Annotated in this window: 31 protein-coding genes (1 of these 31 running past the window's edge); 22 read left to right on the forward strand and 9 right to left on the reverse strand. The window is 72.8% G+C overall.

Annotation, left to right across the window (positions count from 1 at the left end; all coding sequences use genetic code 11):
• Window positions 1–214 precede the first annotated feature (214 nt).
• On the forward strand, window positions 215–1,096 hold the full coding sequence (locus IE145_RS24315; RefSeq protein ID WP_229825788.1) for an alpha/beta hydrolase: 882 nt from the start codon (window positions 215–217) through the stop codon (window positions 1,094–1,096).
• 178 nt (window positions 1,097–1,274) lie between these two features.
• Window positions 1,275–1,448: a hypothetical protein gene (locus IE145_RS24320; protein ID WP_189527577.1), complete on the forward strand. Its 174-nt coding sequence runs from the start codon at window positions 1,275–1,277 to the stop codon at window positions 1,446–1,448.
• An 85-nt stretch (window positions 1,449–1,533) separates the two neighbouring features.
• On the opposite strand, the gene IE145_RS24325 is transcribed toward IE145_RS24320, so the two are convergent.
• Window positions 1,534–2,595, reverse strand: coding sequence for a mannose-binding protein (locus IE145_RS24325; protein ID WP_189527578.1), 1,062 nt, complete (start codon window positions 2,593–2,595; stop codon window positions 1,534–1,536).
• Window positions 2,596–2,845: 250 nt separating this feature from the next.
• On the opposite strand from IE145_RS24325, the gene IE145_RS24330 reads away from it, so the two are divergent.
• The 4 genes from IE145_RS24330 to IE145_RS24345 all read left to right on the forward strand — a co-directional run bounded on the left by IE145_RS24330 (window position 2,846) and on the right by IE145_RS24345 (window position 9,363).
• A complete protein-coding gene (locus tag IE145_RS24330) occupies window positions 2,846–3,469 on the forward strand; it encodes a type VII secretion system-associated protein (protein WP_189527579.1) in 624 nt (207 codons plus the stop codon).
• Window positions 3,466–4,659 carry a ricin-type beta-trefoil lectin domain protein gene (locus IE145_RS24335; RefSeq protein ID WP_189527580.1) on the forward strand — a complete coding sequence of 398 codons (1,194 nt, stop codon included), beginning with the start codon at window positions 3,466–3,468 and terminating at the stop codon, window positions 4,657–4,659. Before IE145_RS24330 ends, IE145_RS24335 begins: the two co-directional genes overlap by 4 nt.
• A 106-nt stretch (window positions 4,660–4,765) precedes the next feature.
• The gene (locus IE145_RS24340; RefSeq protein ID WP_189527581.1) at window positions 4,766–8,077 is read left to right on the forward strand and encodes a right-handed parallel beta-helix repeat-containing protein; all 3,312 of its coding nucleotides are present in this window, start codon (window positions 4,766–4,768) and stop codon (window positions 8,075–8,077) included.
• Window positions 8,074–9,363, forward strand: coding sequence for a S8 family serine peptidase (locus IE145_RS24345; protein ID WP_189527582.1), 1,290 nt, complete (start codon window positions 8,074–8,076; stop codon window positions 9,361–9,363). The genes IE145_RS24340 and IE145_RS24345 overlap by 4 nt, the downstream gene beginning before the upstream one ends.
• Window positions 9,364–9,415: 52 nt before the next feature.
• On the opposite strand, the gene eccCa is transcribed toward IE145_RS24345, so the two are convergent.
• Window positions 9,416–13,435 (reverse strand): type VII secretion protein EccCa, encoded by a 4,020-nt coding sequence (eccCa, locus tag IE145_RS24350; protein WP_195826269.1) that lies wholly within the window; start codon window positions 13,433–13,435, stop codon window positions 9,416–9,418.
• A gap of 401 nt (window positions 13,436–13,836) precedes the next feature.
• Between eccCa and eccD the strand changes: the two genes are divergently transcribed.
• The 10 genes from eccD to IE145_RS24400 all read left to right on the forward strand — a co-directional run bounded on the left by eccD (window position 13,837) and on the right by IE145_RS24400 (window position 42,935).
• Complete coding sequence (gene eccD / locus IE145_RS24355) at window positions 13,837–15,240, forward strand: type VII secretion integral membrane protein EccD (protein WP_189527583.1); 1,404 nt, start codon at window positions 13,837–13,839, stop codon at window positions 15,238–15,240.
• A gap of 45 nt (window positions 15,241–15,285) precedes the next feature.
• On the forward strand, window positions 15,286–16,830 hold the full coding sequence (eccB, locus tag IE145_RS24360) for a type VII secretion protein EccB (protein ID WP_189527584.1): 1,545 nt from the start codon (window positions 15,286–15,288) through the stop codon (window positions 16,828–16,830).
• A gap of 443 nt (window positions 16,831–17,273) precedes the next feature.
• Complete coding sequence (locus IE145_RS24365; protein ID WP_189527585.1) at window positions 17,274–17,609, forward strand: hypothetical protein; 336 nt, start codon at window positions 17,274–17,276, stop codon at window positions 17,607–17,609.
• Window positions 17,610–17,702: 93 nt separating this feature from the next.
• The gene (locus tag IE145_RS24370) at window positions 17,703–18,011 is read left to right on the forward strand and encodes a WXG100 family type VII secretion target (RefSeq protein ID WP_006122784.1); all 309 of its coding nucleotides are present in this window, start codon (window positions 17,703–17,705) and stop codon (window positions 18,009–18,011) included.
• A 105-nt stretch (window positions 18,012–18,116) separates the two neighbouring features.
• Window positions 18,117–18,590: a type VII secretion system-associated protein gene (locus tag IE145_RS24375; protein ID WP_189527586.1), complete on the forward strand. Its 474-nt coding sequence runs from the start codon at window positions 18,117–18,119 to the stop codon at window positions 18,588–18,590.
• A 48-nt stretch (window positions 18,591–18,638) separates the two neighbouring features.
• The gene (locus tag IE145_RS24380; protein ID WP_189527587.1) at window positions 18,639–22,346 is read left to right on the forward strand and encodes an AAWKG family protein; all 3,708 of its coding nucleotides are present in this window, start codon (window positions 18,639–18,641) and stop codon (window positions 22,344–22,346) included.
• Between the two features lie 112 nt (window positions 22,347–22,458).
• A complete protein-coding gene (locus IE145_RS24385) occupies window positions 22,459–22,914 on the forward strand; it encodes a YbaB/EbfC family nucleoid-associated protein (RefSeq protein WP_189527588.1) in 456 nt (151 codons plus the stop codon).
• A 5-nt stretch (window positions 22,915–22,919) separates the two neighbouring features.
• Window positions 22,920–23,288, forward strand: a complete 369-nt coding sequence (locus IE145_RS24390) for a hypothetical protein (RefSeq protein ID WP_069738629.1) — start codon at window positions 22,920–22,922, stop codon at window positions 23,286–23,288.
• Window positions 23,289–23,402: 114 nt separating this feature from the next.
• Window positions 23,403–42,446: a hypothetical protein gene (locus tag IE145_RS24395; RefSeq protein ID WP_373296633.1), complete on the forward strand. Its 19,044-nt coding sequence runs from the start codon at window positions 23,403–23,405 to the stop codon at window positions 42,444–42,446.
• Between the two features lie 75 nt (window positions 42,447–42,521).
• Window positions 42,522–42,935, forward strand: coding sequence for an FKBP-type peptidyl-prolyl cis-trans isomerase (locus tag IE145_RS24400; protein WP_189527589.1), 414 nt, complete (start codon window positions 42,522–42,524; stop codon window positions 42,933–42,935).
• Here the strand turns inward: IE145_RS24400 and IE145_RS24405 are convergent.
• From IE145_RS24405 to IE145_RS24420, 4 genes are all read right to left on the reverse strand, one after another.
• Window positions 42,920–43,534 (reverse strand): TetR/AcrR family transcriptional regulator, encoded by a 615-nt coding sequence (locus IE145_RS24405; protein ID WP_189527590.1) that lies wholly within the window; start codon window positions 43,532–43,534, stop codon window positions 42,920–42,922. The genes IE145_RS24400 and IE145_RS24405 overlap by 16 nt on opposite strands.
• A gap of 188 nt (window positions 43,535–43,722) precedes the next feature.
• Window positions 43,723–45,321, reverse strand: a complete 1,599-nt coding sequence (locus IE145_RS24410; protein WP_189527591.1) for a succinic semialdehyde dehydrogenase — start codon at window positions 45,319–45,321, stop codon at window positions 43,723–43,725.
• A 14-nt stretch (window positions 45,322–45,335) separates the two neighbouring features.
• A complete protein-coding gene (locus IE145_RS24415) occupies window positions 45,336–46,262 on the reverse strand; it encodes an acetoacetate decarboxylase family protein (protein WP_189527592.1) in 927 nt (308 codons plus the stop codon).
• Between the two features lie 132 nt (window positions 46,263–46,394).
• Entirely contained in the window at window positions 46,395–47,639 is a 1,245-nt protein-coding gene (locus IE145_RS24420) for an NADH:flavin oxidoreductase/NADH oxidase family protein (RefSeq protein ID WP_189527593.1), read from the reverse strand.
• 193 nt (window positions 47,640–47,832) lie between these two features.
• On the opposite strand from IE145_RS24420, the gene IE145_RS24425 reads away from it, so the two are divergent.
• The 5 genes from IE145_RS24425 (at window position 47,833) to IE145_RS24445 (ending at window position 53,185) form a co-directional block, all read left to right on the forward strand.
• Window positions 47,833–48,867: an ABC-2 transporter permease gene (locus IE145_RS24425; protein ID WP_189527594.1), complete on the forward strand. Its 1,035-nt coding sequence runs from the start codon at window positions 47,833–47,835 to the stop codon at window positions 48,865–48,867.
• On the forward strand, window positions 48,864–49,577 hold the full coding sequence (locus tag IE145_RS24430; protein WP_189527595.1) for a type 1 glutamine amidotransferase domain-containing protein: 714 nt from the start codon (window positions 48,864–48,866) through the stop codon (window positions 49,575–49,577). The genes IE145_RS24425 and IE145_RS24430 overlap by 4 nt, the downstream gene beginning before the upstream one ends.
• A gap of 360 nt (window positions 49,578–49,937) precedes the next feature.
• Complete coding sequence (locus IE145_RS24435; protein WP_189527596.1) at window positions 49,938–50,906, forward strand: NAD(P)H-quinone oxidoreductase; 969 nt, start codon at window positions 49,938–49,940, stop codon at window positions 50,904–50,906.
• Window positions 50,907–51,114: 208 nt separating this feature from the next.
• Complete coding sequence (locus IE145_RS24440) at window positions 51,115–52,089, forward strand: alpha/beta hydrolase (RefSeq protein WP_189527597.1); 975 nt, start codon at window positions 51,115–51,117, stop codon at window positions 52,087–52,089.
• A 262-nt stretch (window positions 52,090–52,351) separates the two neighbouring features.
• Entirely contained in the window at window positions 52,352–53,185 is an 834-nt protein-coding gene (locus tag IE145_RS24445) for a PIG-L family deacetylase (protein WP_189527598.1), read from the forward strand.
• Window positions 53,186–53,230: 45 nt separating this feature from the next.
• On the opposite strand, the gene IE145_RS24450 is transcribed toward IE145_RS24445, so the two are convergent.
• Together IE145_RS24450 and katG are read right to left on the reverse strand one after the other, a co-directional pair.
• Window positions 53,231–54,124 carry an oxygenase MpaB family protein gene (locus tag IE145_RS24450; RefSeq protein WP_373296629.1) on the reverse strand — a complete coding sequence of 298 codons (894 nt, stop codon included), beginning with the start codon at window positions 54,122–54,124 and terminating at the stop codon, window positions 53,231–53,233.
• Between the two features lie 190 nt (window positions 54,125–54,314).
• Window positions 54,315–56,570: a catalase/peroxidase HPI gene (gene katG, locus IE145_RS24455; protein WP_189527600.1), complete on the reverse strand. Its 2,256-nt coding sequence runs from the start codon at window positions 56,568–56,570 to the stop codon at window positions 54,315–54,317.
• A gap of 390 nt (window positions 56,571–56,960) precedes the next feature.
• Between katG and IE145_RS24460 the strand changes: the two genes are divergently transcribed.
• Window positions 56,961–57,371 (forward strand): Fur family transcriptional regulator, encoded by a 411-nt coding sequence (locus tag IE145_RS24460; RefSeq protein WP_189527601.1) that lies wholly within the window; start codon window positions 56,961–56,963, stop codon window positions 57,369–57,371.
• Between the two features lie 36 nt (window positions 57,372–57,407).
• Here the strand turns inward: IE145_RS24460 and IE145_RS24465 are convergent, their stop codons facing one another.
• Window positions 57,408–57,671: the 3' end of a ferredoxin family protein gene (locus IE145_RS24465; protein WP_189527602.1), read on the reverse strand. It continues 633 nt past the right edge of the window; only the last 264 of its 897 coding nucleotides appear in the window; its start codon lies beyond the right edge, outside the window; the stop codon is at window positions 57,408–57,410.

Consider the following 57,671-nt stretch of genomic DNA (forward strand, 5'->3'; position numbering starts at 1 on the left):
GCTACCAAGGTTCACCTCCCGTCACAGCAGCGGCTTGACATCACGATTGGGAAGTCCTTTCGCGGACGGGGCGCGCCGTCGCCGGAGCGTGCGGCGTTCGCACTCATCGATCGCTGATCCGCGGCCCGCAATCTGGGTGATGTCCCCGAACAGCCCGGACCGACGAGGCCGGAGGTCCGGGCCGTCCACTCTCCCACGAACCACAGGAGCCACCGTGACAACCCCGAGCATCCCTGGATTCACCGACCACCGCGTGACCGTCGACGACGGCGTTTGCCTGAAGGCCGCCGTCGGCGGCAGCGGCACCCCCCTCGTGCTGCTGCACGGCTTCCCGCAGACCCACCTGATGTGGCGGCACGTCGCCGCCGACCTCGCCGCCGACCACACCGTGATCTGCCCCGACCTGCGCGGTTACGGGGCCAGTGACAAGCCCGCCGAAACCGGCCCCGGTGTCTACTCCAAGCGGACCATGGCCCGAGACGTCGTGCGCCTCGCCGCCGCACTCGGCCACGACCGCTTCACCCTGGCCGGCCACGACCGCGGCGCCCTGGTCGCCTTCCGTGCCGCGATGGACCACCCGGACGCCGTCGCCCGGGCCCTCTTCCTCGACGTCCTGCCCACCCTCGACATGTGGGACGCCCTGCACGGCCTCGACGCCTGCGTCGGCTTTCACCTCTACCTGATGGCCCAGGCCCCCGGCCTGCCCGAGAAGATGATCCGGGGTGCCGCGGACAGCTTCTTCGGCTACTTCCTCGACGCCTGGACCAAGGATCCGGACGCCCTCCCCGCCGAGATCCGCGCCCACTACCTCGCCGCCTCCGCGGACGCCGTCCCCTCGATCGTCGCCGACTACCGGGCCTCGGCCGGGGTGGACGTGGACCACGACAGGGCCGACAAGGAGAACGGCAACAAGCTGGCCATGCCCGTCACCGTCCTCCAGCAGGACTGGGGCGCCGCCCTCGGCTACCACGCCCAGGGTCTCTGGAGCGCCTGGGCCGACGACCTCCGCCACCGGACCGTCTCCTGCGGGCACTTCATGGCCGAAGAGGACCCCCAACTGATCGCATCCGAGATCCGGGCCCTCACCGGCCGCTGAAGAAGCTCCGCACGGCCCGGCTTCGTCGCCCCGGGCCGAACGGGAGAAGAGGGGCGGCACGGCGTGAGGGCGGCTGAGCCACGGAGCGGACGGCCACGGCTTCCCGCCGAACCCGTGGTGGACGGGGAGCAACCTGACTCCGTCCAGGTGATGGGGGGCTGTACCGAGCCGTTCCCCAGTGGCCCACGCGGCCAACCGCGGCGCCGCGAACACCGCGCTGGGCAACACCCCGGAGGCCGCCTTCTGCGGCAAGAGGCAGGCCTCCGCCCCCAACGCGCGCTCGGCGGAGCCCTCCGGCACCGCTGTCCACCTACCGCTGCGCGCCGAGCGTGACCTGCCCGAACGTCACTGAGGCAGGCACGACGACCACCGGGTCATCGACCGGGGCCGAACCCCGGTGCCGCGTGGTCGCCGGCCGGCGTGCGCCCACGCAGCGCTCACGTCGACCAGACCACCTTGCCGTGGTGCACGATGACCACCTTGGCGTCGGGCCTCAGGACCATCTGGGCGCCGCCGAAGTCGTGCGTCTTGGACGCCCAGATGGCTCGGTCGTCGCCGTTGTGGATGACCAGGTTGCCGTCGGGCTGGAAGATCGCCCGGTGGTTCTCGCCGAAGGTCATGGCGGCCCAGATCGGCTTGTTCTGCTCGTTGTAGACGACGAGGTTGCCGTCCTGCTGCATCGTCATGCGGATGCGGTTGGTGGCCCAGGACTGGCCGACCCCGATGGAACTGGTCGCGGAGACCGTCTGGGTGCCCCAGTTCGGCTTCGGGGCCGCCTTCGGCTTCGGTTCCGGCGAGGCCTTCGGCTTCTCGGCGGCGGCGGTCCTACGGGGAGCCGGCGACGGCGCCACGGGTGCGGGAGCAGCCTTCGGAGCGGTGGTCCTCTTCTTCTCCGTCGGGGACGGCTTCTGTGCCGTCGGGGACGGCGTCGGCTTCACCGCCACGTAGTCGTCCAGGGCCGCCGGGGCCGACTCGGGGTTGAGCACCGTGTCGGCGCTCCCGGCCACCGGTGTCGTACCGCTGTTACGAGGCTCCTCGTCGTTCGCGCTGCCCATCAGCAGCACGGGTATCGCGACCAGGGCGGCGCCGACGAACGCCGCCCCCGCCAGGACCGGTGCGCGGGGGCGGCCGCGGTCGGCAGCGGTGAGGGTCTTGGTGTCCGGCTTCGCGGCGACGGTCGCCGCCAGGGCGATGGCCTCCGTGCGTGCCTCGGGGGCCTCCGCGGTCCGGGCCGTGGAGGTGGAGGAGGGGCCGGACGGGGCGGTGGCGGCCGTCGGGGGTTCCTCGGGCGTGGTGGTGGCTGTGGCCGGGGCCTGGGGAGTGCCGGGAGCGGTCGTCGCGGCGGTCGCGCTCCGGGGCTCCCGCGCCTCGGCCGCGGTGGCGGGCGGCCGGGACACGGGGCCGGTCTCCTCCGCGGCGGGCGGCGGGGACGTGGTGCCGGACTTCTCCGTGGCTGCCGCCGCGGACTCGGTGCCGGGGGCGGGGGGCTCGGGGGGCATGCGCTGACTCCTCCTCGGGGGCGAGCCCAACGTAGCCCGTCGAGGCGGCAGGTGCGGTCTCTCGCCGCGACAGGTCTTTTCGCTTTGTCATCCCACGCCTCTCCTGTCCCGGAAAGTTCCCCACTCGGGCAGCAAACGGGCAGGCAGACGGCCTATACGGGCCCGCTGCCGGACCCCGTGAACGGGGCGCGTATGAGATCCTGTTGAGGCCGTTCGGCACTCAAAGATTCGTACGGAGCCAAGAGTTCAGGTGGATGCCTCCCTCGTGCCGGAAGCCGTCAAGGACGCCGCACGCCGTGCACCCGGCCACTGGGTCGGAATCGTCGATCCGGAGTGGACGCAGGCGCGGACGCCGCCGGAGTGGGCCGTGCTGGGGGAGTGGCAGTCGGACGACAGCGGGAGCGTCGGCGAGTACCGCGCCAACCCCGCCTACCGTCCCTCGGCCCGGGTCCTCGGCTGGCCCGAGCCCACCGACCCGGTGGACGCCGCCGCCCAGCGCGCCGCCACGGGGTACGGCACGGTGGACGAGGCGCTGGCCGCACTCGCGGAAGCGGACGTCACCGTCGTACGCGGGCCGGACGGCGGGCCGCTCATGGCCGCCGGGCGGAGCGGGAAGCCGGTGGTGCTCCTGTTCACCTCGGCCACCCACGCGTTCATGTCCGCGGCACTTCACCATGACACCGTGCCCGCCCGGGAGCTGGCCGGATCGCTGGCTGACAGCGGCGCTCTGTTGATGGTCAACTCCGGTGCCGCTGCTCCCCTGCTCGTTCCCGCCGACAGCCTTCCCGGTGCCGTCGGTTCCGGTCCGGCGGTCCCGGCCGTCGGACCCGGCACGACCGAACTCCGGCCCCACACCACAGGGAGGACCCCGTGACGCGCTCGTCGTCCCCGCAGACCCCCGCTTCCGCCTCCGCCCCCGCTCCCGTACAGGCGAAGACCGAAGCCGCGGAAGCCGAGGCCGCGGAAGCCGAGAGGATATCGGAGGCGGAGAAGGCCCCGGAGGGCGAGAAGGCCGGGCAGGGCCCGCGCCCCGAGGCACAGGCGCCCGCCCCCGACGCCCCGGCCGCAACGCCCGAGGCCGCCCCCTCCTCCTCCGGTGCCTCCGACTCCGGGACCGACCCCGGCTCCTCCGCCCCCGAGACCGACCCCGACGCCTCCGCCGCCCAGAGCCGGCTTCCCGCCCTCGTGCGGACCATGACCGCCACCGCCATCGGGAAGCCGCAGCAGGAGGCGGGGCCCGTGGGACGGCCGGGCAAGGCCGCGCTGGCGGGGGCGGCGGTCGTGGGCGCGCTGCTCGTGTCGGTGCCCTTCCTCGTGCTCGCCGGGAACCACGACGACGGGCCCGAGCGGACGAAGGCCGCCGGGGCCGGGACCGTCCTCGACGGGAGCGGACCGGAGGCGCCGGGCGAGTTCGCCGTCACCGCGCCCGAGGACGGCAAGAAGAGGGAGGGGGAGAAGGACGAGGCGAAGCCGGAGAAGGCCGGCAACCCCGTTCCTGCCATCCCCCCGGCGGACGGCGGCAGGACGGAGGCGAAGAAGGACGAAGGGCCCAAGGACCCGCCGAAGAAGGCCGATTCGTCCAAGGGGAAGTCCGAGGACGAGTCCGCGGGGCAGCCCAGCACCGAGAGCGGTGGCGAGAGCAGGCCCGCCAAGGCCCAGCCCGCCGTCACGTTCAGCGGGCTCGTATCCTTCCGCAGCCACCTCTCCGGCCGCTGCGTCGACGTTCCCGGCCACAACTTCAACGACGGCCAGCCCCTGTTCATGTGGGACTGCAACGGCGCCGACGCACAGAAGTGGCGCTTCGGCTCGGACGGCACGATCCGGGCCAGGGACAAGTGCCTGGACGTGGCCAACGCGAACTTCGCCAACGGCTCCCGTATCCAGCTCGCCTGGTGCAACGGCTCCGCCGCCCAGAAGTTCACCCTGAACGGCGCCCACGACCTGGTGAACACTGTCGTCGGCAAGTGCGTCGACATCCCGAACCACAGCAAGGGGCGCGGCCCGGAGACCTATCTGGTCCTGTGGGAGTGCACCGGGCTCGACAACCAGAAGTGGAGCACCTGACCGGGCGCGCGGAGCGAGACATGATGGCATCGCCGGACCGCCGAACCGCGTCCCCGGCGAAGAGGGGCGTCCGGACAGGACGCCGCCGTAGCAAGGAGGTTGGTGCGTGTCGCGCCAGGTACTGACGGTCGGCCCCGCGGACCGCTATTCCACGATCGGTGAGGCGCTCGCCGCCGCCCGTACCGGTGCGCTCATCAGCGTCCGGCCCGGGACGTACGCGGAGAACCTGGTGATCCACACCCGGGTGACCCTCACCGCCGCCGAGGGCCGGGGCACGGTGGAGATCCGGCCGCGTTCGGGCAGTGTCGTCGCGTTGCGTGCCGACGCCGTCATGCTCTCCGAACTCACCCTGCGCGGCGGGGACCCCGAGTTGCCCGCCGTCGATGTGCGGCGCGGACAGGCCGCGTTCGACGGGTGCGAGATCGTCGGCGCCGCCTGGACCGCGATGCTGGCCGGCGGCACCGGCTCCCTCGCGCTGCGGGACTGCCGGGTGAGCAACCCGCAGGGCGCGGGCATCGTGGTCACCTCCACCACCCCCACCACGGTGGAGTCCTGCACGCTCGAACACCTCGGCACCAGCGGCATCGTCCTCGCCGAACAGGGTGAGGCGCGCGTCCGCGACTGCACGGTGCGGGGCGCGCGGGGCAACGGGCTGCTGGCCAACGGCGAGACGCGGGGCACCGTCGAGGACTGTGACATCTCCTCCACCGACAAGCCCTCCATCGCCCTCGAAGGGGAGTGCGCCGTCTCCGTGGTCCGGACCGTGGTGCACGACACCAGCACCGGCGTGCATCTGAGCAGCGCGGGCCGCACCACCCTGGAGGACGTCCGTGTCACCGGCGCCTCCGGCAACGGGATCGTCCTCGCCGTGGGCACTGATCCCGTCCTGCGCCGCTGCCGTGTCTCGCGCGCACGGGGACACGGTCTGTTCGTCACCGACCGGGCGCGCGGCACCTTCGAGGACTGCTGGGTGGACGGGGCGCAGGGCGCCGCACTGCGGGTGGCCGGGGCCTCCTCCCCGGCGCTGACCGGACTGACCGTGCGTGACTGCGAGGGGGCCGGGCTGTTCCTGGAGGAGGACGCGGCGCCCGAGCTGGACCGCCTTGAGGTCATCGGCTGCTCGCCCGCCGTCTCCCTCCAGGGTGGCGCCAACCCGCTGCTGCGCCGGGCCCGGCTGGTCGAGCCCGCCGGTGACGGCATCGCGGCCGCCAAGGACGCCCGGGGACGCGTCGAGGACTGCGAGATCGTCCGTCCGAAGGGTGCCGGCGTACGGGTGGGCTCCGGCTCCACCCTCTACCTGGCCGGCGGCGGGGTCTTCGACACCGCCACCTGCGGACTGGCCGTGGAGGACGGTGGCAACGTCACCGTCCGCGACTTCCGCGTCGAGATATCGGGCGAGGAGGGCGTGGTCGTCGCGTCCGGCGGTGAACTCACCGCCAACCGCACCACCGTCCACGCCCCCAAGGGCCACGGCTTCCTCCTCGGCGAGGGCGCCCTCGCCTCGCTCAGCGGATGCGAGGCCAACGGCGGTGCCCAGGACGGCTTCCGGGTGGAGTCCACCGCGCCCGTCTCGCTCGTCAACTGCACCGCCCGGGAGAACGAGGGCGGCGGCCTGGTGCAGACCGCGCCCGGCGAACGGCTCGCCGTGGACGGACTCAACAGCGTCGGCAACGGCAAGCGCGACGCCTGGGGCAGCGGCAGCGCCGAGAACACCGACCCGGCCGGCTCCGGCGCCGCCGACGCGCCACCGCCGGACCGCGCGGACGGCCCGCTCGGCGCCCTCAACGCGCTGATCGGCCTGGAGAACGTCAAGCAGCAGGTACGCACCCTGGTCAACCTCACCCAGCTCGCCCAGCGCCGCGAACAACTCGGCATGCCCGCACCGCCGATGAGCAGACACCTGATCTTCGCGGGCCCGCCCGGCACCGGCAAGACCACCGTCGCCCGCCTCTACGGGGCGATCCTCGCCGAACTGGGCTCGCTGCGCAGCGGTCACCTGGTCGAGGTCTCCCGCGCCGACCTGGTCGCCCAAGTCGTCGGCGGCACCGCCATCAAGACCTCCGAGACCTTCCAACGGGCCCTGGGGGGCGTCCTCTTCATCGACGAGGCGTACACCCTCACCGCCGACAGCGGCAACGGCGGAGCCGACTTCGGCCGCGAAGCCGTCGACACCCTGCTGAAGCTCATGGAGGACCACCGCGACGACGTCGTCGTGGTCGCCGCCGGATACTCCCGCGAGATGGAGTCCTTCCTCAGCTCCAACCCGGGCCTCGCGTCCCGCTTCTCGCGGACCGTCGAGTTCGAGAACTACTCCGTGGACGACCTGGTCGCGATCATGGAGAGCATGTGCACCCAGCACCAGTACGAGCTGGGGGAGGGCACGGCCCAGGCACTGGCCGCCCACTTCGGGGCCATGGACCGGGACGCCGGATTCGGCAACGGCCGCGCCGCACGCGGGGTGTTCGAGGAGATGGTGGACCGCCAGGCGATCCGGCTCTCCGCCCGTACACAGGTCAGCGAGCAGGATCTGCGGCTGCTGTTGCCCGAGGACGTCTCCGCCACCGCCGCCGCGTCGGCCGCCGAGACCGCCGTACCCGCCGACGACCCGCTGACCCGCCTCGGCGACATGATCGGACTGGCCGAGGTGAAGCGCGAGGTCGCCGATCTGGTCAACCTCATCACCACGGCCCGCCACCGCGCCGCCGCCGGGCTGCCCGTCCCCAGCCTCAGCAACCACCTGGTCTTCACCGGCCCGCCCGGCACCGGCAAGACCACCGTCGCCCGGCTCTACGGCGAGGTGCTCACCCAGCTCGGTGTGCTGGAGCGCGGCCAGCTCATCGAGGCTGCCCGCGCCGACCTCGTCGGCCGCTACATCGGCCACACCGCCCAGTTGACCCGCGAGGTCTTCGAAAAGGCCCGTGGCGGTGTGCTGTTCATCGACGAGGCCTACACCCTCACCCCGCGCGGCGGCGGCGCCGACTTCGGGCAGGAGGCGGTGGACACCCTGCTGAAGCTGATGGAGGACCACCGCGACGAGGTCGTCGTCATCGTCGCCGGATACACCGACGAGATGGAACGCTTCCTCGCCTCCAACCCCGGCCTCTCGTCCCGCTTCCCGCGCCGGATCGCCTTCGCCGACTACTCCTCCGAGGAACTGGTCACCATCGTGCGCGCCCAGGCCGCCGCCATGGGGTACGAGTGCGGCCCCGGCACCGGACCGCTGCTCAAGGAGCACTTCGACGCGGTACCCCGCGACCGGTCCTTCGGCAACGCCCGCCTGGCCCGCCAGGTCGTCGAGTCGATGGTCACCCGCCAGGCGGGCAGGATCAGTTCGCTTGCCGCGCCCACCCTGGACGACCTGCGCATCCTCCTCCCGGCGGACGTCTCCGCCGTGGGCCCGAAGGCGGTGCCGCAGTGAGGCCGCCCGAGCGACGGACGACCGGGAGGCCCCGGACGGCCAGGACGACCCGCCTGCTGTACGGGGCCGCTCTCGCCGCCGTCCTGGTGGTGCCCGTGGCCGTACCCGCCCACGCCGGACCCCTCTCCCGTACCCCCGTGGCATCCCCCGCCGCCGACGGGTCCAAGGGCCAGGAGCTGCCCGGGATGCCCGTCGCGCTCGACGCGCGGGCCGAGGCCGTCGTCTGCACCCCCGCCTCCAAGGAGGGGGCGAAGAAGCAGGACTGGTCGCGCCAGCGCCTCGACCTGGACCGGCTGCACCGGCACACCACCGGAGCCGGCGTGACCGTCGCGCTGATCTCCACCGGCGTCGCCCCCGGGGCCGAAGGGCTCGACGGCCGCGTCACCGCCACGGGCGAGGCCGCCGACGACTGCGTGGGCCAAGGGACGTTCCTGGCCGGGCTGATCGCGGGCTCCGGCGGCCCGACCCCGCGCCTTGCCGGGGTCGCGCCGGCCGCGAAGATCCTCGCTCTGCGCGGCACCGACCGGCGCGGGCAGCCGGACTCCGCGCTCGTCACGGCGGCCGTCCGGGCCGCGACCACCGCCGAGGCCGACGTCATCGCGGTCGCCGTCGCCCTCCCGCGCAAGGACGCCGCGCTCACCCGGGCCGTCGCCGAGGCCCGCAAGGCCGGGGCGGTGGTGGTCGCGGCGGCCACCCCGGAGCCGCCGTCGCGCGGGTCGGCCGACGAGATCCCCTCCCGTACCTACTGGCCCGCCGGCGAGCCCGGCGTCCTCGCGGTCGCCGACATGCTGCCCGCCGGCGCCCGGCCGGACAGCGCGCTGCGCACCGAGGACATCGATCTGGCCGCCCCGGGCGCCGGGGTGGTCTCCGGTGGGCCGCGCGGGAAGGGGCACTACCTCGGCGGCGGCGTCGCGGTGGCCACCGCGTACGCGGCCGGGGCAGCCGCGGCCGTCCGCGCCGCCCACCCCCAGGAGCCGGCCGACGCGGTGACCCGTCGGCTGACCGCCACCGCGTACCCGGCCGACATCCCCCAACTGGACGCCTACGCCGCCGTCACCACGGTCCTCGGCGACACCGCCCCGGCTCCCGCGGGTGCGGAGCGGGCCACCGGCACCGTGGCCGTACGCGACACCTCCGACGCCGACCGCGCCACCGGCCGGGCGGTCCTCTTCGTCCTGCTCGGGTCGGCCGGCGTCCTCTCCCTCCTCTGGGCCGGCTTCGCCCTCACCCGGGCCCGCGCCCGGGGCTGGCGTCCGGCGGGGGCGGGCACCCCCGACCAGGGCTGAACGCGGATGGGTCCCCTCCGGCCGGAGGGGACCCATCCACGTTCGCCCGGCCCTATTCGACCAGGGCCGTCTGCACCAGCCTCGGCTTGCGGCGCTGGATGTGCAGCGCCCGGCCCGGCGGCAGGTTCAGCGGCTTCGCGTTGCCGAAGAGACGGCCCTCCGTGGGCGGACAGGACAGCAGGACCGCCGGGTTGTTGGCCTCGTCCAGCCGGCGGATCAGCCCGTCGCTCAGACCGCGCCCCGCGCCCATCGCGCTGCGGGCGACGACCAGGTGCAGGCCCATCTCGTAGCCCAGGGTCAGATGCTCGAAGAGCGGCTCGAAGGGGCTCTGGAAGGAGTTGCCGGACACCATGTCGTAGTCGTCGACCAGGACGAACAGGCGCGGGCCCGTCCACCAGTCGCACCGGCGCATCCGGGCGGGCGAGATGTCGGCCCCGGGCACCCGGGTCTTCATCGCCCGGGCCGCCCCCTCGATGGTCTCGTTGAGGTTGTCGAGGGAGATGACATGCCCGATGCGGTACTCCTCGGGGATGGCGTCGACCAGGGTGCGGCGGTAGTCCACCGCGATGATCTTCGCCTCCTCGGGGGCGTACCGGGCGGTGATGCCCTGCGTGATCAGGCGCAGCAGATTGGTCTTGCCGCTCTCGGTGTCGCCGACCGCGATCAGGTGCGGGGTCCGGCTGAAGTCGTGCCAGACCGGTTCCAGCGCGTCCTGGTCGAGACCGAGCGCGAGGCGCATGCCGCCGCCCTCCGTGGCCTCGGGGGAGGGGAGTTCGGAGACCGGCAGCCGGTGCGGGAGCATCCGCACCTGCGGGGCGGCAGGACCGGACCAGTGCCGGGAGATCTCCCCGACGAGGTGGGTCACGCCCTCGCCGAGGTCCTCCAGGGACCCCACGCCGTCCAGCCGGGGCAGCCCCGCGAGGAAGTGCATCTTGCTGTCGGCGGTGATGCCCCGGCCGCCCGTGCGCGGCACCGAACGGGCCTTGCGGGTGTCGATCTCGGAGTCCATCGGATCACCCATCCGCAGCTCCAGACGAGTGGCGGCCTGGTCGCGGACCTGTGCCGACAGCTCCACCCAGCGGGTGGTGGTGATGAGCAGATGGATGCCGTAGTTGAGGCCCCGGGCTGCGAGTTCGTTGAACTTCGGGATCAGGTCGTCGTAGTCCTGGCGGACCGTCGACCAGCCGTCGACCACCATGAACACATCGCCGAACGGCTCGTCGGGGAACTCCCCGGCGGCCCGGCGGCGCCGGTAGGACTGCATGGAGTCCAGCGTGTGGTCCACGAAGAACTGCTCGCGACGGGCCAGCAGCGCCATGACTTCGGCCACCGTCCGGTGCACCCGCTCCGGGTTGAGTCGCGCCGCGACCCCGCCGACGTGCGGCAGCGCGGCGAGCTGGGAGAGGCCGCCGCCGCCGAAGTCCAGGCAGTAGAACTGCACTTCGGCCGGGGTGTGGGTGAGTGCCAGGGCGGCGATGAGGGTCCGGGCGAGCGTGGACTTGCCGCTCTGCGAACCGCCCGCGACGGCGACATGGCCTCCCGCCCCGGACAGGTCCACGATCAGCGGGTCGCGGCGCTGCTCGAACGGCTTGTCCACCAGGCCGACCGGAACCCGCAGCTTCCCGGTGCCCGGCCAGCCCGCCGCCGTCAGCCCCCGCTGCTCGTCCGGCGTGATCCCGGGCAGCAGCGCGTCCAGCGGTGACGGTTCGTCCAGCGGCGGCAGCCACACCTGGTGGGCGTCGGGCCCGGAGCCGCGCAGCCGGTCCAGCGCCACATCGAGCAGCGCCTCCTCGTCCTCGGCCTCCTCCGTCTCCGGCTCCGGGTCGGGCGGGGTCTCCAGGGTGCGCGGCACCACCCACCCGCTGGTCCACGGCACCACCTGGCTCGCCACCCGGGCCTGCACCACCGCACCGGTCCGCCGTCGGTACGTCCCCGAGGAGTACGCGGCGCGGAACCGGGTCAGGGCCTCCACCCCGGACTTCAGATAGCCGCTGCCGGGCGCGGCGGGCAGTTTGTAGGCGTCCGGTACGCCGAGCACGCCGCGGCTCTCCATCGCGGAGAAGGTCCGCAGCCCGATGCGGTACGAGAGATGGCTCTCCAGCTGGTGCATACGCCCCTCGTCCAGGCGCTGCGAGGCGAGCAGCAGATGCACGCCGAGCGAGCGGCCGAGGCGGCCGATCATCACGAACAGCTCCATGAACTCCCGGTGGGTGGAGAGCAGTTCGCTGAACTCGTCGACCACCACGAAGAGGCTGGGCAGCGGCGACAGGTCGGCTCCGGCGGCGCGGGCCCGCTCGTACTCCAGCGCCGAGGTGTAGTTGCCCGCGGCGCGCAGCAGCTCCTGGCGGCGGATGAGTTCACCGTGCAGGGCGTCCTGCATGCGTTCCACCAGGGCGACTTCGTCGGCCAGGTTGGTGATCACGGCGGAGGTGTGCGGGAGTTCCTCCAGGCCGAGGAAGGTGGCGCCGCCCTTGAAGTCGACCAGGACGAAGTTCAGCGTCTCGGAGGAGTTGGTCAGGGCGAGCCCGAGGACGAGGGTGCGCAGCAGTTCGCTCTTTCCGGAGCCGGTGGCGCCGATGAGCATGCCGTGCGGGCCCATGCCGCCCTGCGCCGACTCCTTGATGTCCAGCTCCACCGGGCGGCCGTCCACGCCGACCGCGATCGGCACCCGCAGCCGGCCGGAGCCGGAGTGCCGGGCGAACAGGGTCTGCGGGTCGTGCCGGTGCAGATCGGGAATGCCGAGCAGGGTCGTCAGCTCGACGTCGGTGTCCAGCGGCTGCGCGATATCGGTGCCGAGGCTCATCCGGCGCGGGGTGAGCAGCCGGGCCAGCGACTCCGCGCCGAGCGGACCGAGCCGGTCGGGCCGGCCGAGCGGCACCGTACGCTCCTTGCGACTGCGGTCGGTGCGCACCAGGTTCACCTGGTCGGGCCCCACGGTGAGGCGCAGCGTGTTGCGGCCGGGCCGCCAGCGCAGGGCCCCGGACACATCCAGGACCAGGGCGTTGCGGTAGCCGTGGCCCTCCCAGCGGTGGCCCTCCGGGACGCTGACGCCGTCCAGTACGACGACCGTGTACGGTTCGTCGCGGCCGGGCCGGGCGTCCGGGTCGAACCCGGGGCGCTCGGCGAACTCGGCGCCGAGCAGATCGTCCAGCTCGGTGAGGTCGGCGGTGATCCGGCGCGCCTGCCCCGCCCCGTCCTCCTCGTGCGGATCCAGCACGTGCGGCAGCCACTTGACCCACTCCCAGTCGGCCCGCCGCTCGTCGCTGACACAGAACGCGATCCACAGCTCCTCGGGAGCGTGGAACACCGCGAGCTGCCCGAGCATCGCCCGCACCAGGGCCCGTACGGCGTCCCGCTCCGGGCCCAGGGCGCCGGGCGGCGCCCCGTCCGGCGATTCCTCCGGATCCTCCTCCGGGCGCAGCAGGATCCGGGCCGAGGAGCGCAGGTAGAGGCCCAGCGGCTGGTCCGGGATGGTGGAGTAGGCCCGGATGAAACGGCGCAGCGCGTGCGCGCAGAGTGGTTCGAGATCCTCGACCGGGCGGGTGGAGACCGGGTCGAGGGTGAGCGCGAGCTGCTGTTCGCCCACCGCGAGCCGGACCTCGCCGAAGTCCTCGTCGGCCGGACGGCGTTCCCACAGCCGGGAGGTGCGGGCCAGCGAGCGCAGCGAGGCGGGCTCCGGGTGACGCCAGGCCAGCGCCCGCTGCTGCTCCGCGACAGTGGTCCGCACCCGCTTGCGGGTCTGGGCCAAGTAGCGGAGGTAGTCGCGCCGTTCGCCCTTCAGCCGCTGCTTGCGCTCGCTGGAGCGGCGCATCAGCTGCCCGAGCAGCATGGCGCCGGCGGAGAGCGCCATGACGCCCATCGCCAGATACATGAAGACGCCGTTCCCGCCGCCGGGGCGCAGGAACATCAGCATCATCGACACCGACATCAGCGCCATCGGCAGGTACGTCCACACCGCCGAGGTGTCGGGCACCGTCTCGGCGAGGACGGGCGGCTCCTGGAGGGTCAACCGCCCCTCGGGCATCTCCGGCCCGCGCCTGCGGGCCGGGCGGCGAAACAGCACGACACTCAAGGAACAGAACCTCCGGTTCGCCGACTTTCCGGCCCGTCGAATACCGGTACGTCGGGCAGGGGAAAACCACACCAGGCTGATTCATTCGGGGCGGCGCATGCTCCGATGAACGCCGGGTGAATGTCTCGCGCGGATAGCGCGGGGCGGCCAACTTCCGTGAAGGCCGACCCGCATACCGGATTCGAGGCCCGGCCCGCGCGGCACGGCCGGTGGCCGCAGGCAGTAGTCTGCATTCACGGAACGCGCCCTGTCCACGCGGGGGGCCCTCACCGGTCTGCGGGCACAATTTCCTTGCCGGGCCCCCTGCTTCACGGCCGCGCGGACTTTCCGTACTGTTCGCACATTCCCTCTCCCGGGGAAGTCCTCTGTCAAAGCCTGCACGGAAGACGAGAGTTCTACTGATGACCGACAGTGCGGTGGCCGAAACGTGCCGCCTGACCGTACGTGCGCCGAGCGTCACCATCGATCTGGCCGTGCCCGCCGACGTACCGGTCGCCGATCTGCTGCCCACCCTCCTGCGGTACGTCGGTGAGGAGGCCGAGGAGGCCGGGCTCGATCACGCCGGCTGGGTGCTCCAGCGGCTCGGCGACGCCCCGCTCGACGAGGAGACCACCCTGGCCCGGGCCGGACTCGCCGACGGTGAGGTGCTCCACCTGCGCCCGCACACCGAGGCGCTGCCCGAGGCCCGGCTCGACGACCTGGTCGACGGGATGGCCGAGACGGTGGCCCGCCGCCTGCACACGTGGCACGCCGGGGCCGCCCGCGGCCTGCTGGTGGGCACCGCCGTGGCGACCGTGGCGACCGCTCTGGTGATGGTGTTCCGGCCCGGCGTGGCCGACTCCGCCACCCGGGCCGCCTGCGCGGCCGTCGCCGGGGTGCTGCTCCTCGCGGGCGCCGGCTCCGCCAGCCGCGCGGTCGGCGACCGCCTCTCCGCGACCGCGCTCGGCCTGCTGGTCGCCCCGTGCTTCGCCCTGGTCGGCTGGGTGCTGCCCGGCGGCGATCCGGCCGGACCCGACGCGGCGCAGGTCGTGGGCGCCCGGCTGCTGGCGGCCGGTGCGGCGGCGGCGGGCGGCGCCGTCCTCGCGCTCGCCGCGACCGCCGTCGGCGCCCCCGCCCTGCTGGCCACCGCCGTGGTCGCCGCGGCCACCGCGCTCTCCGGGGCCCTGATGGGCTACACGAGCCTGGACGCGGCGGCCTCGGTCGCGCTGGTGGCGACGGTCGTCGTACTCGCCGCCGGGGCCGTGGCGCCCTTCGCCTTCAAGTTGGCCGGAATGCGCATGCCCGCCCTGCCGTCCTCCGCCGGGCAGCTCCAGGAAGGCATCGACCCGTACGCGGGCGACGAGGTCGCCGAGCGCACCGAACTCGCCGGGCGCTGGGTCACCGCGCTCTTCGCCGCCACCGGCACCATCACCACCGCCGCTCTGGCCGTTCTCGCCCACACCCCGGACCTCCCCGAGACGCTCACCGCACTCGCACTGGCCCTGCTGCTGCTCCTGCACTCCCGGGGTCTGGTCCACATCGGCCAGCGGCTCTCCCTGGCCGTGCCCGGGATCTGCGGACTGCTGCTCCTCGCCCGCGCCTGGGCGGTGGACAGCGACGCCGACGGCCGCGTGGTCGTCTTCGCGGTGCTGCTCGCCACCGCTGCCGCCCTGGTGACCGCGTCCTGGATCGTGCCGGGCCGCCGGGTGCTGCCGTACTGGGGCCGGGCGGCGGAGCTGGCCCACACCGGCTTCGCGGTCGCGCTGCTGCCGTTCGCCCTCTGGGTGGCCGGCCTCTTCGGCCGGCTGCGCGGCCTGTTCGGCTGAGCACCGCGTACGCCGGTTGAACCAGAGACGAGTTGAGGAGAGGCTGTGCAGTCCAAGCGCGACCAGGTCCAGGCCCACGGATTCATGATGGGCAGGCTCAGCTCGGGCCTGCTGATGGCCGACCCGGATGCCCCCGAGAGCCCGCTGGGCCGCACCACCCGGGGCGTCGTCTTCGGCCTGCTGGTGACCGTCCTGATCGGCGCGGGCGCCACCGTCTACGGGCTGCTGCGCCCCGGCGGCAACGACACCTGGCGCAAGGGCGAGCACCTGGTGGTCAACCGCGACACCGGCGCCCGCTACCTGTGGACCGGCACCGACGGCGTCCTGCACCCGGTGCGCAACTACGCCTCGGCCCGGCTGATCGGCGGGTCCGACCTCAAGTCCGTGGACGTCTCCACGGCCTCACTGCGCGACGTTCCCGTGGGGACCCCGGCGGGCATCCCCGGCGCCCCGGACACCCTGCCCGACCCGGGCCGGCTCGACGCCGGGGCCTGGCACATGTGCGTCACCGGGCCGGACGGCGCGCTGCCCAGCACCTCCGGCGGGGCCGCGGACGCCGGGGTGGACCGGCCGGGAGCCACCACCCTCGTCGCCGGGGCACCGCTGGACTCCCAGGACGTGGGCGCCGGTCGCGGGGTGCTCGTCCGCGGCCCGGACCGCACCGAGTACCTGGTGTGGCGGGGCAGCCGGCTCGCGCTGGACCGCGAGTCCGACGCCCGCAACGCCCTCGGCTACGGCTCCGAACGGGCCATGCCGGTCTCGGCGGCCTTCCTCGACGCCCTCGCCCCCGGCCCCGCCCTGAAGCCGCCGGAGGTCGCGGGACGTGGGGAGAAGGGCCCGGTCATCGGCGGTCGACCGAGCACGGTCGGCCAGCTCTTCGAGGTGAGCGTGCCCGGCGGCGGCAGCACGTACCACCTGCTGCGCAAGGACGGCCTCGTGCCGCTCTCCGGACTGGAGGCCGCCCTCGTGCTGGGCGACCCGGCCACCCAGAAGGACGCCTACCAGGGGCGCTCGCCCGAGGCCCGCGCGGTCGGCGCCGACGCGCTCCGTACGCACCGGGCGAAGGACACGGCCGGTGCCGGCTCCGCGGGCGCGGAGCTGCCCCGCACACCGCCCGCCCCGCATTCCGCGCCGCGCGGCACCGCCCTCTGCGCCCAGGTGGACGGGGGTGACGGAGGCGCCCGGATCCGGTCGGTGCTGGTCCCGCTGACCGCACTCGCCCCGGCCGCGGTGTCGCAGGGGACCGCCCAGCCGCTGGCCGCCGCCTGCGTCCGGACCGACGCCACCGTCGTACGCCCCGGGCGCGGCGCCCTGGTCCGGGCCCTGCACGCGAGCGGCGCCGCACACGCCGGGACCACCTATCTGGTCGCCGACAACGGTGTGAAGTACCGGTTCCCGGCCAAGGACTCCCTGACGGCGCTCGGTTACGGGGAGGGGGACATCGGCTCGGTCCCGGCGCCGCTGCTCGCCGCACTGCCGACCGGTGCGGACCTCGATCCGGCCGCCGCCTCCGGTGTCGCGGAGCCCCGCGTGACCGCCCCGAAGTGCGGGGCGGTCGCCGCGGCCGGGACAGACGACTCCCGGCCATGATCCAGACGAAATCCCCCATACGGTGCCGAAGAAAGGAAAATGGGTGGGGAAGCGGAACTTCACCCATGACTCGGCGGCGAGCACGTCCTCCTGGGTGTGGGCCACGCGCGATAGCAAACCTCAGAAAAAGCTCAGAAATTCGCCGCCCGCATCTCCGCGGAATCTGGCGCGAGAGGCCCACCACCCCGAAAACGGGCGCCCCCGATGACCGTTCGGATTCTTCCGCTGCCCGTTTCCCGTCCGCATCGACCGGTACGGACGGACGGCACGTGGTCCGCGTTCATTTCGTGGAAACCTGCGGACAACTCAGGTGGCACGCAAGAAATCTGACGCGCAGAACTATGCTCAAATCTTCCCTGCATGCGTTGCGGCGGACGGCGATTTCTCTTTAGCCTCGGCGGGCAACGGTGCGACGAGAAGTCACTCAACGAAGGGAGCGCGACATGGCGGACAGTGGCCAGAGGCGGGCGGACTATGCCAAGGGCCTGGGAGGTGTCTCCTCGCTGGAGTCGGCCCGGGCCGCGGTCGAGAAGATTCAGAACAACGTCGCCGACATCGCCGCGCGTTCGGGCGTCGGAGGCGACGAGGGCCAGGCCCTGCTGAAGCTGTTCCGCAGCTGGAACGGCGAAGCACAGAAGGTCGTCGTGCAGATCAGCAAGATGATCGACGCGCTCCAGGAGAACGTCACGTCGGCAGACCGGCTGGCGAAGGAGAACCAGGACCTCACCGAGGTGCTCAACAGCAAGACCAGCCAGGGCGTCTTCGAGGCGCTGCGCTGACCCGTCCCCGGCGGCGCCGGCCACCGGCGCGGAGTCCGGAGAACCTGTGAGCACCCCCGGGCCCCGGGGCCCGGCCACCCGAGAGGAGATGTCATGGCCGACGGCATCATCGATGTGCAGTACTCCACGGTCCGCAACGCGATCGAGGAACTGAAGCAGCAGACCCAGCAGATCATCACCACCCTCAACAACCTGGAGGACGAGCTCAAGCCGCTCGTGACCTCGTGGGAGGGTGACGACCAGGCGATGTACCGAGGCGTCCAGGCCGAGTGGGACCAGGCGACCAAGAACATGGCCCTGCTCCTCGGCGACAGCGGTGAACTGGTCCAGAGCATCCACGATAACCACTCCCGCGACGAGCGCCGCAGCGCCGACAACTGGGGCAACGTGCGGGCCCGTTAGCCGTCGTGCGGCCGGGGCCGCCCATCCCGCCGTACGCGGCGGAGGCGGCCCCGGCCTCCCGCACCTCCGTTTCCGTGACCCCGTCCGACCGCAGGAGGACGTCCCATGGCCGGTGAGCAGGCCGACGTCAAGCATTTCGACCTCAAGCAGATGGAGAACTTCCGCGACAACGAGGTGCACCCGGTCTACACCAAGGCCAAGAAGCACAAGGAGGACGGCGAGGGTGAGGGCGACGGCCGCATCCGCCCGCTGAGCGAGCTCATCGGCGGCTACACCACGGCCGACAACCTCGACCAGGAATCGCAGCTCCTGCGCCTCGGACTGATCAACCGGGAGAAGCTGATCTCCGGTCCGACGCTGGTCGAGAGCGTGAAGACCGTCGCGACCTCCCTCGACAAGCTGCTCGGTGACCAGATGGAGCTCTTCAAGGAGCTCAAGGAGGCCCTCACCGACACCATCGAAGAGGCCAACAAGACCAAGAACAAGAACCTGGACGCGATCGACGCACAGACGCTGCTCCAGACCTTCGAAGAGGTCGACACGCTCACCAGCGGATCCTCGGGCACGGAAGAGAAGTAGCCGCCCCCGCGCACGGGGTGAACGGCTGGAGACGAGAGAGGGCGCGCGGTGGCGGACCGGTACGACGCATCATCCGTGGAGAACGTCGACAAGTACGAGGAACGGGACGCGGCGTCCACCGACAACTGGGCGGACCTCGTCACGCACATCACCGGCTATCCCGTGCCCAAGCGCGGCGAGATCTTCGACTCGCTCCGCTCCGACCACGGCGGCAAGCTCTTCCGGATGGACATCAGGGAGCGCAGCCTCGGCCTCCTCGTCAAGGACTCCGGCTTCCTGCGGGACAAGGGCCAGGACTACGACATCTGGTTCTTCGACGGCGGAAAGAAGCGCTCCATCATGCAGGCCCGGATCGTCTTCGAGGGCCGTGTGAAGTCCGGTGACGAGATCATCTTCGCCGGCACCGACTCCTCCGACGTCAACGAGGTCTCCGTCCGCGAGGGCAACGAGTTCACGGACTACAACAAGGACAAGTTCAGCACCGTCCCGCTGGCCCGGTACATGAACGGACCACGGGCGGCGCTGCTCGCCCTGTTGAAGGGGAACAGCGGCGACGGTCGTTTCAGCGGTCTCGCCGCCAAGGAGTCCGACGTCGTCGACCTGGAATCCTTCACCAGGGCCGGATACTCCTTCGACTACGCGGCGAAGTTCTTCAAGGACCACGCGCCGCTGCTGAAAGACTGGGAGGACCGCTTCGGCCGGGACGACGCGAGCTGGAAGGGCGAGGCCGCGGAGGTCTTCCGCAGCCTCATCAAGAAGATCCGCGAGAACTACGACAGTTACGTGGAGACCTTCAACGAGACGGCGGGCAGCGGGGACGCCTCCGGCACCGGCAACACCGTCTACTCCCGCGCGCTCTCCCTGGGCCGCTCCCACCTTGAGCAGGCGGCCCGGGATCTGCTGGGCCACTGGCTGACCTGGGCCCAGTCCGACTACTACGACCCTCACCGGGTTCTGCGCTATGTCCTCGACGACCTCGCCCAGTGGGTGGACCGGGAGAACGTGGCCAGGACCGAGATCAAGTCGTACACCACCCGCTACTCCACGACGGTCAGCCACAGTCCGAAGGAGGGCTTCTCCCAGGTACACCCCGACTACGGAGACCTCACCGACATCGCCAACTGGGCGAAGGTCGGCGACAAGGCGGTGGACATCTGGAGCCGGGCGGTGGACGACATGCTCGTGGAGCCCGCGCGAGAGGTGCAGTCGAGGCTCAACAACCAGTTCCTGACGCTCTCCAAGGACTTCTCCGAGAACGTGCCCGAGCCCAGGTCGACCGGGACGGCGAGCGAGGAGTACGAGAAGAAGAAGCTGGAGGAGGAGAAGGAGAAGATCAACGAGGAGAACGAGGAGAACCGCCGCTACCAGGACGAGCTGCGTGAGGAGCAGCGCAAGCAGCGGGAGGAGGACAAGAAGCTCCAGGACGAACTGCGCAAGGAGCAGGAGGAGCAGCGCGCAGAGGAAAAGAGGTACCAGGACGAGCTGCGTGAGGAGCAGCGCCTCCAACGCGAGGAGGACAAGAAGCTCCAGGACGAACTGCGCAAGGAGCAGAACGAACAGCGCGCAGAGGACAAGAGGTACCAGGAGGAACTGCGCGAGGAGCAGCGGCGGGAGCAGGAGGAGGCCAAGCGGGAGGCCGAGGAACAGGCCAAGCAGATGGAGGAGAGCCTCGGCGACATCAACGGGCCGGGCGGTGGCGGGGGCGAGAGACTCGGCAGCCTCGACGAGCTGCTCAACCTCAAGCAGGACGTCCCGGTGACGGAGAGCCTGGGCGACCTCGGCGGTATCAACAACCCCGGCGACGCCGGCAGTCCCGGCGGCTCGAACACTCCCAGCCTGGACGACGTGAACAGCGCGGTCTCCGAGAATCTCGGCAGCCTCGGCGACGTGAACAACGCGGCCTCCGAGCGCCTCGGCAGCCTGGGCGACGCGAACAACGCGGTCTCCGAGAACCTCGGCAGCCTCGGCGACGTGAACAACCCCGCGGGCGGCCCGGTCCCGGTGGGCCAGAACCTCGGCAACCTCGGCGGCGTCAACGGCGGCCCCGGCTCCACGCGGAGCACCGACGACGCGGCCAACCGGGCGATCACCGAGAGCCTCGGCAGCCTCGGCGACATCAACAACGGTACGGGCGGCTCCCTCGACACCCCGACCGGCGGCCGGACCCAGCTCGACGGCAACCAGCTCACCACCGGCTTCCCGGACGGCAGCAGCACCTCCTTCGACCCGGACAGCGGACTGCTCACCACCACCCACCCGGACGGCAGCGTCACCACGCAGGATCTGGGCGACGGCACCCGGGTGACCAACCCGGACGGTTCGGTGACCTCCCTCGGCGACGACGGCACGCTGACGACGACGTTTCCGGACGGAACGACGCAGGTGGTGGATCCCGAGACCGGTCAGGCCACCTCCACGGCCCCTGACGGCACCGTCACCACGGAGAACCTCGGCGACCTCGGAGACCTGAACGGCCGGAACGTAAACGGCGGCCAGGGCGGCCTGGACGACCTGGGTGACCTCGGCGACCGGCAGACCATCGGCGATCTGGGTGGCCTGGGCAACATCAACGCCGATCTGTCGACCGAGTCACCCGGTGGCTTGGGCGACCGGGAGAGCATCGGCGACCTGGGTGACCTGGGTGACCGGGAGACCATCGGCGATCTGGGGGGCCTGGGCAACATCAACGCCGATCTGCCGACCGAGTCACCCGGTGGCCTGGGCGACCGGGAGACCATCGACGACCTGGGCGACCTCGGGAACCTCAACACGGGCGACGCGGGCCTGAAGTCCTCGACCGGCAGTCTCACCGGGCTGGAGAACGACGACTTCGCCACCACGTTCCCGGACGGCGGCAAGAGCGTTTTCGACCCGGACACGGGGCAGCTCACCAGCATCGCCCCGGACGGCTCCGAAGTCACCACGGACCTCACCCACGGCGCCGAGGTGACCAACCCGGACGGTTCCGTCTCCTCGCTGGACAACGGCCGGTTCCTCAACTCCTTCCCGGACGGCTCCAGCCACTCCATCGATCCGGACACCGGCATCGCCACGGTCACCGACCCCCAGGGCAGGACCGAGACGGTCACTCTCGACGAGTTGAACACGCGAGGCGACAGCAACAGGCCCGACTTCCTGGACGACTTGAGGGAAATCGGTAGCAGCGGCAGCGGCAGCGGAAGTGTGAGCGGCAGCGGGGAGAGCGGGGGAGGTGCCGGGACCACCACCCGGGACGTTCCTCTCGCAGAGCTGGGGCTGAGCGCCCAGGTGGGAGGCGGCGGTTCCGGCGGCGGCCTCCCCGGCGCGGACCTCCCATCGTCGGAGACTCTCGGCCAGGTCGCCCCGCTCTCCGACAGCGCCACGAACAGCGCGACGACCCCCGGCACCGGCGGCGGCCCGGGAGCCCCCGGCGCCCCGGGTACGCCCGGCACCCCCGGCATGCCGATGGGCGGCGGCATGGGCGGGATGGGCGCGGGCGGTGAGAAGGGCAACGGCGAGCGCGTGCGCGCGGTCCTGGTCGACGCGGCGGAGGAGAGCGAACGCCGCAACCGCCGCAGGCGCAGCCCGTGGAACCGGCAGGAGGACAGCGACTCCTTCCTCACCCCGGCCTCCCGGGTGGCCACCACAGGCGGCGACTCCCCGGAGGGGGAGCAGGAGCAGGAGCGCAGGCCCATGACGTCCGCCGACTACCTGGAGGAGGACGCGGACGTATGGGGCACCGAGGAGGGCGGCACCCCGGCCGTGATCGGCAGGTGACGCGACGTCAGAAGCGCTTGGCGGGGCCGGACATCCGGGCCCGGCGCGGGGAACGTACGGTCATGCGTACGGACGGTGGAACGATCAGCAGGACGGAACGAGGAGCGCGGGCGTGATGGAACCACTGGAGAAGCGCCTGGAGAAGGCCATGGCCGAACTGCAGGCCGCCCAGGAGGCGGTGGCGCGCACCGAACGTGAACTGCGGTCGGCGTCCTTCTCGGTGCTCTCCTCCGACCGGGCGGTACGGGCCACCGCGGGCCCGCAGGGCGAGCTGACGGGGATCGAGTTCCTGGAGAACAAGTACCGCGACATGTCCCCGCAGGAGCTGGCCGCCAGCGTCCTGGAAGCGGCGAGCGCGGCCCGGCTGAAGATGAACCGGCATGTGATGAAGGCGATGGCCCCCTTCACCGAACCCAGCAGCAACGTGCCGGAGTTGAAGGGTTTCGAACTGGACTGGGAGCGCGTCTTCGGCCCCGAGGTGCTGCGGGAGGACGGCGAGACCACTTCGCGCGGCGGCTCCGCCACCCCCGCCTGGCGGGACGCGCTCGGCGACGAGGGAGAGGACTGAGCGGGATGGGGCAGCGGTACTACGTCGACCCGGAGCGCATCGAGGCCCTGGCGCGACAGTTGGAGGAGATCGGGACGCTCACCCGGTCCATGACCGAGGAGTTCCTCGACGAGCTGGCGCCCACGGTCGGCTGGCCCGGCACCAACAGTGAGTTCTCGGAAAAGGCCAAGCCGCAGGAGCAGAAGGAGCGGCAGACCACCAAGGACACCATGCTCTCCATCCGGGACGCCCTGGTGGGCATCACCGACGCCACGATCGGCAACGTCCGGATGATGAAGGACACCCGCGACCGCAACATCGACGAGATCGAGCACGGCAACAGCCGCCTCGAAACCGACGGATTCGACGGCCCGGGCGGGCATGGCCGGCGCTGACCCCCGCGCCGCAGGCCGCTCCCGCACACGACCGGGAGCGGCCGCTCCGTCCTGCCCGCACGGCCCCCGGGGCGGCCGTCGGTGAGCATCCAGGTATCGCCCGAGGTCAACGCCATGATCTTCATCCTCACCGGGGAGAAGCTCATGGACGCCGACGAGGACCTCGCCTTCGAGAGCCGTCGGCCCTACTCCGGCCTCGGACGCAAACTGGACCGGCTGTCCTCGCTGATCGACAAGTCGATCCATGACATCGGCGCGTCCATGCCGGACGACCTCGCCTCGTCGTACGCCAAGGCGATGGGCATGCTCATCGACGACGGCGGCAAGAACTACCTGCGCGAATTCTCCGAGCAGCTCGACAAGATCGCCGAGGGCCGCCGCAAGACCTCCATGGACATCATGGAGTCCAAGTGGCAGGTCATCGCCGAGGTCATCCGGCTGCTCATCGAGATCGCCATCTACCTGGCGATGTCCTTCTTCACCGGGGGCGCCTCGGCCAGCCAGATCATGATGGCCAAGCTGCGCAGCCGCTTCTTCATCCTCACCACCCTCAGCCATCTCCTCCAGAGGCTGCACCTGGCGCCTTCCCTGACCGAGGCGTTCGCCGAGGCGTTCACCACCTTCGCGGTCCGGCTCGCGATGATGAACTTCGCCCCGGACGGCCGTCGCCCCGACTCCATCGACTGGAGCGACATCGGCAAGGCCGCCGCGTTCGGCGCGGCGGCGGGGTTCTTCACCAGCGTCTTCGAGAAGTTCGCCAAGGACATCGTCCGCAGCTTCGACGGCAACTTCCTCAAGGGAGGCCCTGACCTCGACTTCAAGAACCCCAACTGGCGGGACACACCGAACGTCGACATCAAGAACAACGGCCCGGCCCCCACCCCCAGGCCGGTCCCCGGACTCCCCGACCCTCCGAAGGACCGGCCCGATCCGAACCCTTACGGCAACGGCCCCACCCCCACCCCCACGCCCGGCCCGGTCCCCGTCACCTTCCGGGACGGCCCGTTCTCCTTCCGCAACAACCCCGAACTGTGGCGCAACAGCCAGATCCTGCGCCTCAACCTCGACCGGCCGGGCGCGCTGGCCGCGCACTACGGCCTGAAGGGGACGGCGGACTTCATTGCCGCCGGGGCGGGCGAGGTGGTGGCAGAGATCCTGATCAAGGGTGCGTTCGAGGGCGACTGGTCCTCCAGCTGGACCACCTTCTTCGGCGCGGGTATCAGCAGCCGGGTCGAGTCCTCGCTCGTGGGCGCCGCCCTGAACAGCGGTGCCGAACTGCGCCACGCCATCGACAAGTTGCGCAACCAGCCGCCACCGACCGGGCCCGGCGGCAACGGCCCGGAGGCGGCCGGCTCCGACCGCGCCGAGGGGCCCTCCCGTAAGGACACCACCGGTGGCGACGGCCCCGGACCCGGTCTCTCCTCGCCGCCGCCCGCCGTTCAACGGACGACGAGCGAGGGTGACTTCACCGGTGGCCAGTCACCGCCTCCGTACGTGTCGCAGGACGCGCCGCCGCCCTACGTCCCGGCCGACCCGCCGCCGTACACGCCGGGCCCCCTGCCGGTGACGGCTGCCGAGAACGCGCTGTGGCAGCAGGTCCACCAGGGCCCCGCCGAGGTCCGGGAGGAGGCGCTGCGGGACCTCGCCGCCCTCCGGGGTTCCCAGCCGCCGGGCCCCGCCGAGATCGGCGTACGCGACGGGGTGCACGAGCGGCTGTCGCAGTCGCCCGAGGTACGGGTGGTGCCCGGCGGGAACGGCCCGGCCGGCCAGGTGGACACCGACGGGGTGCGCCGGGCCCTGGAGAGCCTCGGTACGCCGGTGACGGTGAACGCGCCGATCGTGGGGGAGGGGCCGGGGGCCGGGAACCGGGGAGGCTCGCCCGAGACCGGTGCCACCGGTACCGGTGGGCCCGGCGAGGCGGAGCGCCCGGTGGGGTCGCCCGGCCTCGGCACCGGCGCGCCTCCGCTGACCGTCGTCGTCAACGAGGGCCCGCCGCCGCTCGCCGCATCGCCGGAGGCGTCCGAGCTGCTGGACCGCGCAGGCGTGGACCGGGCCGTCGTGCTCGGTCCGCCGACCGGATCCGACGCGACGGGGCAGCCGGCGCGCGAGGCGGTCGAGCTGACCCGGGAGGGCCCCGGCGCGCCGGTGGAGGCCCGTCCCCTCACCGGACCCGAGTTCGTGGGAACGCCCGACAGCGGCCCGAACACGGCGTTCCCGGGCGCGAACGTGCTGCTGCCGCTCGCCGACGCCCTGGGCGTGCCGCCCGTCACGACGGCCGCTCCACCGCCCGCCGATTCGACGGTTCCGGCCGCCGGCTCGGCGGTCCCGGCCGTTGGCTCGACGGTTCCGGCCACCGATTCGGCGGTCCCGGCCGTTGGCTCGACGGTTCCGGCCACCGATTCGGCGGTCCCGGCCGTTGGCTCGACGGTTCCGGCCACCGATTCGACGGTTCCGGCCGCCGGCTCGACGGTTCCGGCCGCCGGCTCGACGGTTCCGGCCGCCGGCTCGACCGTTCCGTCCATCGGCTCGACCGCCCCGCCCGCCGCGTCGGCCAACCCGGCCTCCGCGTCGACGGCCTCACCGCCGCGGGCCCCCGCGCAAGGAGGCCCCTCCGACGACACCGGCACGACGGCCGAGGGCTCCCCGAGCGAGCAGGCGCAGGAGACGCCGACACGGGAGACGCCGGAGACGTCCACCGCCACCGAGTCCGGTCCGGCGGACTCCGATACCGGGGCCGACACCGCTGCTGTGCCTCCCCGCACCGAGTCCGGTCCGGCAGGCGCCGATACCCGCACCGACACCGCTGCCGTGCCTCCCCGCACCGAGTCCGAGCAGCACGCCACCGACCCGTCCTCCGTGAAGCCCGTCTCGGGCGCACCGACTCCCGCCACCGGCGGCCTGCCGGGCCCGGACGTCAAGCCGACGGTGATCACCACCACCAGCTCCGCGCCCGGCCCCGACGTCAAGGCTTCGCTCGCCAACACCGCCCCCGAGGCCGCCCCGGACATCAGGCCGACCGTCAGCGGGACCTCCCCGGCGGCCCCCTCCGACGCCACCCCCACCGGGACACCGACCGCCTCCAAGCTCGCCGCCGATGCCCGGCCCTGGACCGAGACGGCCACCGACCTGCACCTGGAGTCGGGCCGAGGCGACATCGATCCCACCGCCGCGCCTTCGGCCGCGCCGTCCCCGTCCGCACAGATCACCGTGCGTCCCGCGGACCCGTCCCAGAGCCAACCCCCGCAGACGCTCCGGGACTTCCTGCCCGAGGACCGGTGGTGGACCTTCTACATCGATCCCAAGAACCACCAGGCCGCGCTCGAAGCCTTCCCGGACGACCCCGGCTCCTACTACGACCACGACCGCTCACCGGGCTTCCAGCAGGGCATGGTGTCCGCGTACACGCGGTTCCTCGGCGATCCCGGTACCGTCGCCACGCCGATGGACTCGACCTCGTACCGGACCATGCACGGGCTGGCCACCGGCCACCTCGGCCGGACGATCGGCTGGTCCGGCGGCGGCGCCACGCAGTTCCCGCTGCGGGGCGAGACGCTCGCCGACGACATCTTCGACGAGCGCGTCGGCGACCAGCTGCTGGTCTACGACACGACCAGCCGCGACTGGTCGACGCCCCTGCCCAAGCCCCGGCCGGTCACCATCCTGACCCGGTTCATGCACAACAACCCGTCGCTGGCGACCAATTACGGCAAGAACGCGGCCCCCGGTCTCGTCGACACGCTGTTCCAGCAGCACTACGCCCGGGTCTCCGACCCCGACGCCGACGACGCGGCCAGACTCGCCTCCATCGTCCGGACCATCCGGGCCCTGCACGTCGTCCACCCGTTCCAGGACGGCAACCTCCGGTCCAACGTGCAGATCCTGCTGCCGAAACTCCTGCTGGAACAGGGCCTGCGCCCCGTGGTGCCCGACAACATGTACAGCCTGTTCCAGGGCGGCCGCTCCGTGGCGCAGATGGTCGACTCGCTGGTCCGCAACGGCGCTCTGGACACCGGAAGGCCCCGCCCGCCGCTGGGCGGGACCGCCGCCGACGTGAACCTGGAGTCGCGCGGGGACGGCGTCGGGGACACGGGGGACGCCCCGGCCGCTCCCATCGCCACGAGCAGCGGCTCGGACGGTGACAGCGGCACGCCGCCGCCCCCCGCGGCCGGGCCCTCGATCACCACGCTCGACCGGAGGACGGTGCCGCTGGGCGAGCTCCGGCGCTTCGTCCCGCAGACGGCGACCGCTCCGCAACCCGGGGTGGCCGTGCGGACGGTGACCATCTCGCAGAGCCCGGCCGAGGACGGCACCGGGCAGAGCGCGGGCCGTGCGGCGCTCCTCGGCCAGGACAGCTTCCGCGGGGTGCGCACCGCATCGGCCGAGCCCCCGCCGTCCGGGACTTCCGAGGCGTCACCCGTGCCCCGGACCGTCTTCACCGGCCCGCCGTCCGCGCTCCCCGGCTCCGGCACCGCGCGGGGCGCCGACTACTTCGTCGGCCACGGCACGCCCCGTACCGTCACCCTCGGCACGGACAACGCCGCGTACCCCACCGTCGAGGTGAGTGGCGTACAGCTCGGCGAGGTCCTCAAGCACTGGGCACAGGACGAGGATCAGGACCGGCCGCTGGTGCTGTTCTCCTGCGGGACCGGGCAGCAGCCGAAGATCGCGGGACTGCCGGTCGCCCAGCACGCGGCCAACCGGACCGGGCGGCGGGTGTACGCGCCGACCACCGAAGCGGGCACCGCGAAGGACCGGGACGGCAACGTCCGCGCGGTCCTCGGCGAAGGCCCCGACGGGCCGGGCCGGTGGCGGCTGTTCACCCCGGAGCCCACCGGGACCGCGCTGGACGACCTGGCGCGCGACGCCGGACTGCACGCGGGCCCCGGCCCCGCCGACCCCTTCGCCCGCGCCCGTACCCTCCAGCAGATCCGCACCCTGCGCGAAGTCCTCGGCCCGGACGCCGAACAACAGCCCGGCAAGCGGGAGCTGCTGGCGGGCCTCGCCTACGTGGACGGCCTGCGCTGGCGTGACCCGGGTACCGCGGCCCGCTACGGCGACGGGCGGATGACCCCGGACCTGCTCGACCGGATGGTCACCGACTGGCACACCGCCACCAACGGCACCCCCGTCGACCCGGCGACCGGCCCCACCCCGGAGCAGTACACCGCGTTCCTGGAAGCCGCGGCCGGGCTGCGGGCCGGGGCGACCCCCGAGACCACGCTCGACACCCTGCTGCCACCCCCGCCGCCCCAACTGCCCCCGGACACCCTGGTCTCGCAGCCGGACGTGCTCGGCCTCTCCTACGCACGCTCCGCGCAGATCACCTGGTCCCTGTCGAACGCCCCGCTGCCGCTGTCCGAACTGGGCCTCGGCCCCGCCGACACCGCCGAGCTGGCCCGCCGCCTGTACCACCCGGAGCTCACGGCCTCGCCCGCCCCGGCCGACCCGCGGGACACGCCGGGGCCCGAAGGAAGCACGCCCCGGCCGGTGCCCCCGGTGAACTCCCTCACGGTCAACGCCTACACCGCCCGGCACACGTACGGCATTCCGGAGAAGAACTTCGACAAGTTCCGTGACCTGGCGCGGGACCGGAACGTGGTCGTGGACGTGCGGCCGACGAATCCGTCAGCGCCGAAGTGGCTGGACGCGGGGGCGATGCCGAAGCCGCAGGACATCAAGGCGAAGACGGTCAACGAGATCGACGTGTTCCTCGGCGCCGACGCCGGGACGATCGGTCTGGTCGGTTACTTCCGGCCGGTGCTGCCTGCCGAGGGCTCTGTTCCGCACGGTGCCCGGGACCGGGTGGTCTCACGGTTCAACCAACGCTCCACCGAATTTCGCGAACTGGCCGGGAAGATGGCCCAGTACGAGGCCGAAGGCCGCTTCGTCGTCCAGGACGGAGTCGTCTACGGCGTCGACGAAGCCGGCGACCGGCGTCCGGTCACGGGTGACCACGATGTGTTCGACGTGTCGTCGCCGGACGGCTCGCGGCTCTCGCATCCCGACCACGATGCGCTGATCGACGAGATGCGGGCCAAGGACATGGCCGTCGTGCACGGCGCGCACATGTTCTGGAATCCGCCGACGGCCTTCGACAAGTCGGTCTTCGACAAGATCGTCGGCTCTCATCAGGGCCCCTCCGGCGAGCCGCTGCTCCGCTTCACCCCCAACAGCGACCACGCCGTCCTCACCTGGACGCAGAAGCTCAAGCCCGGACAGGTCGACTCCTACACGGCCCGGCACACGTACGGCATTCCGGAGAAGAACTTCACCAAGTTCCGTGATGTGGCGCGGGACCGGAACATGGTCGTGGACGTGCGGCCGACGAATCCGTCGGCGCCGAAGTGGCTGGACGCGGGGGCGATGCCGAAGCCGCAGGACATCAAGGCGAAGACGGTCAACGAGATCGACGTGTTCCTCGGCGCCGACGCCGGGACGATCGGTCTGGTCGGCTACTTCCGGCCGGTGCTGCCTGCCGAGGGCTCTGTTCCGCACGGTGCCCGGGACCGAGTGGTCTCACGGTTCAACCAACGCTCCACGGAATTCCACGAACTGGCCGGGAAGATGGCCCAGTACGAGGCCGACGGCAGGTTCACCGTGCACCAGGGAATCGTGTTCGGTCTCGACGACGCGGGCGGCCGCCGTCCGATCACCGGCGACCACGACCTGTTCGACGTCTCATCGCCGGACGGCTCCCGGATCCCGCCCGTGGACCATGACGCGCTGATCGAGGAGATGCGGGCCAAGGACATGGCTGTCGTGCACGGCGCGCACATGTTCTGGAATCCGCCGACGGCCTTCGACAAGTCGGTCTTCGACAAGATCGTCGGCTCTCATCAGGGCCCCTCCGGCGAGCCGCTGCTCCGCTTCAGCCCCGGCAACGACCACGCGGTCCTCGTCCACCCCGAGCCCCGCCCGGCCTCGCCGCCGCCCGCACGGCCGGAGAGCATCGCCGAGGACATCCAGCTGTCCGGCAAGGACACCGGGACGCCCGGCCTCGCGGAGACCGTCCACGCGGACGGCCGGACGTTCCGCAGAATGCCCGCCCGGGGCGACGGGGACTGCCTCTTCCGCTCGCTCCTCGACACCGCGCGCAGCCGCGCGGTCCCGCCCCCGTGGGCCGCCTTGAACGTCGCCGGACTCCGCAGCCTGCTCCGCGACCGGCTCACCGGTTCCGAACTCCTCGCCCCGGACGTCGAGGCCGCCCCCGACCCGGTGCTCGCCGTCGTCGACGACCTCCGGACGACCGCTCTGGCGGGAGTACGGGACCCGGAGGCGCGGGAGCGGATCGGGCAGCGCTGGGACCGGGTCGAGCAGGCGGTCGTCAAGAACGGCGACGGACGCCGGTGGCGGCAGATCCTGAAGAACAGTGGCTACCCCCACCTCGCCGACGTGGCACCCACCCCCGCCGACGCACGGCGGCTCGGCACCGACGGGCTGATCCTCGCGGCGGCCGAGCTACCGGCGCTGTGGTCCTCGCCCTTCGCCGACGCGCTCCCGCTCGCGCTGGCGCACACCCTCGACATCGAGCTGCGGCTCGTCCGTCCCGACGCGTCGGCACCGACGGGCACCTCCGTCACCCCGCTCCACCCGGGCGGCCGTGGCGGCACCCTGCATGTGGCCTACAACGGCGCCGACCACTACGACGCCCTGGTCCCGGCCACCGCCCTGCCCGCCCCCGCTCCCACCCCGGCTCCCGCTCCTGCCCTCTCCCCGGCCACTGGGAGCCCGGCCGGCACCGACGTCTTCGGCGAGTGGCTGCGGAGCATGGGCGGCGTCACGGACCTGGACGCCCCCGCCGGGGAGAGCCCGGACCGGGGCGATCCCGTACCGCTGGAGACCCAACTGGAGCGGCACCGCCCGGCCCGGCTGCTGACCGGCGAGGACGCCCGGCCGCCGGGACCGGCCCCGCGCACGGTCACCTTCGACGACGGCAGCCGTCTGCCCGCCGTCCTGATCAGCCCGGACGCCGATCCGGCCGACGGCTCCACCGGCCCCGGCACGGGGACCGCCGCCGGGCCGCCGAGGACGGGGCTCCTCAACGGACCGGGCGTCCTCACCCTCCGCTCGCCCGAGCAGGTCGCGAAGGAGGTCTTCGACCAGCTGCCCGAGAAGCTCCGCGCCCAGTTCGACGAGGCGGAGCTGCTGCGCCTGCTGAAGGACCAGCCCGGCGCGTTCACCGCCCCGCGCGGCGCCCGCTTCGTGGGCCGGGAGAAGTCGGGGGTCGGCCACGAGATGATCGTCGAGGCCGTCCCGTACCACCGCTGGGAGCGTTTCGGCGAGGTCGGCGGCGCGACCGTACGGCTGGACACCATGCGGCGCGGCCAGGCGGGTACGGGCGGCGGGCGCAGCGTCGGCGTCGGCCGCCGGGGCGCCGCCGCGCTGGGCATGGGCCCGCCCCTCAACTGGATGGTGAAGATCGGCGTCTCGCTGGGCTGGACCCGTAGGACCGACTACACGCAGGGGACCCAGGCATACCACCAGAGTGAGTACCGGGCCGTGGAGGGGTCCCACCTGCATCTGGACGACGTCCACTACCGGGTGCGCGTCGAGCGGGTCACCGAAGCCCCGAAGACCCCGGCGCCGACGACCCCCGGGCCCGGCACCGCGCCTGCCGCCGCGCCCCGTTGGCAGCGCAGCCAGGTGCACTCGGCCTCCTTCGCCATGCGGGACGGGCTGAGCTGGCGGCTGCCCGACGACCTCACCGTGCCCTTCAAGGGGCCGAGGCGCGCCCCGGAGACGCTCACGTTCCCGGACGGAGCCGAACCGCGGATCACCGACACGACCGCCCTCCACCTCACGGACCCGCCGGAGGACCTCGCGCTCTCCATCTCCGGCGCACGCCCCGGCAGTTCGGCCCACCGCACGCTGATCTCGTACGTACGGCCCGGACGGCTGCTCGGCCTCTTCGGGAGGCTCTCCGGAACCGTCAGCGGGCCCGAACTGACCCGGGGCGGCGGACAGCACCCGCTGGGCCATCTGATCGTCGAGCGGTCGATCCCGCACCGGGCCACCCTGGTCACGGAGTCGGTCAAGGCGGAGGTCCGCGACCTCACCCAGACCACGTACCAGAACCAGCGCGCCCACGTCCGCGACACCCGCTTCGGCGTCCAGGTCACCGCCGGGCCGCACCACGCCCTGATCGGACCGGAGACCGATGTACGCCTCCAGGGCGGCCCGCTCGTCCGCACGGATCTGAGCGCGGGCCGGGGCCACTACCTCGGCGCCGACGCCGCCCGCAAGGTGACCGGCCGCGTCCGCAACCACCCCATGGCGCTGTACCGGGTGGAGCGCACCCTGATGGTGCGCAAGGCCGGACAGCCTGCCTCCGCCGCCCGGCCGGTCCGGGTGGTCAGCCTCGACTGGTACTCCACCCAGGACGCGCGCCGCCTCGCGGGCTGGGACAGCCGTACGCCCGGAGCCACCGGGCCGAACCCGGACGCCGAGCCGCCGGTGCCGTGGTACCTCACCCGCCAGGACCCGGTGCACCTGGGCGGCCAGGTCCGCGCCGAGGGCTTCGTGCCGGACCGGCGCCCCCCGGCCCCGGCGACCCCGGCCGCGACGACGACCCCCGCCCCGGCGACGGCTCCCGCCCCGGTGGTGACCACCTCCGCCCCGGCCACGACCACCACGACGGCCCCGGCCACGACGACCCCCGCCCCCGCCGCTCCCGACCCCTTGAAGGCCTTCGGCGACTCGGTCCTGGACACGCTCCACCGCGCGTACCCCTCGCTCTTCGTCCCGCCGCTGATGCTGCGCCACCGCCACCTGGCGAAGCTCTGGTACGGGGACGGGCGCATGCGGACCGCGCTGCACAACGAGCGCCAGGTGCGCGAGGCGCTGAACCGGCCGAGCCTCGCGCAGAGCCTCGACGACCTCACGACCACCGGGGTGCCGGTCACCCTCACCGAGGACGGCAAGGTGCGCCGGGGCCATCACACGCTCATCCTGCGCGCCCGCCTCACCGACCGGCGGTTCGAGACCACCCTGAGCGAACGCTCGCTGCGCAACGCCGTCATCGGCACCGAGATCTCCGGGCAGGGGCAGCAGGAGTCCACCACCCTCTCCGCCGGGGTCGAGCTGGGCATCTCGCCCCGCGACCACGACAAGGATCCCGGTACCGGGCTGCCCCGCCGGGCGGGCAACATCTCCCTCGGCGCCCGCTACGCGCAGACGCGCGCCCGCGCCACCAGGAACACGGTCGCGGCCGTCCACGACCAGCTGGCCTTCCAGGACGGCGCCGATCTCTACAGCTACCAGGTGGAGTTGAGCGCCACTTTCGAGGGCCACCGCCGCCCGCGCGGCTGGACCCGCCTCGTCTCGGTGGGGCTGCTGGGCGCGGGCCTCTTCGTCAGCAAGGTCGGGGAGCGCCCGCTGTTCGCCCGGGGGACCGAGACGGTGGGCCGGGTGGAGCTGGCCGTCCCCGCCGCCCACGGCTCCGACCACCACGCCCCCGCCGACCCTCCCGCGACCGGCCCCGCCCCGGCGCCCGCGGCCGCCCCCGCACCGCGTCCTCTCTCCTCCACCGAGGCGGACCAACTCCTCGACGGCGCACGGCCCCTGCCGCGTACGTCCGCGTCCGACCGGCGGCTCGTCGACAAGCTGCTCAGCGCCCCGCACGTGGTCCTCAGCACGGCAGGCGGCGAGCAGCGCCAGCGGCTCGTCCAGGACACCGCAGACCGGGCCACCGGCACCTCCTGGCACGTCAGCGCCCCCGGCACCCCGATCCGCACCGCCCTGCGCCGGGCCGTGGCCAACCTCGGCGTCGCCGGACAACTCGGGCAGTACCTGGGCCCGTTCGGCACCCGTGTCACCGGGCTCACCGGGGCGGGCCCCTTCTCGACGCACTACCTCAAGGCGGCGGTGCGGGGCGAGCTGGAGAACGTACGCGTCAAGAGCGCCCCGAAGCCCGGCAGCCTGGAAGCCACGATGGGCAACGAGCACCGCGTCGCCGGTACCTCCGGCACGGGCTCCAGGACCACCCTGGGCATCCAGGGCGCGGTGATGCCGGTGCAGCGGGCCCCCGGCCAACGGGCCCTGGTGGGGGCGTACTCGTCCGCGCTCCAGTACGCCTGGGGCAAGGGCCGCAGCGTCTCCCGAACCCTCACCCGGGGCCGCAACACCACCCTCAGCTACGCAGGCCGGATGTATCTGGTGGTCGCCGACGCCACCGAGACCGTGGCCGTACGCGACCGCTGGACGGCCGCGGCGGGAGCGGTCGGCACCCGTGCCGGGGGCCGGATCAGCTCCGCCGCCGGCCGGATCTCCGAGCGGCTCGGGCGCGGTCTCGACCCGCGCCGCGCCGCCGCCGCACTCCAACGCGTCCGCGACGCCGTGATGTTCCACCTGCCGATGCAGGACGCGATCGAGGCCGGGCTCGCCCCGGACGGCCTCGGGACCACCACACCGGACAACCTCGGCGGCGGCTACCGGCTCCCCCCGTTCCTGCGCCGCCACTTCGCCTCCCACCCCAGCGGCCGGCTCGACGCGAGCGGTGTCGCGCAGCAGTTGATGGAACAGCTGGAGCGGATGGGCGTGCCCTCGCACGACCGGGAGCAGGCGCTCCAGCGCCTCTCGCCGGACTTCCTCCGCTCCCATGTGCACGAGCTGACCGCCGACGGGATGGCACTGCCGGTCCGCTACCGCACCTGGTCCAGCCCGCACCACCTGCCGGTCGGCGGCAGCCCCGGGCAGCTGAGACTGACCCTGACGCCGGTCACCACCACCGTGGAACGGCTGCGCACGGGTTACGAGTTGGAGGACTACCGCACCACCGCCCGCGACGACGTCGGCGGCCGCTCCCAGGACCGGGGAGCCGACGTGACGCTCAGTGCGAGCGAACGCGCGGCGGGCAGCGGGGTGCTGGTCGCCAACCCGGCGCTCCAGGGCACGGCGGCCAAGCAGCGGTCGAGCAACGTGACCGAGGCGGTCGGCAGTACCGCGATGCCCAACATCGCCACCACCCAGGCGCACGCCGAGATCGTGACCACGTACACCTTGACCGCCACCCTGGTCGACGTGTCCGGGAAGCCGCTGGGCCCCACCGCCACCGCCCCCGTCGGCAGCCTCAACGAGATCCTCCCGGCGAGTCTGCTCACCCCGGCCGGCGACGGCGCGGACGGAGCGCTCACCGAGCAGGACGTGCCCGAACCTCCGCATGCGGTACGCATGCTGACCGCTGATCAGGCACGGCCGGAGTCCATCGCCCGGTGGCGGACCGGGGACGGCCGGGCCGATGGGAGCGACCCGGACATCCTGCCCTTCGACGATGCGATCGGCTCCGGCATCCTCGCCGTGGACGTCCTCGGCTCGTCCCATGTGCAGGACGCCCTGACCCTCGCCACCGCCCGCGCCGACGGCTTCCCCTCAGACGCCGACCTCGGAAGGCGGCACACGGGCGCCACACTCGCCGAACGCGTACGGATGGCCCGCCACACCCCGCTCACCGGCCTCGGCACGGCCCCGGCCCAGGCCCAGCAGGAGGCCACCTCCCAGGTCGGTCTGACCGCCGGGTTCCGTGAGGCGCTCGGGGCCGACGGCTCCCCGCTGCCCACCCAGTCCTCCGCCCGCCTCCTCGGCCAGTCCCACACCGCCGACTCCCGCCTCTACGCCAAGATGCACCGCGGCGGCGCCCGGCTGCTTGCCGTGGAGAACAAGCCGCGCATGGAGGCCATGCAGCGGCGCAAGACCGGCGATGCGCTGGACGCGGGCATCACCGACAACGTCGAGGGCGCGGTCAGTACGTCGCCGCTGGCGGGCACCAGCAACGCGGGCGTGACCAACCCCGGCGCCACGGTCCCCATCGGCGGTGCCAACGACACGACCGCGCTCAGGGGCGCCACCGACACCACCCTCGGCACCCACGTCAAGGTCGTCACCGACCGCAGCATGCTCTTCGCGGTCCCCGTCAGCTGGCTCGCCGTGGCCGAGGTGGACCACCGGGTCACCGACAGCCGCCCGATGCAGGCCCTCGGCAAGCCCGAGCGCGGCCCCCGTGCCGTCGAGGCCGAGACCACCGCCCTGGTCTGGCTCCGCGAGGACATCGCCCGCGACTACGGCCTCCTGGACGACACCACCTTCCCCGACGAGGCCCGCACGGCCTGGGACGACCAGGCCAGGGCGGCGGCCGACCTCGCCACCGCCGAGAAGAACTACTACGACGCCCGCGCGAAGACCCGGGAGACCTGGCTCGGGCTGAGCCCCGAGGAGCGGGCCGCGCTCGGTGACGACGCCGGGGCCACGACACCGCCCCCGGCCGTCACCGCCTGGCAGTCCGCCCGCGACGAGGTGCGCCGCCGGCAGCAGCGCCTGGACGCCGCCGCGAAGGACCACCACCGCCTCCACCTCGCCGCCACCCGCCTCACCGCCCACCACCAGGGTTCGGGCGCGGTGCCGGTGAAGGACGCGCCGCAGGAGTACGCCGCGCCGGACTGGCGCTCCGAGGCGCCGGAGCCGTACGCGGTCACCGACGCCACCGACTCCACGCCGCGTACCCTCACCTCGCCCGATGGGCGCACGGTCCACCAGGTGCACGAAGTGCCGCACGACGGAGCCTCGTTCTTCCACGCGTTGCTCGCGACGGCCCAGGACCGGGGCAGGCTGTCCCTCCTGCTGGGCACCGGCCTCGCCGACCGCTTCACGGCGGCGCCCGGTGATGCGGCGGTCACCGCCGAGGCCGTCGACGCCGCGCGGAACCGGCTCGCGTGGGCGCTGGGCGACGACAGCAACGAGGACCTGCTGGACGGCCTGGCCCTGGACGCGGGGGACACCTTCACCCAGGCCGAACTGGACTACGCGGAGATTGACCTGACCGGCCCCCAGCAGGCGGAGTTCGACGCGTTCGGCCGGCTCCCGCAGACCGTCTGGCTGAGCCCGGAGCAGCGGGTGGCGCTGGCCATGGCGGCCTTGTCACGCCCGTTCACGGCCGAGCCCACGCGGGCGGACCCGGGCAGCGGAGAACCGGCCCCGCCCGAGCGCCGGGCGGGCGACCACGGCGGCGCCGACGTGCTGCCCGCCCTCGCGGCCCGGGTCCTGGGCACCCCGGTGACGGTGGTGACGGGGGAGGGGCGGCAGCAGACGTTCCTGCCGTACGGCGCCGACCCGGCGACGGCCGACGCGGCCTCGGGCCCGGTCCTCTTCGCCGCCGACGGCTTCTTCTCCGCCGCGCTGACGCCCGGCGCGACGCCGCCGGTCACCACCGCGCTGCCGCCCCCGCCGACCACCCGTACACCTGAGGGCCGTACGGAGACGACGCCCCAGCCGCCCGCCCACCGCAGCCACGCCACCCCGCCCTGGCTGCCGCTCGCCGACGCCGGGGGCCCGCGCTACCGGCTGGACCGCGACGGCGTCCTCACCGCACCCGACGGCGCCACCTACGCCCAGGGCGCTCCCGCGGGCCGGGGCAACGGCTTCTTCGCCGCGCTCTCGACGGCCCTGCGCCACGCCGCCGGGCAACCCGGCCTCGATCCAGGGGCGGCGGCCCGGCTCCGGACCCGCGCCGGGGCGTCGCCCCTCCAGATGATGCGCCTGAACGGGCTCCCCGGCGAACGGGCGGAGCGCGACGCGCTGTTCTCGCCCCCGCCCGCGAACCGGAAGGGCGCTCCCGCGCCGAGCCAGGACGTCCTAGACGGCCGGCTGCGCCGCCACCTGGCCACCGCCCCATGGGGCCCGGAAGCCGACCGCGCGGTGGCCGAGTGGGCTGCGAAGGCGACCGCCGCCACGGTCACCCTGATCGAGGAGAACGGCACCGCGCACACCTACGCGGGCCCCTCCGCCGACGCGCCGGTCCTCCGACTCCGCCGCCGGGGCGGGGACTTCGTACCGCTGCTGCTCCGGACGCCGGCCCGGACTCCGGCTCCGGCCCCGGCCCCCGCTCCGGCTCCGGCACCGGCCCCGGCCCCGGCCCCGGCACCGAAGCCGGCCACGGACGGCGACGTCCCAGGGCTGCCGGGGGAGGAAGAGGCGTACGAACTCAGCACGCTGTCCGGCGCGGCCCCCCAGCCGCACCCCCACGACACCTCCGGCGACGACACCGCGTCCGACAGCGACGGTCGCTCCGGCTCCGACTTCGACTCCGACTCCGACGGCGAGGAGGACACCCCCCTCTGGGCCGACCCCGAGTGGCTGACGGCGGTGTTCGGCCCGCAGTGGAACAGGGCCCCGCGCGCCCGGCTCCAGGAGACGTCCCAGGCCCTCCACGCGCTCGTCGAAGAGGCGGCGGGCGGCCGTCCGACCCGCGCCGGGCTGGCCGATCTCATCCGGCACGTCCTGCACCTGCCCGACCGGGCCCGGGTGACCAACCAGGATGTCCTGGACCTGGGAGCGCTGGCGCTGGAGGCGTCGTCGGACGACCTGAGGACCGCCGACGACCTCGCCGGGTACTTCGTGGACCGGCAGATCGAGACCCGGCGGGACGCCCTCGCCGAGGAGACCCTCCTCGGTACGGCGGAACGGGGCTGGTCGGGAAGGGACTTCACCGGGGCGGACCGGGGGCTGCCGGCTCCGGACACCTATCTCGCCGAGCGTTCCGGCCGGGTGGCCGGGCAGAGCGCGCCGTGGCGGAACCCGTACCTGTTCGTGGCCGGGGCGGCGGACGGCGGCGGCGTCGAGATCGTCACACCGTGGCGTACCTTCGTGGTCCGCGAGGCCGAGGAGATGGCCCGGATCATCTCGTACGACTCGCGTCGGCCGCGCGGTGCGGACCTCGTCCTCGCCCTGCCCCCGGCGTTCGCGGCGCGGGTCGCCAACCTGGTCGCCGGTACGACGGCCCGCCCGGTCTGGTACCCGCTGGGGCCGGCCGGGGTGGCCACCCACCCCACCACCGGGGCCGCCCACCTCGTGGTGCGCCGCGGGGCCGGGGAGACCGGGCCGGACTGGACCACGCCCCCGCCGCCGCAGGAACCCGGCCTGCCCGGCGCCCGCGACGCCGGCGACGACAGCGACAGCGATGACGACCGTGACAGCGACAGCGACAGCGGCTCCACCAGCGACGGCGACGCGGAGTTCGACCGGCTCGCCGACCGGATGCAGTGGGAGCGCCGTACCGACGCCCTGCGCACCCGCCCCCTGGTCACCCGCGACTACGAGGTCGTCGACGAGAGCGGCACCGGGGTGCTGTTCACCGAGCCCGGCCCCCGGACGGTCGGCGAAGTCCGTACGGAGGAGGAGGCGGAAGGGCCCGCGCTCGTCCTGCCCCACCAGACTCCGGGGACCGTCCGGGCCGTCGACCGGCCGCCCCTGCACATCTCCGAGGACCGGACGGTCGCACTGCTCTCGGCCGGGGACGACACCACCGGACGCGGCCGGCAGCTGTACGCCACCCGGGCGGCGATCGAGCGCTCCTCGGCCCGCCTGGCCGCTGCCGGAGCCGGAGTGCGGCTGGTGGCCGATCCGGCGGTGCGGGTGGTGCCCACCCGGGAGGACGGCACGCCCGGCGAACCGCTGGTCCGGGTGGAGCCCCGGTTCCTCACCGCCTCCGGAACGTCCGAGCACGCCTTCACCCGGGACTTCGCCCGCATGGTCGCCGGAACGGATGCCGCGCCGCTCTCCCACCTCGCCTTCCGCACCCCCGACGGCACGGTCGCCACGGCCCCGGTCAACGGGCTGCACGGCCGGGAGGTCACCGGCACCCACCACCTGGCCCAGGCGCTGACGGAGATCGCCGACGGCACTCGTACCGCCACCGGCGTCACCCCGGACTGGGCGGCCCGGCAGGCGGGCCGGGACCCGCGCTTCACCGGCGGAGTGGTGGGCGCGCCCACCCCGGGCGAGGCGTACGGCCACGCCCTCCGCCACACCCAGGACAACACGCTGCGCGGGCCGCTGGACCGGGCCGCCGCCAGGGCCGGGGTCAACGAGTACGCCTGGGCGGAGGTCGGCGAGGGGTATCTGATCCAGTCGGTCAGCACGACCAACGACAGCGGCGCCCAGCTTTTCACCCACAACCACGCCAAGCCCGGCGACCCGGTCGGCCCGCACGCCCCGTACCACTTCGCGCAGGTGGTGCTGGCCAGCGAGGACGGCAGCCACCAGATCACCCTGGAGAACGAGACCCACTCCCGTACACCGATCCCGGTGGACCAGCTCGACGCCGTCGTCGACGAGAACCTCGACCGCTACGACGAGGACCGGCTGACGGCACTGGCGCGGGAGTCGGAAGACCGCGCCGCCGCCGCCCGGCGCGACGGGGCGGCCCCGGCGGACATCGCCCGCTCGGAAGCCCTCGCCCGTGCGGCCCGGGCCCTGGCCGCCGTCCACGAGGCCGAGCACGTGCGGTGGTACTTCACCGAGGACCGGCCCGAACACGCCCTGGCCCAGCGGGAGGTGGAGCTGGCCCGCACCCGCGCCCGGGACGCCGTACGAGCTGCGGCACCGGTCCTGGGCGACCAGGACCAGTGGTTCTTCCGGGCCTACAGCAAGCGCCCCGGCGAGTCCGCCCACGCGGTCAACGCGGCGCTGCTGTCGGAGCGGTCACCGGCCGTCTCCAATCCGCTCACCACGGTCGCCCTGCACGGCCACGCGCTCCGCCCCGACCGGCGTACCGTCCGCTTCGCCGAGCAGCAGCACACCCCGTCGGCGGACGCGGACGAGAACCTGGACGCCCTGGCCCTGTCCCTGGCCCGCACCGGCCTGTGGAACCACGCCAACGGCCTGCCCCTGCCCACGGTCACCGTCACCGGACACGGCAACCGCTCCCGGGCCAGCGGCCAGAAGCGGGCCGAAGCGGTCGGCAAGGCGCTGGGGGACCGGCTGGGCCGGCTGCTGAGGACCTTCCAGGACGGGGAGCCCGGTCCGCACGTCCGGCTCTCCGACTTCACGCTCGCCCTGGAGGCGCAGCGGGTCCGTCGCGCCACCGACCCGGACCGGGGGCGGGTGGTCACCGTGGACATCGACGACCACCGGCAGACCTCGCCCTCCGCCCCCGGCGGCTCTGCATCCGGCCGCCCCGCCCCCGCCGGAGAGCCGTCCCGCACCAGGCCGCCCGCGCTGCCCCGCCCGACCGCCGGTCCCGCAGCCTCCGGCACGTCACGGCCCACCGCCACGGAACCGGCCTCCGGAGCTCCGCGCACGAGCCCCGGCACCACGGAGCCCGCCGCCCGCGCGTCCGCCGCCCCCTCCCACCGCGACCCGTCCCGCCCCGGCCGCCGGTCCGCGACGCCCGGCCCCGACCGGGGCGTACCGGTCCCTGCCTGGGTTCAGGCCCGCATCCGGTACGCCGAGGAGTCCGCCGCCTTCGAGCGGCGACTGGCCGAGGACCTCGCCGAGAACGAGGCGGTGACGGAGGAGTTCCGCAAGATGGCGCGTGCCGCGTGGGACCGAGCGCGACAGCAGTATCCGCGCGCCCTCGCCACCTTCGGCAGTGAGAACCCGAGCATGCCCGGCACGGTCGGAACCAGCAGACCCGCCCTCCAGCAGGTGCTGCGGACCGGCAATCTGAGGGAGCTGGCCACTTTCTTGTTCCAGGGCATCTCCAGCGACCTGGTGCCCGAGATGCTGGGCGGCAGGGAGGACCCGAACCCGGAGATCGAGCAGGAGCGGCCGGGCCGCCGCCAGGCGGAGGCACGCAGCGAACTGGAGCGGCTGGCAGCCCAGTTGAACCTGGACGACACGCTCTCCGCGGCGGAGAAGCAGGCGGCGCTCGCCCGTGCCACCCGTCGGCACACGGTCGGGACGGACCCCGACGACGTACGCCCGCCACTGAGCCGGGCGGAGCGCCCCTTCGCCGTGAACGACCACGGGCTCACCTGGATGCCCGCGTCCTCCGTCTACGACCTGGCCATGAGCACCGGCCTCCAGGGGGCGTCCGAGGACACGGGGGGCCTGGTCCTGACCGGCACCGCGGGATCGACCTACCGCTTCCTGGTGCACGCCGCCCGGATGCGGGACCAGTGGGGGATCGACCTGGATCTCGGGCTGATCCGGGCCGGGATGATCGCGATGTCGCTGTCGGCGGGCCACCACTCGTTCCACGAGGTCATGCGCGGCGCCCAGTTGGCGCTGGACTCCCTCCCCGGGCACGACCCGGCACTGGATTACCAGGACAACTGGGGCCGGTACTGGAACATCCATCCGCTCACCGAGCGGGAGCTGCGCGAGCGCGTCGCCCGGGACGGCCTCTTCCCCGACGAGCACGCCCGGGCCCTGCTCGACGTAACGTGATCTTCTGCCGCATGGGAGGTCCATGTGTCCGGTCGACCCGTCCCGCGGGTTCCGGAGGCGAGCGAGGAGACCGTGATGAGCGAACCGACGAAGCCGGCGGTCGAGGTTCCGGAGGGGGACCCGCCCACCGAGCTGACGATCCGGGACCTCGTGGTCGGCGACGGCCCTGAGGCGCTGCCGGGCCGGGTCGTCCGGGTGCACTACGTCGGGGTGACGTTCGCGTCCGGGCGGGAGTTCGACTCCTCCTGGGAGGAGGGCCGGCCGTTCAAGTTCGCCGTGGGCGGCGGCCGGGTCATCAAGGGCTGGGACCGGGGTGTCAGGGGGATGAAGGCCGGCGGCCGGCGCGAGATCATCGTCCCCCCGCGCCTCGGCTACGGCAAGCAGTCGCCCTCGGCGCTGATCCCGGCGGGCTCGACCCTCATCTTCGTCGTGGACCTGCTCACGGTGGTGGCTCCCGGCGGCGGGGGCCGCGCTCAGACCCCCGGCTGAGCGGTCGCCACCGTGCCGGACACCGCCGCGGCGGCGTGAAACAGCGCATGGACGGCGGAGGTGACCTGGGCGGCGACGATCTCGGGGGTGGAGGAGTCGAGCTTGCCGTCGAGGTGCAGGAACGCGAGGCCGTGGACGAGGGCCCACACCGTGGTCGACAGGGCGTCCGCGTCCCCGTCGGGGAAGGTCGCGGCGACGATGGTGCGGACGTACTCCGAGATGGCGGCGGTCGCGGCGACGCGCTCCTCGCTCGTGGGGTCGCAGGGCTCCGCGAACATCGCCCGGAACAGGGCCGGGTGCTTCAGCGCGAACTGTACGTACGCGACGGCGACCGCGGCGAGTTCATCGGGGGTCGAGGGCGCGGGGTGGGCCTGCGCCAGGTGGGTGGCGAGCTCGCGGTACCCCTCGGCGGCCACGGCGGAGACCAGGGCCTCGCGGTCGGCGTAGTGACGGTAGGGGGCCGTCGCCGAGACCCCGGCCCGCCGGGCGACGGCGCGCAGCGAGAGTCCGGCGCTGCCGTCCTCCTCCAGGAGTTCACGCGCGGCACGCAGGCAGGCGGCGCGCAGATCGCCGTGGTGGTACGTGCTGCTCGGGGACATGCGCCGTGCTCCTTATGTTTGCCATGTCCACATCTCCTCCCTGATGTGAACGATGTATACATCTTAGGTGATCGGAATGGAAGAAGAAGCCGAGGCCGCCGGTGAGCGGTTCCGGCACCGTTCCTCCCGGGGCGCCGGTGCCGCTCGACGGGATCTGCTGCCCCGGGGCGGGCCGGGGCGTTAGCTGCTCAGCGCATGCCGATGGTCTTCATGACCTTGAGCGCGCCGGTCAGCAGGTCGGCCCAGGTTTCGGGGGAGATGCGGGCCGGGGGGTAGAACCCCTGGAGGCGTTGGTGGGCGATGGTCTGGGGTTCGGTGTACTTGAGGATGCCGTCGGCGCCGTGGCGGCGGCCGAGGCCGGAGTCGCCCATGCCGCCCATGGGCGCGTCGATGCTCCCCCAGGCGGCGGCGAAGGCTTCGTTGACGTTGACGGTTCCGGCGTGGACGCGGGCGGCGACGGCGCGGCCGCGGGCTCCGTTGCGGGACCAGACGCTGGCGTTGAGGCCGTAGGAGGTGGCGTTGGCGAGGGCGACGGCCTCGTCGGCATCCCGGTAGGTGTAGATGGAGACGACCGGGCCGAAGGTCTCGTGGTCGTACAGGGCCATGTCGGGGGTGACGTCGGTGAGGACGGTCGGTTCGTGGAAGAGGGGGCCGAGGTCGGGCCGCGCGTTGCCGCCGGCGAGGACGGTGGCTCCCTTGGCGACGGCGTCGCCGACGTGCTCGGTGACGGTCTTCAGCTGGGCGGGGGTGGTGAGGCTGCCGACGTCCATGCCGTAGTCGTAGGCCGCGCCGATGGTGAGCTTCTTCGTGCGGGCGGTGAACGCGGCGATGAACTCGTCGCGGATGGATTCGGCGACGTACAGGCGCTCGACGGAGACGCAGAGCTGTCCGGCGGAGGGGAAGCAGGCGTTGACGGCGCCTTCGGCGGCCTTCTCGATGTCGGCGTCGTCGAGGACGATCATCGGGTTCTTGCCGCCGAGTTCGAGGGAGGCGCCGATGAGGCGCCTGCCGGCGTCGGCGGCGATCCGGCGGCCGGTGGCGGTGGAGCCGGTGAACATCATGTAGTCGGCGTTGTCCATCAGGGGGGTGCCGATGGAGCTGCCGCGGCCGATGACCATCTGCCATACGTCGCGGGGGAGTCCGGCCTCGTGCATGAGGTCCATGGACCACAGGGCGGTCAGCGCGGTCTGGGTGTCGGGCTTCTGGACGACGGCGTTCCCGGCCATGAGGGCGGCGATGGTGTCGCTGGCGGCCATGCTGAGGGGGTAGTTCCAGGGGGAGATGACGGTGACGACGCCCTTGGGGTGACGCAGCTCGGTGGTGTGGGTGAGCAGGGGGATCGCACCGTGGCGGCGCTTGGGGGAGAGGTACTTGGCCGCGTTGCGGGCGTAGTAGCGCGAGACGATGCCGATGTCCACGACTTCGAGGTGGGCGTCGCGGCGGGTCTTGCCGTTCTCGGCCTGCATCAGGTCGAGCGCTTCGTCCCGGCGGTTGAGGACGAGGTCGTGGTAGCGCAGCAGGATCTTCCTGCGCTCGCTCAAGGGGGTGGCGGCCCAGGCCTTCTGTGCGATGCGGGCCCGCCTGAACGCGGCTTCGACGTCCTCGGGCGTCGAGGTGGGGAGGTCGGCGAGGGGGAGGCCGGTGTAGGGGGCGGTGGTGGCGACGCGTGCGGCGTCCGGCGCGGCGGAGACGAGCGCGGTCAGGTGCCCGAGCAGCGCCGGGGTGATGGACGCCGGCAGGGCCGGGCCGTGGTTGGCGGTGGGGCGGGTGGCGTGTTCGGTGGCCATGGCGGGGCTCCTCGCTACTTGTTCCGGCTCGGGACCGAGGTGGGGACCGGCATGTGGAGCGCGGCCTGGCCCTCGGTCATGACGTCGAACTGGATGGTCCGCTTCGGCTTGAGCGAGCGCAGATCGTCGGACATGCGGCCCTCGCCGAGCTGGAGGGTGACGTCGCGGGTGCTGCGCGTGGTGCCGGCGTTGAGTACGTTGGTCTGGTTCAGGGTGGAGTGCCAGCCGCCGTTGATCTTCGTGTACGAGGTGAGCGAGCCGACGCGCTCGCCGCTCACGTACGCCCTCTGGGTGGGGGTGGCCGCCGAGAACGCCAGATCGACTCCGCCGGCGTCGTTGGCCACGCGGGCGGTGGTCCGGCGGTCGTTGATGTCGACGTCGAGGTCGGTGACCCACTTGGGGAAACCGTAGCCGTCGTGGCCGCGGACCTGCGCGATGTCCGAATTCACGGGCAGGGACAGGACGTAGGCGTCGAGGTGTTCGTTCTTCAGGCCGGTGACGAGGTCGAAGAAGCCGAGCTTTCCGTGCCGGGCGGGCTTCACGGCGATGCCGACCGTGGCTTCGGTGTAGAAGTCGATGTCGCACACGTCGTACCGGAAGAACATCACCGAGACGAGTCCGAGCCCGGGCGCGATCTCCAGTGGCGAGAGTTCCTCGGGCAGGCGGGTGCGGATCGCCTTCGACGGGACGAGCATCGTGAGGCGGGCCGTGGACATCGTGTAGTAGAAGTTCGGGGTGAGCGTCGGGCCGATCGGGGAGTCGACCTTGGTCTTGGGGAGCCGGCGGAAGAAGTCCACGCCGCTGACGCGCGGATCGCGGGCGATCGCTTCCAGGTCGGGGTCCATCCGGTACCGGTCGTACAGCCCGCCCTCGGGGACGGTGACCTCGCGGCCTCCCAGATCGACCTTGACGGTGTTCTGGTTCTGCGGTGTTGAAGACATGGTGCGGGTTCCTCTCACGTTGGCGATGTCCGCCCGGCGGACGGCAGGGGGGTATGTTTGCATTGTCAACATTCGGGCGTGGTGAGGCCCGGGGAATGTCGGCAGCAGGGGGTGGGGGAGCAGGGGTGCTGCTCAGGCTGCGCCCCGGGGCCCGGTCAGCCAGGCGCGGTAGCGGCGCAGGGCGGTGCGCTGCTTGCGCTGTTCGGCGATCAGGGCGATCGCCGGGTGGGTGCCGGGCCTGGGGCTGCTGCCGCGGGCGAGGCGGCGCATCTGGTGGCGGACCTGCGCCATGCTCGCGGCGGAGGCGAGGGCCTTGTCGGACCACGTCACCGGGCGCATCCGGCGGTCCGCCTCACGGCCGCCGTGCCAGCGGTGGGGCAGATCGGGCGTGACGGCGAGCGCGGTGCCCATGCCGATGACGGCGACGCCGCTGTCGAGGACCCTGTCGGCTGTCGCGCGCCTGGTGATGCCGCCGGTGAGCATCAGCGGGACCGGGCTCGTGGTGACCAGGTCCCTGGCCAGGTCCAGGAAGTAGGCCTCGCGGGCCTGGGTGCGGGTGTCGGTGGACCGGCCGGTCATGGCGGGGCTCTCGTAGCTGCCGCCGGAGAGTTCGACCAGGTCGACGCCGAGGGGTTCGAGCATCGCGATGACCTGGCGGGCGTCCTCGGCGTCGAATCCGCCGCGCTGGAAGTCGGCGGAGTTCAGCTTGACCGCGACCGCGAAGGACGGTGAGACGGCGGCCCGTACGGCGCGGACGGTGTCGAGCAGCATGCGGGCGCGGTTCTCCAGCGAGCCGCCCCAGTGGTCGGTGCGCTGGTTGACCAGAGGGGAGAGGAACTGTGACAGCAGGTAGCCGTGTGCGGCGTGGATCTCGACGCCGTCGAAGCCGGCCTTCTCGGCGCGGTGGGCGGTCACCGCGTACCGGGTCACCGTTTCGTCGATCTGCTGCGCGGTCATGGCGGTGGGCCGGCCGAACCGGCTGCTGTGCTTGCCCAGGCTGACGCCGATGTCGGACGGGCCCCAGACGACTCCGGGCATGCCGGAGGCGACCTGACGGCCGGGGTGGTTGATCTGCATCCATATCGCGCCGCCGCCGGACTTGCCCGCCTCCGCCCATTCGGCGAACGGCTTGAGCGGCGCGTGCTCGTCGAGCACGACGCCGGCGGGGCCGGTGAGGGCCTCGGCGTGGACCATGACGTTGCCGGTGATCAGCAGCCCCGTGCCGCCGGCCGCCCACTGCCGGTACAGCGTGAACAACTGCTCGTCGGGCAACTGGCCGTCGCCGGCCATGTTCTCCTCCATCGCCGCCTTCGCGATCCGGTTCTTCAGTACCTGCCCGGAGCGCAGAGGCAGCGGTGAGAACAGCTCGCCGGTCATGTCGATCCTCTCTTCCTCTTGATCGCCTACGATGTGTACACCACTCACATTAGCCCATGAATGTAATCAGCGTAAACATCGAGTGGTGTGGAGTACGTCGCACCGGCCGGCAGCCGGGCGCGGCGGTCCGGCCGCCAGCCGTTCGGGCGCTTCCCGCCTGCGGGGCCCTCGGTCGTCCCGGACTGTGGAGACCATGAAACAGAGCACCTTGTCCGAGGTGAAGAGTGCCGTCACCCCCCGGGCCACGCTCCTGGTGATCGGGGTCGTCGCCCTCCAACTGCTGTTCGTCGTCTCCTATGTGGGCGCGCTGCACGAGCCCAGGCTCAGGGACGTCGCCTTCGGAGTGGTGGCCCCGCCGGCCGCGGCCGAGCGGACGGTGCAGCGCCTGGACGGGTTGCCCGGCTCACCGCTGGACCCGCGCGCCCTGCCCGACGAGGCGGCCGCGCGGAAGCAGATCGAGAACCGGGACATCGACGGTGCGCTCGTGGTGAACCCCGACGGCACCACCGACACCCTGCTCGTCGCCTCGGGCAGCGGCAAGGCCCTGGCCATCGCGCTGGGCTCGCTCACCGACAACGTGCTGGAGGCCGAGGGGCGTACCGCCCGCACGGTCGACGTGGCTCCCGCTTCCCCGCACGACTTCAACGGGCTGTCCTCGTTCTACCTGGTCATCGGTCTGTGCGTCGGCGCCTATCTGTGTGCGTCGATCCTCGCCATCAGCGCCGGGGCCCGTCCGGCCAACCCGACCCGCGCGGCCACCCGTCTCGGCACGATGGTGCTGGTCGCCCTCGTCGGCGGACTCGGTGGCGCGATCGTCGTCGGACCGATCCTGGGCGCTCTGCCGGGCAGCGTGTGGGCGCTTTGGGGGCTCGGCGCGCTGCTCGTCTTCGCCGTCGGCGCCGCGACACTCGCCCTCCAGGGGCTCTTCGGCGTCATCGGCATCGGCCTGGCGATCCTGCTCATCGTGATCATGGGGAACCCGAGTGCCGGCGGGGCCTTTCCCGCGCCGATGCTGCCACCGTTCTGGGAAGCGATCGGCCCGGCCCTGCCCCCGGGGGCGGGCACCTGGGCGGCCCGCTCGATCTCCTACTTCGACGGCAACAGCATGACCTCGTTCCTGCTGGTGCTGTCGGCCTGGGCGGTCGCTGGAGTCGCCGTCACCATGCTCGCCGCCGTACTGCGGCAGCGGCGCGCCACCGAGCCGAACTCGCCCGGGGAGACTTCATGACGAAGGTGCTGTTCGTCGTGTCGGCGGCCGATCGCTGGACGCTGCGGGACGGGGAGGTCCACCCCTCGGGGTTCTGGGGCGAGGAACTGGCGATGCCCCACAAGATCTTCACCGAGGCGGGCTGGGAGACCACTGTCGCGACGCCGGGCGGGAAGGTCCCGACGCTCGACCGGCTGAGCATGTCGTGGACGGCGGGGCGGCCGTCGAAGCTGCGCGCGGTGGCCGCGTACCTGGACGCCATCGACGCGCAGCTCAAGCATCCCCGGGTGCTGAGCGAGATCGATCCCGACGCGTTCGACGTCGTGTTCTACCCGGGCGGCCACGGCCCGATGGAGGATCTGCCCGTCGACCCGGTCTCCGGCGCCCTCCTGACCCGGGTCCTCGCCTCGGGCAAGCCGCTCGCGCTGCTGTGCCATGCGCCGGCGGCGGCGTTCGCCGCGAAGAACGAGGACGGGTCGTGGCCCTTCACGGGATACCGCATGACGGGCCTGTCGAACCTGGAGGAGAAGTTCAACAGTTTCGGCCGGAAGGCGATCTGGCTGCTGGAGGACCGTCTGCGGGAGAGCGGGGCGGAGTACTCCAGGGCCCGTCTGCCGCTGCGGCCGTACATCGTCGTCGACCGCAATCTGTACACGGGCCAGAACCCGCCGTCCTCCGAACGCCTTGCCCACCGCATCGTCGCCGATGTGAACGCGGCCGCGGCGCGTTAGGGGGGACTGGTCCGGGTGCGGACCCGGCCGGATCCGTACCGAACGCTTCGGCTGACACATCCGGGTCGCACGGCGGGGACCCCGCCGCGGCCGGACATCTCCTGTACGCCGACGGCAACGCGCCGGCCGGTCCGCGCGGAGAAGTGGGCGCCGTCGATCTTCGATGCCCGCTTCCCGCCGTGACGTCCGACGTCGGGCGGCCCCGAAGCCGATGCCCGTGACTCTCGCAGACGCGTCCGGCGTGCAGGCTCCTGAGGGCGTCGCGGGCCACCCCGATGTTGACAGTGCATACTCCTCGATCTAATGTGAGCATCGTAAACATCGTGCGCGAGGCGCACGGCCCATGCGAAGGGAAGTGCCATGAAGGCTGTATCGATCAAGGAACCGGGTGGCCCCGAGGTGCTGGAGTGGGTGGAGGTCGAGGACCCCGCGCCCGCGCCCGGCGAAGTGGTCATCGATGTGGTGGCCGGTGCCCTGAACCGGGCTGATGTCATGCAGCGCATGGGGCTCTACCCGCTCGCGCCGGGCACCTCGCCCCACCCGGGACTGGAGGTCTCCGGCCGCGTCAGCGCCCTCGGGGAAGGGGTCACCGGATGGCGGGTGGGCGACGAGGTCTGTGCCCTGCTCACCGGCGGCGGTTACGCGCAGAAGGTCGCCGTCCCCGCCGGACAACTGCTCACCGTCCCCGAGGGGATCGGTCTGGTGGAGGCGGCCGGACTTCCCGAGACCACCGCCACGGTCTGGTCCAACCTCGTCATGACCGCCGGCCTGAAGGCGGGCGAGACCGTTCTTGTGCACGGTGGTGCGGGCGGCGTGGGCACGATGGCGATCCAGGTCGCCAAGGCGCTCGGCGCCCGGGTCGTCACCACGGTCGGCGGCCCGGAGAAGGCCGGCCGGGCGCGCGAGCTGGGCGCCGACGAGGCGATCGACTACCGGACCGATGACTTCGCCGACCACGGCCCCTACGACGTGATCCTCGATGTCATCGGCGGCGACTACCTCGAACGCAACGTCCGTTCGCTGGCCGCGGACGGCCGTCTGGTCGTCATCGGTCTGCAGAAGGGCCTGGAGGGCTCGCTCGACCTGGCCGAGATCGTCTTCAAGCGGGCGTCCGTGTACGGCACCACGCTGCGCACCCGGTCGAAGGAGCAGAAGGCCGAGATCGTCGCCCAGGTGCAGCGGAACGTCTGGCCCCTGATCGAGAACGGCTCCGTCCAACTGGTCGTCGACCGGACCGTACCCATGGCCGACGCGGCCGAAGGGCACCGCCTCATGGAAGCCGGCGGCCATGTCGGCAAGATCCTCCTGGTCAACGAGGAGACCGGCTGACGAGGGGCGGGCCGCGGCTCAGGGGAGTCACCGGGGGATGAGCGCCTGGCCGGGTTCCGCGCCGGTTGCGGGGGACGAAGGGGGCGCAAAGGATGGAACCGCTCATTGCCGTCCGGGGTGTGCACCGCTTCGACGGCCGGCACTTCAGCGGGCGGCCGACAGGGCCGCGCCCACCGGGCACACCGCGTGCCCACGACAGGGAGTCGACATGACCGAGCTACCCCCTCCGATCACCCCCTACCTGGAACCGGCGGCGAAGGAGCTGTGCGAGGCCACGGACCCGCATCCGCGGATCTACGAGGTCCCCCCGGAGAAGGGCCGCGACATCCTGCTCGGTCTGCAGAGCGACGCCGGTGTGCCCCGCCCCGACGTCGACGAGGAGTGGGTCGACGTGGACGCGGGCCAGTGGGGCACCGTCCGCACCCGGATCATCCGGCCCAAGGGGGCCACCGGGCCGCTGCCGGTGGTGTTCTACATCCACGGCGCCGGCTGGGTCTTCGGCGACGACAAGACCCACGACCGCCTGTTCCGCGAACTCGCCGTCGGCGCCGGGGCGGCCGGGGTCTTTCCCGTCTACGACCGGGCGCCCGAGGCCAAGTACCCCACCCAGGTCGAGCAGAACTACGCCGTGGGCCAGTGGGTCCTGGAGCACGGCGCGGAGCACGGACTGGACACCTCGCGGATCGCGGTCACCGGCGAGTCGGTGGGCGGCTGCATGTCGGCGGTGTTCGCGCTGATGAACAAGGAGCGCGGGGGCATCGACCTCAAGGCCCAGGTCCTGCTGTACCCGGTCACCGACGCCGACTTCAACACCCCCTCCTACCTCCAGTTCGCCGAGGGCTACTACCTGACCCGCGACGGTATGAAGTGGTTCTGGGACGCCTACATCGGCAACCCCGCCCACCGCGCCGAGGTGTACGCCGCGCCCCTGAAGGCCACCCTGGACCAGCTTCGGGGCCTGCCGACCACGCTGGTCATCACCGACGAGGCCGACGTCCTGCGCGACGAGGGCGAGAAGTACGCCAACCGGCTGCGCGAGGCCGGCGTGGACGTGACCTCCGTCCGGGTGGCGGGCATGGTCCACGACTTCCTCCTCCTGGACAGCCTGCGCGACACCCGCGCCGCGAACGTCGCCCGCACCCTCGCCGTCGACGCCCTCAACAAGGCCCTGCACGACGACTGAGGCGTCCTGTCGTCGGACCCGGCCACCTTTCACGAGTACGCCGTGGACGGCTGCGGGCACGGCCGGGCCGACGCCGCCGAGCACGCTGATTGCCGCACGGAATACCCCGTGGCCAGGAGGGAACCGAAGTCGGGGCCGAGTCCGGGAACAGCGGGCCCGGCGGGCGCGGTTGCACGGACCGAGGGGCCGAGCCTCACAAGTACGGCATGTCCGCCGCGCGAGCTCGGAGCACCCCGACCCGACTCCGTGGAAGGACCTCTTCATGACCGACCGGCCCTTGACCCTCATGGCCGTGCACGCCCACCCCGACGACGAGGCCACGGGAACCGGAGGAGTCCTCGCCCGGTATGCGGCGGAAGGCATCCGCACGGTTCTCGTGACCTGTACCGACGGCGGTTGCGGAGACGGGCCGGGAGGCGTCAAGCCGGGCGACCCCGGGCACGATCCGGTGGCCGTCGCCGCGATGCGCGGCCAGGAACTCAAGGCGAGCTGTGAGGTTCTGGGGGTGAGCGATCTGGAGACGCTGGACTACGCGGACTCCGGGATGATCGGCTGGCCGAGCAACGACGCGCCCGGATCCTTCTGGCGGACCCCCGTGGAGGAGGGCGCCGCCCGCCTCGCGGAGCTCATGCGGCACTACCGCCCCGATGTGGTCGTCACCTACGACGAGAACGGCTTCTACGGGCACCCCGACCACATCCAGGCACACCGCATCACGATGGCGGCGCTGGAGATGACCGAGCTGACACCGAAGGTCTACTGGACGACGATGCCCCGCTCGGCGATGCGCCGGTTCGGGGAGATCATGCGTGAGTTCCAGGAGGACATGCCGGAGCCGGACCCGGCCGAGGAAGCCGCGATGGCCGAGATCGGCCTCCCCGACGACGAGATCACCACCTGGGTGGACACCACCGCGTTCAGCGGCCAGAAGTTCGACGCGCTGGCCGCGCACGCCAGTCAGGGCGAGAACATCTTCTTCCTCAGGATGGGCAAGGAGAGGTTCGGCGAACTGATGGGCATGGAGACCTTCGTGCGGGTCAAGGACGCCACCGGCGCCGCCGTGCCCGAGAAGGACCTCTTCGCCGGACTCCGCTGACCCGCCGCCCGCCGGGGCCCGTACGGCGACGGGGGTGCGGCCCCGTCAGCCCTGCCGCGCCCCCGCCAGCCGCCCCCGGGCCGCCGCCTGGATCTGGGAGGGGCCCAGTCCCCACTCCAGGATGCGTCCGACGGCCGTCGCCAGGGGCCGGTCCCCGCAGAGGCGGACGGGGGCCGGGCGGCGGATGGAGAGTTCGGCGCGGGCCCAGTCGGGGAGGAGCCCGGTGGAGGCGTTGGTGAGCAGGCGGACGGCCAGCCGCTCCCGCGGTGTGCGTCCGAAGGAGCGGAGGAACCGCACCGAGTCCAGCGCGGCCGGGGTGGCACGGAGTCCGGGGCGCATGCGGGTCAGGTAGCTCTCCACCTCGGACGCGGTACGCGGCACCTGCCGCGCTCCCAACTCCTCGGCCACCGGGGCGGCCTGGCGATAGTAGGTGTCGCATTCGGCGCGGGTGAGCCGCTGCGGCCGGGGCGCGTAGGCCTGGTGGCCGGCGAGGAAGCTGCGGACCTCGGCGGTGTGCACCCAGGTGAGCAGATCGGGATCGTCCGCGCGGTACGGCCTCCCGTCGGGGGCCGTACCCCGCACCCGGGTGTGGATGCGCCGGACGAGACCGATCACCTCGCGGGCGGCGGGCGAGGAGCCGAAGGTGGTCGTGGTGATGAACCGTACGGTCCCGTTCAGCCGCCCGACCGGATCGGCGCGGAAGTCCGAGTGCTGGTCGACCCCGGCCATGGCCAGCGGGTGCAGCGACTGGAGCATGAGGGCGGCGAACCCGCCGGTGAGCATCCCGGTGGCCTGCCCGTGCACCCGCCACAGCGGGTCCGCCGGAGTGATCCCGAACAGCCCGGGGTCGCCGGGCGGAGCCGCGTACCGCTCCAGCTTGAGGTCCCCGCCGTGCAGGGCAGCGGTGAGTTCCGCCGCGATCCGGTCCCGCAGTCCCACCAACGCCTCCCGGCTCCCGGCCCCTGGCCCTCGGCTTCCGCTCCCGTGTGCTTCGAGCGAGGGTACCGAGCCGCCGCGGGCGCGAACGTGCGTTCCCGCCGGAACCGGCGGTGGGGCCGGTGCGCGTACCCGCACCGGCCCCACCCGGGAGCATCCCGGCCGCGCCTGGAGCAGAGGCGGCCGGGGGCTGTCAGACCAGGTCGTAGCGGTCCAGGTCCATGACCTTGGCCCAGGCGGCGACGAAGTCCGTCACGAACTTCTGCCGCGCGTCGTCGCTCGCGTAGACCTCGGCGAGGGCACGCAGCTCGGAGTTGGACCCGAAGACCAGGTCGGCGCGGGTACCGGTCCACCGGACCTTGCCGGACGCGTCGCGCGCCTCGAACTCGTCCTGCGTCGACGACGTCGGCTTCCAGGTGATGCCCAGGTCGAGCAGGTTCACGAAGAAGTCGTTGGTCAGCGTGCCCGGGCGGTCGGTGAGCACGCCGTGCTTCGAGCCGCCGGTGTTGGCGCCCAGCACCCGCAGACCGCCGACCAGAACGGTCGTCTCCGGGGCGCTCAGCGTCAGCAGGTTCGCCCGGTCCAGGAGCAGGTACTCGGCGGGCAGCCGGGCCGCCTTGCCGGTGTAGTTGCGGAAGCCGTCGTACGCGGGCTCCAGCGCGGCGAAGGACTCGACGTCCGTCTGCTCCTGCGTGGCGTCGACCCGGCCCGGGGTGAACGGGACCTCCACCTCGACACCGGCGTCCTTGGCCGCCTGCTCGACCGCCGCGCCGCCCGCGAGGACGATCAGGTCGGCCAGCGAGACCTGCCTGCCGCCCTTGGCGTTGAAGGACTCCTGGATCCCCTCCAGCGCACGCAGCACCTGCGCCAGCTCGTCCGGGTCGTTCGCCTCCCAGCCGCGCTGCGGCTCCAGACGGACGCGGGCGCCGTTGGCGCCGCCCCGCTTGTCGCTGCCGCGGAAGGACGCGGCCGAGGCCCAGGCGGCCGAGACCAGCTGCGACACGGTGAGGTCCGTGGCCAGCACCTGCTCCTTGAGCGCGGCGATGTCCGCGGCGTCCAGCACCTCACCGGTGCGCGCGGGCAGCGGGTCCTGCCACAGCAGCACCTCGGAGGGCACCTCGGGACCCAGGTAGCGCTGGATCGGGCCCATGTCGCGGTGCGTCAGCTTGTACCAGGCGCGCGCGAAGGCGTCCGCGAACTCCTCGGGGTTCTCGTGGAAGCGGCGCGAGATCTGCTCGTACGCCGGGTCGAAGCGCAGCGACAGGTCGGTGGTGAGCATCTGCGGCTTCTGCTTCTTCGACGCGTCGTGCGCGTGCGGGATGGTCGCCTCCGCGTCCTTGGCGACCCACTGCTTCGCACCGGCCGGCGACTCGGTCAGCTCGTACTCGTACGCGAAGAGGTTGTGGAAGAACTCGTTGCCCCACTTCGTCGGGGTGCTGGTCCAGGTCACCTCCAGACCGCTGGTGATGGCGTCCCCGCCCTTGCCCGACTTGTACGAGCTGCGCCAGCCGAGGCCCTGCTCCTCCAGCGGGGCGCCCTCGGGGTCCGCGCCGACGTTCTCGGCCGGGCCCGCGCCGTGCGTCTTGCCGAAGGTGTGGCCACCGGCGATGAGGGCGACGGTCTCCTCGTCGTTCATCGCCATCCGGCGGAAGGTCTCGCGGATGTCGCGGGCGGCGGCGATCGGGTCCGGGTTTCCGTTGGGGCCCTCGGGGTTGACGTAGATCAGACCCATCTGGACCGCGCCGAGCGGGTTCTCCAGCTCACGGTCGCCGGTGTAGCGCTCGTCGTCGAGCCAGGTGGTCTCGGGGCCCCAGTAGACGTCCTCCTCCGACTCCCAGACGTCCTCGCGGCCACCGGCGAAGCCGAAGGTCTTCAGGCCCATGGTCTCCAGGGCGACGTTGCCCGTGAGGATCAGCAGGTCCGCCCAGGACAGCGCCTGGCCGTACTTCTTCTTCACCGGCCACAGCAGTCGGCGGGCCTTGTCCAGGTTGCCGTTGTCGGGCCAGCTGTTCAGCGGGGCGAACCGCTGCTGCCCGGCGCCCGCGCCACCGCGGCCGTCGCTGATGCGGTACGTACCGGCGCTGTGCCAGGCCATCCGGACCATCAGGGGCCCGTAGTTGCCGAAGTCGGCCGGCCACCAGTCCTGCGAGGTGGTGAGCACCTCGGCGATGTCCCGCTTCACCGCGGGCAGGTCCAGCGCCTCGAACGCGGCCGCGTAGTCGAACTCCTCGCCCAGCGGGTTCGCCACGGCGGGGTTCTTGGCGAGGATCTTCAGGTTGAGGCGGTCCGGCCACCACTGGCGGTTCCCGCCGCCCTGCGTGGGGTGCGGCGCGCGGCCGTGCGCCACGGGGCAGCCGCCCGCCTGCGCCTCGGGCTTCTCGGGGACGGCCGTCTCGGGCGAATCCGGGACGACGGGGTCGAAGACGTGCGACTCGCTGTTCTCGGTCATGGGTGATCCTTCCGGCCCCGGAGGGTCGTAGAGGCGCTGAACGGGGGAGGAGGATTCGGTCCGTGCAGAAGGGGCACGTTGATGTCGGGGCCCGCCGCGAGTCGCCCGAGCGCCTCGCGGGCCACCGCACCCGGTGATTCCGGGCGGTGCGAAGACGACGGCGCTGGGCCGACGGGCGGCACTGCGCGGTCGACCGGTGGTGTCCCGTCGCGTGTCTCTGCTGCCGTACCGGAGTCTTCCTGTCTCTTGGATGTCGCCGGGATCGATCCTACGATGGACTTCGTCCAAGTCAAGAAGTGGGCTAAAACCATAATGATGCGGGCGTGGTGTCGGGCGCGTTCTCTGCGCGAGCCGCCGGCCCCCTCTCACGAGCGGAGCAGGTGAAACGAGATGAGCGACCTCCTTCGACGGCTGCGGGGCCGTGGCTGGCGCATGACCTCCCAGCGGCGTGTCGTCGCGGAGGTCCTGGCCGGCGACCACGTGCACCTGACGGCCGACGAGGTGCATCTCCGGGCCGCCGCGCGCCTGCCCGAGATCTCCCGCGCGACCGTCTACAACACGCTGGGCGAGCTTGTCGCGCTCGGCGAGGTGGTGGAGGTCTCCACCGTGGGCCGCGCCAAGCGGTACGACCCCAACGCGCGCAACCCCCACCAGCACCTGGTCTGTTCCGGCTGCGGCACGGTCCGCGACGTCCACCCGGGCGGCGACGCCATCGGCGATCTGCCCGAGGAGGAGCGGTTCGGGTTCGCGGTCGGCTCGGTGGAGATCACCTACCGAGGGTTGTGCCCGGCCTGCGCCTGATGGCGACGGACCCGCCCCCCGAGGGCGGGGAGCCCGTCAGAGGTCGCGGATCGACGGCACGTCGTAGACGAGGGCGGAGCTGTTCGCCGGTCCGCGGCAGGTGAGTTGGCGTGCCGGCGTGCGCCGGGCCCGTACGTCGACGTCGAGCAGCCTCGCGCTCGGTCCCCGGCCGCTGACGCGGACGCGCCAGCCGTCGCCGTCGGCGACCGTCGCGGTGACCGCGTAGTCGTGCCTGCCCGCCGGGCCGAAGCGCCGGAGGACCGCGGCCACCGCTGCCTGCTGGGGCGGGCGGAGGGTGGT

Origin of the sequence: Streptomyces sindenensis (assembly GCF_014649035.1) — a bacterium.
GTDB lineage: Bacteria > Actinomycetota > Actinomycetes > Streptomycetales > Streptomycetaceae > Streptomyces > Streptomyces sindenensis.

What these genes read in the sequence shown, in the direction of transcription:
- IE145_RS24325 (WP_189527578.1), bottom strand. Translation starts at nt 2,595, where the DNA reads ATGCCCCCCGAGCCCCCCGCCCCCGGCACCGAGTCCGCGGCGGCAGCC.
- eccD (WP_189527583.1), top strand. Translation starts at nt 13,837, where the DNA reads ATGACCGACAGTGCGGTGGCCGAAACGTGCCGCCTGACCGTACGTGCG.
- IE145_RS24365 (WP_189527585.1), top strand. Translation starts at nt 17,274, where the DNA reads ATGGCGGACAGTGGCCAGAGGCGGGCGGACTATGCCAAGGGCCTGGGA.
- IE145_RS24370 (WP_006122784.1), top strand. Translation starts at nt 17,703, where the DNA reads ATGGCCGACGGCATCATCGATGTGCAGTACTCCACGGTCCGCAACGCG.
- IE145_RS24375 (WP_189527586.1), top strand. Translation starts at nt 18,117, where the DNA reads ATGGCCGGTGAGCAGGCCGACGTCAAGCATTTCGACCTCAAGCAGATG.
- IE145_RS24390 (WP_069738629.1), top strand. Translation starts at nt 22,920, where the DNA reads ATGGGGCAGCGGTACTACGTCGACCCGGAGCGCATCGAGGCCCTGGCG.
- IE145_RS24395 (WP_373296633.1), top strand. Translation starts at nt 23,403, where the DNA reads ATGATCTTCATCCTCACCGGGGAGAAGCTCATGGACGCCGACGAGGAC.
- IE145_RS24400 (WP_189527589.1), top strand. Translation starts at nt 42,522, where the DNA reads ATGAGCGAACCGACGAAGCCGGCGGTCGAGGTTCCGGAGGGGGACCCG.
- IE145_RS24405 (WP_189527590.1), bottom strand. Translation starts at nt 43,534, where the DNA reads ATGTCCCCGAGCAGCACGTACCACCACGGCGATCTGCGCGCCGCCTGC.
- IE145_RS24410 (WP_189527591.1), bottom strand. Translation starts at nt 45,321, where the DNA reads ATGGCCACCGAACACGCCACCCGCCCCACCGCCAACCACGGCCCGGCC.
- IE145_RS24415 (WP_189527592.1), bottom strand. Translation starts at nt 46,262, where the DNA reads ATGTCTTCAACACCGCAGAACCAGAACACCGTCAAGGTCGATCTGGGA.
- IE145_RS24420 (WP_189527593.1), bottom strand. Translation starts at nt 47,639, where the DNA reads ATGACCGGCGAGCTGTTCTCACCGCTGCCTCTGCGCTCCGGGCAGGTA.
- IE145_RS24425 (WP_189527594.1), top strand. Translation starts at nt 47,833, where the DNA reads ATGAAACAGAGCACCTTGTCCGAGGTGAAGAGTGCCGTCACCCCCCGG.
- IE145_RS24430 (WP_189527595.1), top strand. Translation starts at nt 48,864, where the DNA reads ATGACGAAGGTGCTGTTCGTCGTGTCGGCGGCCGATCGCTGGACGCTG.
- IE145_RS24435 (WP_189527596.1), top strand. Translation starts at nt 49,938, where the DNA reads ATGAAGGCTGTATCGATCAAGGAACCGGGTGGCCCCGAGGTGCTGGAG.
- IE145_RS24440 (WP_189527597.1), top strand. Translation starts at nt 51,115, where the DNA reads ATGACCGAGCTACCCCCTCCGATCACCCCCTACCTGGAACCGGCGGCG.
- IE145_RS24445 (WP_189527598.1), top strand. Translation starts at nt 52,352, where the DNA reads ATGACCGACCGGCCCTTGACCCTCATGGCCGTGCACGCCCACCCCGAC.
- katG (WP_189527600.1), bottom strand. Translation starts at nt 56,570, where the DNA reads ATGACCGAGAACAGCGAGTCGCACGTCTTCGACCCCGTCGTCCCGGAT.
- IE145_RS24460 (WP_189527601.1), top strand. Translation starts at nt 56,961, where the DNA reads ATGAGCGACCTCCTTCGACGGCTGCGGGGCCGTGGCTGGCGCATGACC.